Raw genomic sequence first — 57671 nt, forward strand, 5'->3', positions numbered from 1 at the left:
AATGATGCAGAATGTTCTTATGTGTTCACACAATCCTGATAAGAACTATTTCTTCAGATGCAAAAGCATCTCTTCTGTTGTTTTTGCTATGTCGAAACGCGTTTTCCAGTTCCAGTCATTTCGGGCGAAACTATCGTCGATTGATCTCGGCCAGCTGTCGGCAATAGCCTGCCGGGGGTCGTTACTGATGTAGCTTAGCTTAAATTCAGGAATATGTTTCCTTATTTCAGCAGCGAGATCCTCGGGGGTAAAGTCCATTCCGGCAAAGTTATAGCTTGAGCGGATGGTCAGTTTATCTGCTGGAGCTTCCATCAGTTCAATCGTTCCCCTGATCGCATCATCCATATACATCATCGGCAGACGGGTTTCTGCTGAAAGAAACGAATTGTAGCTACTTTTCTTCAGTGCGTCATGGAAAATATGAACAGCGTAGTCTGTGGTACCACCACCCGGGGCTGCTTTCCAGCTGATCAGTCCGGGATACCTCAGGCTTCTTATATCCAGTCCGTGCTTTTTATGATAATATTCACACCAGCGTTCTCCCGCTAATTTACTGAAGCCGTAAACCGTATTTGGGTCCATCACACAGTATTGGCTTGTGTGGTCTTTGGGCGAATTCGGGCCGAACACAGCAATGGAACTTGGCCAGTATATTTTTTTGATATTGAATTCAAGCGCGAAATCGAGGATGTTGAGCAACCCGTTCATATTAAGATCCCAGGCCAGCTTGGGGTTTTGTTCTCCTGTCGCCGAAAGGATAGCAGCAAGAAGGTAAATCGTTGTGGGTTTGTATCTGCGGCATACCTCTTTCAGGTTTTCTTTGTCGAGGACATTTACAAACTCGAAAGGTCCGGCATTTCTGGTGTCATAGTCCGGACGCCGGATGTCGCAGGCAACCACCTGGTCGCTCTTATATATATTACGTAGTTCGGAAACTAACTCGGTTCCTATCTGGCCGTTAGCGCCAATTACCAGAATTGTATTTTGCATTCGCAAACTTAGATAAATTGCTTAATATGTAAAACATACAAACGTAATTCCGGCAATCACCGGATTTAGCCGGACTGCACAGAGCCTGCATGGTTCAGATAACCTGATTGTTCCCGGATCTGTTCTAAAGATCAGGCCGGTTAGAGAGCCTATAGTTTCCCGGCTCAGAGCTTAGAAGGATCTACTTTTTGTTCCTGATCGTTAATTTTCCTGATGTTATTTTTGACGATGTTGTCTAAATCAACTGAACTGGTCTCCAGCAGCTCATACAATTCATTTCGCTCTTGTTCTGAATGTGCGTCTTTGAGCATTCCGATCAGGCTTAAAACAGAAGCCAGCGGCCTTCTGATTTCATGTGAAATTGCCCAGGCTATTTCCCTGAAAGCGTTGTGTGCCAGCCTTGTCGCCCTTATGGTCTTTTCCAGCTGATCATTCAGCTGTTTTTGCTGTCCTAAGGATCTTTCAAGCTTTTCTTTATTTTGAATAACTTCGGTAACGTCCGTTACCATCACCATGCTGCAGTACTGGTTGTTGAATGTAAGATGATGCGAAGTGATGGACACAAGCAGATGCTGGCCTGTACTGGTGATATGTTCCCATATGAATCCGTCAGACATCGTAGTCTCTCCAATTTTTATAGCGTCCTCCAGCCTCCCTATATCTTTTGCCGGACGGATATCCATGATGGTCATGGACAGGAATTCATTTCGTGAATAACCATATTTGTTAATCGCGGCCTGATTTACCTCTATAAATTTCCGGCTTTCTATATGATAGATCCACATGGGGTTAGGATTAGCAAAGAACAGTGTTCTGTATTGTTCTTCAGATTGCCTTAGTTTCCTCTGCTCTTTCCTGACCTGGCCGTACAGAAGAACAGTACTTAATAACACAAAGACAATGTCATTAAATCCCCTTATGGAATCCTGGATATGGAATGCATGATGCTTTGCGAGCATGGTAATTACAGGATCACTGGAAAGGGCCCAGAGCGAGCCAAAAAGCAGGAATATCAGAGGTATGCGTGAAGTTCGTAATCGCATAACTTACAATGTATGATGTTGTTAAACACTAGTCCCATCGAACTGGCCCTGCTCTGTTTACAAATACATTATAACAAAATGACAGTTGCACTATGGGGTTTATACGGCTTATTCCCAAGATAGTTTTTATTTCCGGGTTTTATGTTAGTTTAAAATTGATATTGATGGACAGCATCGCAAATGTTTGGATTTCATGTAAATATACTGTTCCTTTTTCCATTGTGCATGGTTATGCTGTAATAATATTACTTTGTTAAATACAGAAAACGGATTATCTTTCCGGTCGAAAACACACTATAATCTTCCGATATGCTGACTGTACGATGTATTATTGCCACCTTCTTTTTGGGTATCTGTCTGAATTCCTATTCACAACCGGCCTCTTCCAGGATAAATATCATCCCCGAGCCTGTGGAGTTTACTCAACTCGAAGGATCATTCTTATTACCTCAAAGGGTTGTTATAAAGTCTGAACGGGATTCAGATGCAGTGCGGGTTGCTGCTTATCTTAAAGAAAAGCTGGCGGCTACGGGCAGGAGCTTTATTATAAGCTATAGTGCGGCTTCCGGAAATATCCATCTCGATTTGCTGTCGAAACAAGATACCGAACTTGGAAAGGAAGGCTACCGGCTAACCGTAAATGAAGGAAGAATTCTGATCCAGGCAAACGCGCCGGCGGGTCTCTTTTACGGCGTACAAACCTTACTTCAATTGTTTCCAAAGGAAATAGAGAGCAAAGACATACTGGCTGAAAAGGCATGGAAAGTTCCCTGTGTTACGGTGACTGACTACCCGAGATTCGGATGGAGAGGATTGATGTTTGATGTTGCGCGGCATTTCTTTACGAAGGAGGATGTAAAGCGGCACATCGATCAGATGGCCAGGTATAAGTTTAATTTGCTCCATTTACACCTGACTGATGATGAAGGATGGCGGATCGAAATAAAAAGCTATCCAAAGCTTACACAGGTGGGAGCATGGAGAGTGGACAAGGTAGGCTATTTTGGCGATTTTACACCTCCCGCACCGGATGAGCCTAATACGTATGGTGGATTTTATACACAGGAAGATATCAAAGAACTTGTAAAATATGCAAAGGACAGATTTGTCGATATTTTGCCGGAAATAGACGTGCCCGGGCATAGTCTGGCCGCTATTGTTTCTTACCCGGAGCTTTCCTGCACGCCGGAAGCCAGCCAGTACAGGGTAAGGTCGGGTGAAAGGATTATGGACTGGTCCCGGGGCATGCCTCCTCTTGCATTGGTAGATAATACACTTTGCCCGGCCAATGAAAAAGTATATGAATTCCTGGATAAGGTGGTAACTGAGGTCGCCCAGCTGTTTCCTTTTGAATATATTCATATGGGAGGGGATGAGTGCTCTAAAAATTTCTGGGAAAAAAATCCGGCTATCCTCGAACTGGCGAAAGCGAACAACCTGAAGAACATGGAGGAGGTGCAGGGATATTTTGAAAGGCGCCTGGAAAAAATTGTCGTTTCAAAAGGTAAAAAGTTCATGGGCTGGGATGAGATCCTGGAAGGGGGCGTAGAGCCTTCAGCTGCTGTAATGAGCTGGCGCGGAATGAAAGGGGGGATCAAGGCTGCCAAAGCTAAGCATGAAGTGGTGATGAGCCCTACAACCTTTGCTTATCTGGACTATATGCAGGGCGATCCGGCCATTGAGCCGAAGGTATATGCGACGCTGCGGCTTAATAAAGCTTATCAGTTCGAGCCCCTGCCCGATAGTGTTGATGCAAAATATATAAAAGGAGGGCAGGCCAATCTCTGGACCGAGCAGGTCTATAACATGCGTCATGCAGAATATATGACATGGCCACGGGCCTTTGCTATCTCTGAATCGCTCTGGACGCCTAAAGGAAAGAAAAACTGGGATTATTTCTTCAGCCGTGTGGAAAAGCATTTTGAGCGTTTTGATGAGGCTGAGGTGAAATATGCTCCGAGTGTTTATGATCCGATCATTACAACAGGAGCAACGCCTGACAAGAAATTACAGATATATCTGAGCACTGAGGTAAGCGGACTGGATATTTATTACACGTTCGACAATTCTTTTCCCGACAGGTTTTATCCCCGGTATACGGGTGTGCTGACAGCACCTAAAGATGCTGTTATGTTAAAGATGATCACTTACCGGGGGAATAAGCCGGTTGGAAGAATGATTAGCTATCCGATAAAAGAACTTCAGGATAAACTAAAGGCTAAATAAATAAGGATACCCGTTGAAGGAGGTGTTCCACGGCAGGTAGTCCGGAAAATGCAATATTTATGGACTAAAGTCCTGTAGCGGACAGCAAAATCATTCCTTTATTTGCGCTTGTTATGTCACTGGAGCTAATTTGGAAAAATATAATAAGAAAGCCGGACTGATCTGCTTTACGCAAATAGTAAAGCAATTAATCTGTCCACTTTTCTTATTTATATTTTCATGAAAACCATAATAGAGCCATTCAGAATCAAATCGGTTGAGCCGATCCATTTTACTACTGTTGAAGAGAGAGAAACGCTTCTGAAGCAAGCATCTTACAATCCATTTTTATTAAAAGCGCAGGATGTTATCATCGACCTTCTGACAGACAGCGGTACTAATGCCATGAGTACGGAACAATGGGCCGGGATCATGCGCGGAGATGAGAGTTATGCCGGGAGTTCCAGTTTCTATCATTTTAAGTCTGTGATTCAGGGGATAACCGGAATGCCGGTAGTTATTCCGACACACCAGGGAAGGGCTGCCGAAAAGATCCTTTTTACGCATTTGGGCGGGAAAGGAAAATATGTCCTGAGTAACACGCTGTTCGATACCACACGTGCTAACATAGAGTATTCAGGAGCAGAGGGTGTAGACCTGCTTTGCCCCGAAGGGAAGCAGCCCTCATTGATTGCGCCGTTTAAAGGGAATATGGACACAACTGCCCTTGAAAACTTTATCGGTGAAAAGGGCGCTGCGAATATTTCCATGGTTATTATTACCGTGACGAATAACTCGGGCGGAGGGCAGCCTGTTAGTATGGAGAACATTAAGGCAGTAAGCGGGATTTGCCGTCAGCACGGGATCTTGTTTTTTATAGATGCCTGCCGCTTTGCCGAGAATTGCTGGTTTATCCGGGAAAGAGAGGCCGGATATAAAGGGTGGCCCGTGCGCGAAATCGCCAAAGAACTTTTCTCCTATGCCGATGGATGCACGATGAGCGCCAAAAAGGATTCTTTCGCCAATATCGGAGGATTTCTTGCATTGCACGATGAAAAGATGGCTGAGCAGTTTATGACCACGCTTGTCATCACTGAAGGATTTCCTACCTACGGAGGTCTTGCCGGCCGCGACCTGGAAGCCATTGCCATCGGTTTGAAAGAGGTGATGGATGAGGATTACCTGCTTTACCGGATCAGAAGCATAGAATATATCGGCGAGCAACTGGAGAAGGAAGGAATTCCCTTCATTAAACCAACCGGCGGACACGCCCTCTATCTCGATGCAGCTGCCTTTTTGCCTCATATACCTGCTGAACAGTTCCCGGGACTGGCTCTTTGTGCGGCACTTTATGTAGAAGGTGGCATCAGGGGGGTAGAAATAGGCTCAGTAATGTTTGGTAAATACGATTCTGAAGGCAATCCCATTCCCGCACCAATGGAGTTGGTCAGGCTGGCTATTCCGAGGAGGGTATATACTCAAAGCCATATGGACTACGTAACGGAGGTAATTGTGGATGTGTTTAAAAAGAGGCATGCTGTTTCTGGTTATAAAATAGCTTATGAGGCGCCCTTTTTAAGGCATTTTACTGCCAGATTTGAGCCTCTTTTGTAATATTCCTATATTTTTTGCTTTTTAGATTTCTGATTTTCACAGGAAACGCTTCTTTTGTGTAGTTTTGTTGTGATAAATTTGCAGGATTTGGTGAATGGCCAGGATTTTGGTGGCTTCACCTTATAAAAGATCATGGAAGCAGTTAGTGAAATTGATTGGAGGGGCTCACTGCCCTTCCAGGAAATGTTGGGAGACAGGCCAGTCGAGGTTTATTCCTTTTCGGAACTTTCCGGTAATATGATGCCGACTCCTCATCGTCATAAGTTCGACATGATCTTGTGGGTAAAGAAGGGGACAGGTGTACATGAGATAGAGTACCAGTCGTATGAGATGGTACCTGGCCGGCTTTTCATGATTCCCAAAGGGCAGGTTCACTTTGTGAAACAGTATGCAGAAGATGGCGTTGTTGTGCTGATCAAGGAAAACTCGGGGATGAAGCTGGAATCGTCTGTCTGGCGGTCTTTTTATAATGTTCCTTACGTAGAACTCAACGGCCTTAACTGCGATATTTTTATGGGGCTTTTCAGTTTTCTTCAGATTGAAGCGCGCAATAAATATCCTGATCTCCCGATCATTGAAAACCTGTTAAATGGAATGTTGCTTACGCTGAGCCGTCAGTTAAAGCCGGTCAAGATCTATTATACTTCCGGAAACCTCGATACGGTGCTGAGAGTGCGGGATTTGATTGAACAGCATTACCTGGAGCATAAAGACCCGGAATTTTATAGCCGGCAGACCAACATGACTCTGCGTAAGCTGAATAAGATATTACGGGATATCGAAGGAAAGACCATACACCAGCTTTTACAGGACAGGCTCCTGGTAGAGAGCAGGTCACTTCTGTCGGTGACGAGACTTTCGGTAAAGGAGATCGCATTTATCCTTGGTTTCGAAGATCCCGCCTATTTTTGCCGGTTTTTTAAGAAAAAGGCCGGTAATACGCCGCATACATACCGCGAGCTAAACGCCGGATTTAACACCCCTTCTACAGGTCAAATTCCACATTCCTGATCTTCATGTCTGCTTCCCCGCAATATTCCGCATACCAGCGGATAGCATCTGTTACCAGATCGATGCCCTGGTCGTTATAGCCGATTGTTTCAAAGGCCAGAGGTGATCCCTTGCATTCGCCGAAGAAATGCATTTCGGTATCTTTAAATTCCGGGGCAACTTTTGATATCTCTATAACACGTACTTTAATACCGCTGATCCTGTTATAAACGATAACAGCATTACCCTCTTCCGGAAATCTGAGGATTGAATAAGCTTCATTATTGTCCATGATCTGTAAATCTGAAAACTGCGAATTTGTTTGAATTACTCTCCCTTTGGCTGGTTAAAGCAGTACTGAACTACTTTCCGGTACAGGTCGTCGGGAAGGAAGGGTTTGATAATGATGTCATCTATACCGGTTTTCTGAATCTGGTTATCGGTTTCATTCGGCAGATCGGCGGTTAGGGCGATGATGGGGATCGTTACCTTATCCTGCCGCATCCGGGAGGCAGATTCGTATCCATCCATAACCGGCATATGAATGTCCATGAGTACGAGATGATGTTTTTCTTTATCAAGCCGGCTTAGAGCTTCCAGGCCGTTTGAAGCAACGTCGACACTTGCTCCCCATTTTTCAAGGAATTTACGGGCAACCATTACGTTCATCGGGTTATCTTCTACCAGGAGGATCCCGATTCCTTCAAAGGGCTTATCTTTCGTTTTAAAAAGCTTTTTGCCTGTTTCTTCAGCATCTGCCGGAATAGTTAGTTTTCTGAACGTCTGCGTAAAATAAAATATAGATCCTTTGCCTTCCTGGCTGATAACCTGGAGAGACGAGTTTTGGAGCTCCAGGATCCTTTTACAGATGGAAAGTCCGAGACCGGTTCCGCCAAAGCTCCGCGATGTGGAGGAATCCGCCTGGGTGAACCGGTCAAAGATGACGGCCTGTTTTTCTTTTGGAATGCCGATCCCCGTGTCTCTGACTTTGAATTTAAGGGTAATGGTCTCCTCTGTTTCGTTAATAATTCCAATGGCGAGCTCTACGTATCCTGAATTTGTAAATTTTATCGCATTGCTTACAAGATTACTGATCACCTGGTAAATTCTCGTGGGGTCTCCGCTTAGTTTTTTATGTCTCAGGGCAGGCGACATCTTAAGCCGCAACTCAATGTTCTTATCCTGCGCTTGTCTTAGCTGTCCTCTGACAATATTTTTGGCAATGAGAGAAAGATCCATCCCGATATTTTCAAAAGAGATCTTTCCCGCTTCTATTTTACTGTAGTCGAGGATATCATTGACAATAGAAAGCAGATTGTTTGCAGAGAACAGAAGAACTTCAAGCTGTTCCACCTGATCCTGGCGGGGCTGGCTCTGAAGCAGAATATGGCTCATCCCGATGACGGAGTTGAGGGGAGTCCTGATTTCATGGCTCATTGTACTCAGGAATTCGCTTTTAGCGACCAATCCCTGCTCTGCTTCTTTTTTCGCCTTTTTCAGGATGAAAGAAACTCTGTTGGATAACACCATCGACTGAAAGAAGAAGAATATAACATATCCTATAAAGCTGATCAGTTGTAATGAAGGTATCAGATCCCAGTAATGTAACAGCGATATCATGAATACGGGCACCAGCGCCAGTGCTCCCAGTATTGAATAGACTGAACCGGGACGTCGTCTTTTCCAGGCAACGATATATACGTATGGCAGGTAAGCCATACAGAAGACAGTAATGAGCAAAAATGGATTGATCAATAATGTAAACCAGGAAGCCGGGAATATCAGTGCTATAAAAGAAAATAATGCGCAAATCCCTGCAACAATATATACAACAGTATGGTTGACGTCAAAGGGGTACAAGCTCCTGGTGTACAACGCGAAGAGGCCTATTCCAATAAAGAGCGTAATATACTCCAGCCTGGTGGTTAGATACCAGCTGAGATCGGGCAGCAGGGTATGCAGTTCATAGTTATCCGTACCAATAATCCGGTAGCTGTAAATGATTGAAAATAATGAGAAGAGAAGGATCGCTTTGTCCTTGTTGCCAAGAAGGTATAGTCCAAGGAAGAAAAAACCACCCATAAAAAGGCATCCGGTAAGCAGGAAGTCTATGGCCTGTTCTCTTTGATGATCAAGACTGAGTTCGTATTGTTTTCCCAGGACGATTGAGTTGGATGCCCCTCCCTTGCTGTGAACAAAATTGGCTACCTGCAAGGTAAGTATCACGGTATCCAGGTCGCCGGGAATGTTCACTGCCCGGTAATGCCAGTAGGGCTTAAAGGTGTCCGGGCTGGTACCGACGATGCCATTTTCTGTAGCGGCTTTTTCGTTTACGAATAGCTTGTATGCTGAATAGGGGCTGGGAACAACAATTCGCAGAGGTTCTGTATTGCCTGGAAGCAACATCGTCAGCCGGTAAGTAGCATATCCGAAAGAGGGCAGCTTTTCTCCGTTCAATTCAAATCCATTCCATTTGAAAGGGAAGTCTACCAGGATTCTTTTCGTTTTTGGAGGAATGCCTGGCGTTACCAGTTCATGCCAGTAAAATTCCCATTCTCCATTGAGCCGGATCGCCCGCCCGAATGTTTCCTTCCGGAGGTCGATCTTTCCATTGGATGCCAGAACAGGAGAGGGCGCAGCCGCGTAGCTCCAACTAAGTAAGAAAGAAAATAAGGCGATAACCGCTGACAAAAATCCTTTTAACCCCATTTTTTTTATTCAAAGTATCCCGGCAATTAAACCTGTTCGGAAGGCCAATAGAAATGGTTAGCAATTAGTGTAATCAGAATTTAAATAAAGAAAAAATCGCCGATAATCCAAGTGTACAAAGCTTAAAAAAAAGTGATTATAAAACAATTTTTTACAAGTTTTCGCGGGTGGTTTGTTCACATATCGGGGTATTGGACCAGTGTCATTCCGTTCCCTGTGTTGATTTTTCTGACAAAGTGTTGCATCTCTCCACAGTTTGTGCAGACAGCAAACTGCCTGACGATACTGAATTGCGCTGGCACATCATTTGACTCTCCCTGGCGGTTTGTATTGTGAAGGTTAGGAAGCATCTATGAAAATTCTTTTTTATTCTTTCGATTTTATACCCTGCATCTGCTAGTATAACATTTTCCAATATCTGATCACGGAGCAGTTAAAGACAACTGAACTGCTCCGTTTATTTTTACTAATTGATATGTACTCAGTAATGATGAAAAGATTACTTACATCTGCGTGTAGTTTGTTTTTCCTGTTTTGTGTTTTTACTTCCTGCCGGACAAATGATGTTTATAAAACTCCTAAATTAACCCAGTTCAGAGGAAAGTCACTCCCTGCTCCTCCGGGAATGACCTATATTCCCTCAGGATCTATTCTTTACCGGACATCGGCAGATAGCGGTGCTACATCAAAGAGCATCACGTTAAGTGCTTTTTTTATTGATGAAACAGAAGTTACTAACCGCCAGTACAGGAAGTTCGTTGATTGGGTTGCCGACTCCATTGCTGTTACCAATTACCTGAATGATGAGAAGTACTTCAGGAAAGCGGATGGTGAATCTGCGGTGAGGTATATAGACTGGGAGGTGGTTAATAAGAGCTCTCCTCTTTATAATAGTTCTGATCCGTCTGTCAGGGAAAAACTCGCTCCCATGTTTGTTTTAAGAGGGGATCAGCAAGTGCTCAATTCTTCTCTTCTTAAATACCGTTTTACCTATATGAAGGCCGGTGGAGCAGACGAGGGCACTTATGTCACCGACACTGTGGTTGTTATGCCGGCGGAAGGGATCTGGTCAAAGGATTTTCCGAATGCTCAGATGACGATGATGGACGGCAATTATTTTTATCATAAATCCTTTGATAATAATCCGGTAGTAGGAGTTAGCTGGAAGCAGGCCCGGGCGTATGCTGACTGGAGGGGAAAAGAGATTGCCTCTTCCCTGGAAAAGAATCCTTATCTCAAAGGTTTTAAATATACTTTCAACCTGCCATCAGAAGCGCAGTGGCAGTATGCCGCTGAGGGGAAAAGCAGTGCAGCCGACAGCAGCAGGAAAAAAGGCTCCTCCCGTGGAAACGGCAAGCTGGCGGTGAATTTTAAGCAGGGGGAAGGCAAGTATGCAGAAGACGGTTCCACCTTCACTCTTCCTGTAAAAGCGTATGCTCCTAACGCTTTTGGAATCTACAACATGGCCGGAAATGTTGCCGAATGGACTCTTGATGCCTACAGCCCATCGGCGATAGAGTTTGTCAACGACCTGAACCCGGTGCTGCTTTACGATGCCCGGGAGCAGGACAGCGAGATGAGCAAGAGAAAGGTAGTGAGAGGCGGCTCATGGAAAGATCCCGGAACCATGCTGAACAGCTATACCAGAAATTATGAAAATCAGAATACCGCACACTCTTATATAGGCTTCCGGTGCGTGATGTCGGCTATGGAACTCCCCGGGAACCAGGTTAAAAGCCGCAGATATTCGTCCAGATAATTCATTCATTACTTTAATTCGCTCACACTATGAAGATCGTTCTGTTTATTTCAATGATATTGCTTGTTACCAGTACTTTTGCACAGCAAACCGTATCACCGGCGTCAGTTGAAGACACTGTTGCGGTACCTGTAACAATGACTGATTCCGTTCCTGTTTCCTCAGTTACTGCTGTTCCTGGTGATACCAGCGTTTTGCAGGATACTATTCCTCTTACTGATGGATATTTTCAGGCAAATACAGCGCTGGAGGGGGCGGTCCCGTTTCAGTACCCTAAAATTGACCCTGCAAATATCCGTTTTTATAAACGCGTTTGGCGCGATATTGATCTGGCTGATCAGCGGAATCAATTGCTTGGGGTGAAAGGCGCCTCCTTGATTGAAGCAATTATGAAAGACATTGCCGCCGGGAAGTTAACTCCTTATGAACCCTCGGAAGACAGCTTTAAGCACAGGCTTTCAGCTCGTGAGGGATCCGCCCGTTTTCAGGACAGCGTGCTGGTGCCGATCTTTGATCAGGATGGGAACCAGATCGAATCGAAGATGGTGCTGAATGATTTCGATCCGGCCAAAGTGACGAAGTTTCGTATTAAAGAGGATATTTTCCTGGATAAGCAGCGCGGAAGGGTTGAAACCCGGATTATTGGAGTGGCGCCTATGATGAATGTCACGACTTCAGACTCAACAGCGCAGTCCGTTGGCTCGACTCCTGCCTTCTGGCTTTATTTTCCTCAGCTGCGTTATACGCTTGTGAAAATGGACGTTTCAGACCCCGAGCGGGACCTTTTTGAAATGACAATGGATGACGTTTTTGTTCAGCGCAAATTTGTGGGTACGATTGTCCGCGAGGCGTCTGCATCCCGTCAGGGCGTGGCTGGTGAGGATGGCATGGACGCGGATAAAATGGAGCGCCGCATAGAGGATTTCAAAAAGAACCTTTGGCAAAACCCGGATGGTACAAAGGTATTGACGACAGTGGATAAGAAGAAAAAGGTAGAATGAGGTACTTTGGGGCTTTGCTCTTAGTTGTTTTTCTTGCAGTAAGCGGGCAGCTAAGAGCACAGCAGTTTATAGATTTCTCAGCTTTTAGCCCATTTGTTGGAATACAAGCGGGCACTCAGGGGATTGGCATAGAGAGCGGCTATCCCCTGGGTAAAGCCTTTAATATACGGGCGGGTATTAACTTTTTCCCTCCAGCGCGGTTCGATATAAAAAATAATGGCCTGAAAGTGTCCCGGTCAAACGTGATGCTTACGGCGGACTGGCAACCCCTGTTCGGAAACGAAGGGTGGTTTGCAAGGAAATGGTTTGTCTCCGCCGGAGCGAGTCATTTCTTTCAGAATAAGGCCAAAAGGATTGTCGGTCATTCCGAAGATGATGGAGATGATTACGATTATACTGTGAAGTTACACCAGGTACCTTATATCGGTACCGGTCTTAACCGCATTACTTTAGGCAACCAGTTTTATCTTTCTTTAAATGCCGGTTATTTTATATCTGTGAAGAGCCCGGAGGTGATTATGGAGGGAACCGGTGAATTCCATTTGCAGCGTCAAAAGAATATCAGGAACAAAATTGGTTCATTTCCCTATAATGCGTTGAAGGGACTAAACGCCCAGGCTGGATTTTACTGGACATTTTAAACTGTCCGGCTTTCCGCTCCGGGATTTCTTCCGGATTGTATGTAACATTATGGAGATAAGAGCGTCTTATTGTTTTAAACGCCCCTCTTTATGATGAAGATAAAATCTCTTGCCTGGTACTTCACTTTGCTGCTTCCTGCTCTTCTGTCGGGATGTAATCTGAATTGTGTGAACCCTTCGGGTAAAACTGCTGCCGTTACAAAAGACCTTGAGAGGTTTAGTAAAATTTCGGTTGGCGGAGCACTGAAGGTTTTTATAAAGCAAAGTGATAAGTCGTCGGTGAGTATTGAAGCAGATGAAAATGTTCTTCCCCTGATAAAAGCGCGTGTTTCAGGCGAAACGCTGGAAGTAAGGCAGGAAACTAATCTCTGTAACGCCGGGGAAGTAAAGGTATATATCACGTCGCCGGAATTTAAAGCGCTTGATCTTTCCGGTGCGGTCGAAGTAGCTAATGGCAGCCCGGTTAATGGAGAAAAGCTGGACCTCAGCCTCTCCGGCGCGAGTAAGGCCGATATCAGGGTGAATGTTGAGGAGCTTCGGACGGAGGCAAGCGGAGCTTGTGAGATTAACCTCCAGGGCCGGGCGAATAGGCACCATGTCGAAATGAGCGGAGCCGGGTCTTTGAAGGCGCCGGGATTGCAGGTTGCGGATTATCATATCGAGGGCTCAGGTGCATGCAAGCTGTCAATCCATGCAACAGAATCTCTTGACGTTAATTCCAGCGGTGCAGTTGTGGTGGAATATAAAGGGAATCCTCAACGGATAAACAATAACAGTTCAGGCGCCTCTCATTTAAAGAAGCTCGGAGAATAACAACCTTATTTGCTTTACTTATCTCAACGGGGATCCCCGGCATGAAGGCAGGAGATCATGCCTCATCCTTACTTTGTACGCAGCCCTGTCTTTGATATGAAACAATTTGCCTAAGTTTGACAGATCGTATTTCCGGATAAAATGAATCGAATTGTACAGTATCTTTTTGTTGCCTTTCTCCTGGTGTCCTGCACCTCTTACAGCCAGGAATATCATTTAAAATTTAAAGATACCAGGGATTTGCAGAAATTCCTGACCTGGTCTCCTTCCCGTGTTCCGCTCGTAAGTTGTCACAGAGGCGGACCCGTACCGGGTTTCCCGGAGAACGCGATAGAAACTTTTGCGAACAGCACGAAACATCAGCCCTCGGTCATCGAATGTGATGCAGGGCTTACGAAGGACTCAGTCCTCGTTATGCTTCACGATGACCGGCTTGAACGGACCACCACCGGCTCCGGAGACCTGAACGACAGGTTGTTTGCCGATTTAAAGAATGTCCGGCTGAAAGATAATGACGGCAAAGTAACCCGGTACCATATCCCAACTCTGGATGCGGTTTTAAAGTGGGGGCGGGATAAGGTCCTGTTCACTTTAGATATAAAGAGAGGCGTGCCGTATCAAAAGTTGATCGATGCTGTCAGGCGTAACCGGGCGGAGGCTTACAGCATTATCATTACGTATAATGCCAATCAGGCTGCTGAGGTGCATAAACTTGCCCCCGACCTGATGATTTCTGCTTCTGTAAAAAACAGGGCAGATCTCGAACGGTTGAATAGTATGGGCGTGCCCAATAATCGTATCGTAGCATTTGTCGGCGTGGCGCAACCTGACAGATCGTTGTGTGATTACTTGCATAGCAAGGGGATCTTCTGTATTCTTGGCACCATGGGTAACCTGGATAACAAGGCGAAAGCGAAAGGAGAAGATGTGTATTCCGGGCTGATAGAGGCTGGCGCAGATATTCTTTCCTCAGACAGGACGGAAGAGTGCGGAAGGGAGTTGCTGAAGTACAGTAAGAAAAAGGGACTCAAAAGTACCAATGTAGTGATGGCTGGAAAGTAGCCGCCTCAAGTATTCCAGTGTTTCAGGCGAATTGTTTCAGCTGTTTTCTTTTAATAAGAAAAATAACTACTATTGCCTTTTAAACCACAATAATTGAATATACACAATGAGAAAGATCTTATCCCTTATCGTGATGGTGATCGCCTTCACAGGGATTTCTAATGCCCAGACTGAAAAAGGAACCAGTTATCTCGGCCTTAACATCGGTTATTCATCCAGGAATGAAAAGCATACGTTGAACTACCAGAATTATACCTCAGGCCAGGTCGAAAAGACAGATAATAAGGGCTTTTTAATCGGCCCTTCTTTCAGCCGGTTTATAGCGGATAAGCTGGAGGTAGGAGTAGCGGCAGCTTATGGGTATAGCAAAATGGAGACTGACAGGGATGTGCCCGAACATACAACTCAGAATCAGTATGTCGGATCTCTGTTCATACGGAAGCATGTCATGTTTACTGATCAGTTCGGCCTCCGTACCGGCCCTTCTTTCAGTTTTTCTTATGCAAAATCGGAGACAGACGTCTCCCCGGGAGAAAATGAGACGATGCAGTATACAGGCGGATTAGTGCTCGATCTGGAATACTTCCCTTTAAAGAGATTGGGCATAGCAGCTAATATCGGGGGCCTGTATTATGAAAGCTCGAAGACCCGCACGAACAACAAGGAGGTAATCCGCAGGACAAACACTTTCGACTTTTCTTTTACAAACTCCCTGAATCTGTCTGTTTTCTGGGTTTTAGGTAAAAAATAGGAGTCTTAATCAGGAAAAGAATGAAGAAAATAATATCAGCAATCCTGCTTTTGATATCAGTAACCATTACCGTAAAAGCCCAGACAGCAAAAGGAACCCGGTATATTGGAGGAACAATGGGGCTGACGTACCACAAAGTCCGGGGCAGTTACGAGCCGGATACAAAAAAACTGTCTTTTTCACTGGCTCCCCAATACAGCCGTTTTTTTGCTGACGAATGGGAGGCCGGAGGACATTTGGGATATATATACCGCAAGTACGAGTTTGAAGCAAATTCTTATTCCGATTTGCGCCATGACTTTAATTCTAGTGGCTTTAGTTCGGGAATTTTTCTGAGAAAGTATTTAATGCTTTCTGAAAAGGTCGGTTTCAGAACCGGGCCGTACGCGGATTATTCATATTCCTGGGTTGACTATGGAGATGGAGAGGACGAAAACAACTTCGTAAAGGATTTTGCGGCAGGGATAGATCTGGGGATTGTGTTTTTTCCAATGACGAGCCTGGGATTGTCTGCCAGGCTCGCGCAGATTTCATATTCCTATAATAATGACAAGAGTTCACGCGATGATTACTTCAGGAATAAAACGTTTGATGCGGGACTTACCAGTCAGTTAAGCTTGTCTGTATTTTACATTTTAGGGAAGAAATAAAGACCAAAGAGTCGCAGTAACCAGCACTGCGACTCCTGTATCCCGGTTTACATGGCGGCTGTTGCCGTATTCTTATTAACGATTGGCCAGATAGCTGCGCCCGGAACGGGTACACTGATTCCGAGTGTTTTGCCGCGCTGCATATTGTCGGCTCCAAAATAATAGAGCGGGTTCCCCTTATACACAAGTTGTGTCTTCCCAAATACTGTGATGAGTTCGAACTGGGATTTGTCTAAAATAGAGGGAATGCTTCCGATTGTTGCAACCGGAAAGATCGGCCAGACAGCATCGTGCGTGGGATCGTTATTGGTAAACTTGTTTTGCTTAAACCGGTCTTGTATGAAAGCGTATAGCGTGTTCCCGTGAGCATCCGTCAGGTACTGTGAGAACTCTTGTCCTGCCTTCCCCTGGCTATTATACTGAACACCGTCATTTCCGACCAGCTGGGTATAAGAAATCATCACGGTGTAATCTGCCTTGGCTACAAACCAGTTGTCGGTAACTCCATCTCCTTTCACATCGCCTGCTTTAGTATCACTTTGATAATAGTATAGAGGCCAGCCCTTATAGGTAGTCTGCTTAGCTCCGTCACTTCTCGTGATTGTTCCGAAGTCTGATGAATTTAAGCCCGTGCCCACCTTCAGATTTTCTGAATAATATGCCGGCCATGCAATAAGACACCCGCCCGTGCAGGAAGAACTTCCGTTGGCATCGTTTGAAAAAAAGTAGAGAGCGCGGCCTTCGTTATCGGTGATGATGTCACCGAACGTTGCATTAGCAGTCAGTTTTACACCTGTTTCCTTAGTAGAAGGGGAATCTTCCTTGTCATCCTTGCATGAATACAATGACGTGAATAGTAGTACGATAGCGCATAGAGCGCCGAATTTGGTAGCTTTCATATGAAATGACTAAAGGGTGAATAAATATTATGTCGAAGGGATTACGGGACGGATCAGAGAAGGGTTGCCTGCCGGTTATAATTGTTTTATATTCACTTAACCTTGTGAAATATTTAAAAAAAATTGCAGCATGAGGCAACCAAGTAGTCAGTTGCTCCGTGATAGCTAAAAAAGGTTTAAAACAAAGAGCAGAGAAGAAGACTCCCCTATGGGCGAAGCACAACTACAACAGCTTATAGCTGGCTGCCTGAAGCAGGATCGTAAAGATCAAAAAATGTTGTATAAGACATTTTATGGCTATGCTATGAGTATTTGTCTGCGTTATGCGGGAAACAGGTACGAGGCATCGGAGATTTTGAACCACGGTTTTTTCAAGGTGTTCTCTAATCTGAATAAATACAGTACAGACAAGCCTTTTAAGGCCTGGATTGGCAGGATTATGATGAATGCCTCGATAGATTATTACCGGAGTAATATCAGGATGGCCAACGCCGATGATCTTGAAAAAGCTGAAAATCTGGTTCATGAGGATTTGCCGGATAAGAAGCTGCGGTACGACGATCTCCTGGCGATGATCCAGCAGCTTCCAAATGCATACCGGACTGTTTTTAATCTGTATGCTATTGAGGGATACACTCATGAAGAAATAGCGGTCATGCTTGGAATCAGTACGGGTACATCCAAATCGAACCTGTTTAAAGCGAGGGATAAACTAAAAAGGATGATTATAGATGCGGAAGACGTATCGCGTGATGCAGGAGGTGGTGCTTACAGTGCTATTGTTGCTATCAACCCTGTTAATTTAAATGTTACTTTTTTTAACAACGGACTATTCAGATGAGAAGAGCTGACGAAAATAAGATCGATCGCCAGTTCAGGAAAGGCTTGACAGAAACTGAAGGGAATAGCACGTTCCGGGAAGAGGACTGGGATGCGATGGAGGCAATGCTTGACAAAGAACAGCGGGGCAGAAGGGGGATTGGATGGATGTACTGGATATCTGCGGGGGTAGCCGCTGTTCTTCTTATCTTGATGGTCAGAATTTTTTCTCCATCCGGAAACAATGACAACACAACAGCGGAAAGGAATGACGGAGGGAAGAAGATGGTGCCGGGCTTAGCGGATACCGTAAAGCAGGGTGATCAGTTAGCTGAAAAGGAGATGTCGCCTGGCGATTCCGTGAAGGATCATCATCCGACAGGAAGAAAAGAAGGCGTATTGCCGGTGTCCGGCCGGTCGGATAATGGGTATGGCGTGCAGATAGCCGCAACAGGGGTTCCCGGAAGTATACCAGTGCCTGCGGGAGGTGACTCTTCTTCTTATAGTGTTCCGGAATCAATACCTGTTATCAGCCAGGCTGAGCCCCGGGAAGAGGCGGTTGAACCAGAAGAGTCCCCTGTAAAGGAGCGCACTGAAAATGTACCGGAACTTCAGGCGCCGAAGCGTGTGAAAATATCCCTCGCCCTGGTGACTGCACCTGATCTGAATGGCGTGAACTCTTTATCCGGCGGTCAGTTAGGCGTGAATGGCGGCTTATTGCTTAATCTCGATTTGCGGAAATGGCGTTTGACTACAGGGGTTACGTATGCATCAAAGCCTTATCAGGCTAATTATAACCCGCAGGCCGGAGCTTATGGCGATTATGGTTACGGAACCCGGCAGCTGCGGCATATTGATGCAGATTGCAAGGTGCTGGATATTCCTCTGAACGTAAGTTTTCAGTTTTTTGCCAGGGGGAAGAATGGATTGAGCGTGGGTTCGGGATTATCCTCATACATTATGCTCAGGGAAAGGTATTCATTCACTTATACCGACTATACGGAACAAAGTTATGCTGTGGCCAACCGGAATAAACATCTTGCCGGGGTTCTTAATCTTAACATAACCTACCAGCGCCGGTTAAATGATAAGTTCGGCCTCCTTGTGCAGCCCTATTATAAAATTCCCTTAACAGGAATAGGAAATGAAGGGATTGATCTGCGGTCTGCGGGAGTAGCGGTAGGTGTCGGCTGGGATATCGGAAGTATGATAAAAAAGTAATCAGATGAAATATATTGCGATTGTGTTACTTGCCTGGCTGGGAGCCAGCCAGGCAGGCGGGGATTCCTATGTCTGTAAAAATGCGAAAGTCTCGATCTTCTCTAAAGCTCCCCTTGAGGATATTTCTGCCTTATCAGGCAAAGCAGTATCTGTGTATAATCCGGCAACAGGCGAGCTTGTTTTCAGCGTTCCGGTGAGGTCGTTTGTCTTTGAAAAGTCCCTCATGCAGGAGCATTTCAACGAAAATTATATGGAAAGTGATAAGTACCCGAACGCTTCTTTTAAAGGCAGGATACTTGAAAAGGTGGATGTGTCAAAAGATGGAACTTATACGGTTAAGGCCGCGGGCGTTCTGGATGTACATGGCATTAAGCAAAACCGTACTATAGAAGGTAAAGTGCAGGTGAATAAAGGACGCTTAAAGCTCTCTTCTGAATTTATAGTGAAGTGCAAAGACCACCAGATTGATATACCCAGGCTTGTATTTCAGAAAATTGCTGAAAATATCCAGGTGAAGATTGCAGCCGATTATTCCAGATACCAGAAATAAAACATATAACCCCGCATCATTATGAGAAAATGTTTGTCGCTTTTTATGCTGATCCTGAGTTCTTTGCTGACGCTTGCCCAGGATGCCCCTGCTGATTCTCTGTCCGCCGACTCTCTGATCAATGCTCTGTCCGCAGACGGGAAAGACGAAACTGTGATCGCAGCTTTTAAGTCAACCAGGCTTATCCTGACGCCCACAAGCGAAACGATGAGGAAAAAAGATCTCAACTTTATGGTAGTCCACCGGTTTGGAGACGTGGCCGGTAAGGATGGAGGCAGCCGGACATTATGGGGACTTGATAACTCCTCAGACATCTACATCGGATTTGAATATGGTCTTTCCGATAAGCTCGACATCTCGTTTGGAAGGAGTAAATTCGAACAGCTTCTCGATCTTGGATTTAAATATAAGGTACTGGAGCAGAAAGGTGACGGGAGTATGCCTTTTGCTCTTACCGTCATTGCGCAGATGGGTTTAAAGCCTTATGAAGTTTCAACCAACGTATTCGACGACTATACAAACCGGCTTTCCTATTTCTATCAGGCTGTATTTTCAAGAAAGTTCTCTTCCCGTTTTTCTCTTGTTGCTGCGCCCTCTTTCCTGAGGAATAATCTGCCCTTCCCTTATCTTGAAGGAAATGAGAAGAACATCTTCTCTGTTTCGGTAGCGGGAAGGTTAAAAGTGACAAAGCGGATGGGAATTGTAGCTGACTATGTTCATCCGTTCTCCTCATTCAGGAAAGACAGTAAGTCTCCGGAATTCTATGCCCCTTCAGCAATAGGAATTGAAGTTGAAACAGGCGGGCATGTATTTACGGTGAATCTTGCTAATGCCCAGGCAATTTCACCCATTAATTACATCGCAGATACCGAATCGAAATGGACAAAAGGGCAATACCGCATAGGCTTCACCATTACCAGGGTTTTCAGCTTCGGCAAAAAGGAGCAGAATAATTATTAATCACCACTTTAAATAAACATCTTATGGAAAGAAAAGAATTCTTGTCAAAGCTGGGGCTTGGTCTTGCGGCGGTATGCACTGGTTGCAGCATGATTGCCTGCGGCAGCGATCCGGAAGAAGAAGCAACTCCTGATCCCGGAAGCGGAGGGGATAAAGAACTGCTGACTGCCAACCTTGATTCTGAACTAAGGAATGTCGGAGACTCCAAGATGGCTAACGGTGTTATACTGGTGCGACTGGCACAAACAAATGTCCCGGCATCTTTCACTGCCGTTCAGCTGGCATGTACGCACCAGGGGTTCTCGGTCGCATATAATAATGCACAGGGGAAATTTATTTGCCCCGCCCATGGCAGTGAATTTAATACAACGGGCGGCGTTGTACGGGGGCCTGCGACATCTGCACTAAAGCATTACACCATTTCTGTAAACGGATCTGCTCTGGCTGTTTCCGCCTGACCGTACTTACTGCCTGGTATGGTCAGCAGCCGGGCTTTGTCTGAGATTCGCTTTTAAGAGCATTTCGCCGGCTCATTATAGCTGCTTTGCGAAGTCTGCGAAGGATCGCTTTTCTTAATGAAGGAGGCTGCAATACCTCAACTTCATCCGCAAAACTCATAATTAAGGACTCTAATTCATAATTCTGAATTAAAAGCAGGCGGATAGTAATACTGGTAAGCGTTTCAGCAATTATTTCCTGGCTTTCGTGAAGGGATTGTGTTTTAATGTAAGGAAGTTTCGATTCATTGAATTTCAGGACGATCTCCTGTGGCTTTGAGCCATAGGAGATCGAGACACCGATGGTGTGTTTAAAATAGGTATCGTGGTCGGGGAGCTGCCTGGAGTCGTATTCGAAATCAGGCAGCATTTCAAAATCTTTTATCCTGTCGAGAGCCAGCGTTTGAATGCACTTGTGCCGGTTGTTCATTCCCAGAAGGTACCACCGGTTGCGGTATTCTTTCAGCAGACATGGATGAAATGGAAATTTCTTGTGTTTTTTAGCTCCAAAGGGCTGATAAGTGATGCTGACAACCTGCTTTTTCAGGATTGCATCCAGTAAAGGAATGATCCATTCAACTCCGGTGCTCTCTGGAATATGTTCAAATGCTAATACTGCCTGTACCTGCCGGGCAGTACGGGAAGTGATGATCTTTTGCTCAAGGCGTTCTACCAACGATTCGAGGTTCCGGAAAAAAACGGTGCCTCTGTAGGTCTTCAGCATTTTCAGGGCGGCAGAGATATTGTGAATGTCAGTCCTCGTAATAGTGGCATTGCTGATGCGGAAGTCTTTATCCGAGTAGAAGTACTTCCCGTCTCTGACCATTATGGGGGCTTTATATCCCAGGCTGCTTCCCCTCATTTCACTTATGTCATACTGAATGGTCCGCTTGCTTACGGTAGATCTACCCGGGTTCCCGCCTTTTTCAATAAGCGCTTCGGTACACTTTTCTGCGAGAAAATCGAGAGTGCATCCGTATCTGTTATTCTGAAGACATTCGTCTATCACGTGATAACGCAATAAAGCATCAAAGTTATAAGGCATAATCTTTCCGGGAATAGATTCAGTGGATGCAAATTTATGATGATGCCTGAATTGCGTCAGTGTAAATTATGTGATCCTGATCATTATTTCGAAGGCGGATAATGCTCCGCTCCTCCCGCATCGTAAACTTTCAATACTTCAAGTGCGTATTCATATAATTCGGGCGTTACGACCATTCTTTCTCCCTTGTAGCCGCTATGTTCCTTAAGAAGAAGCTCTTCACAAAGCTGGAGCATGCTTTTTACAAAGAATATAGTCTCAGGCCATGATGCTTCGGACTGGTCATCCGGTTTTTCTGCTTTAAAATACTCCTGGGCAAAAAAGAAAGCTGTGAAAAGACTGTCCGCATTCGAGTCATAGATCCAGTATTTGCGCATGAGTAAAACTGGCCACAGATAAAGATTCCTGCCCTCTATGCTGAAGGTTTTCCAAAGACACCGGGCCGGGATTTTGTACTCATATCCGGGCCGTATTTTGCCAACCAGGCCAAATTCAGTATCTATTCCCCAAAAACCTATATGAATTAAAATACTCATAAGAATTTCTTTAACGCAAATATGAGACACAAAAATGCAGCCTATTTGCATTGCACTCTGGCAAATATTTGCTTATGATAAGTAGAATGTGATTTAAATCATTTTTTTCAAATATATCAATTTATACAAATGAAGAAAGAATAACAGGCATTCCTTCCGGTTCAAACATTCGACAGGGGGAAAGCGTTTATTCTTTATTGTTAAACAAAAAGAAGAACAATGAAAAAGTATCCGAATATGAGATCAGTAGTTTCCATTCTTGGCCTTGTGGCTATTATGATAGGAGGCCAGAGCTGTGTTACTAAAAAGAAGTACGAATCATTACAGAGCCAGTACAACAGGCTCGACAGTAATACGCGTGATATGCGCCGGCAATATTTGCTGACAGAGAGGAACCTCGCTGTTGCTAATAACAAGGTGTCTAACCTGGAAGATCAGATAGCCTCCGAACGTGCCAATGTTAAGTCATTGCGGGAAGCGCTTGATAAGTGTCTGAACTCTACAAGCCAGGGAAATGTGAACATTTCTAAACTTGTCGACGAAATTAACAGTTCCAATAAATACATTCAGCAGCTGGTAAACGCCAAGAACAAGAGCGATTCGCTGAACATGGTGCTTACCAACAACCTGACCCGCTCGCTAAGCCAGCAGGAAATGAAAGACGTGAACGTCCAGGTTCTGAAAGGGGTTGTTTATATCTCGTTGTCAGATAATATGCTTTATAAGTCAGGAAGTTACGAGATTTCCGACCGCGCGGGAGAAACCTTGAGTAAAATTGCAAAGATCATCAAGGACTACAGTAATTATGATGTGCTGGTAGAAGGTAATACGGATAATGTGCCTATTTCTCAGAAGAACATCCGGAATAACTGGGATTTGAGTGCGCTCAGGGCTTCATCAGTCGTTCAGGCGTTACAGAACAACTTTGCGGTGGATCCGAAGAGGCTGACAGCTGGCGGGCGGGGTGAGTATAATCCTATTGCTAATAACAGTACTGAAGAAGGAAAAGCGAGGAACAGGCGGACGCAAATTATTATCACACCTAAACTGGATCAGTTTATGGACCTGATAGGCAAAGCTCCTGAGCAGCAGGATCAATAAATATCAAAATGAAAAAGGCGTCTTCAACTCTGAAGACGCCTTTTTCATTTTGATATTTATGCATTTTCCAGGTCAGCAATAACGATCTTTTTCATCTTCATTAGTGAATTCATGACCGCCGGCATGCGCTCGTGGTCCTGAAGCAACTTGCCGAGTGCTTTAGGGATAATCTGCCAGCTCAGACCGTATTTGTCTGTCAGCCAGCCGCATGCTACCTCTTTTCCTCCCTCTGATGTCAAGGCATCCCAGTAAATATCAATCTCTTCCTGATCTTCACACTCAACTACAAGCGATATCGCGTCATTAAAGCTAAAACCATGGTCTGGCGAACTGTCCATCGCTTTTACGGCGAAGTCTTTTATTTTAAATCCCGCATGTTTTATAAGAGCAGGATCTTCGCCGTCAGACTCCTGGTAATTCATCATGTCCTGAACGGATGATTGGGGAAAGATGCCGGTATAGAAATTAATCGCTTCAAATGCTTTACCTGTGTTAGTGCCGGTAAACATCAGTGTGGGGCAGAACTTTTGAAGATGATCGTTTCTGCTTCCCGTGAATAATTGCCATGATACGCCGTATTTATCCTGGATCCATCCGTATTTGGGGCTCCACTCGTAGCTGCCCAGCGGCATCAGGGCAAAAGCTCCTTCGCTTAACTTGTTCCAGAACTGTTCTGCTTCAGAAGCACTGTCACAATAAACCATAAAAGAAATAGCCGGGTTAGGGCTTGATTGGGGCCCATCGTTCAGGATCAGGAATTTTTGTCCGTCCAGATCAAATTGTACAGCAAAGGGCGACGTCTGGATAATCTTCCCGTCTCCGAACACTCCTGTGTAAAATTCGGAGGCCTCGTTCATCTTACCCTTTAATGTTATACAGGGATAGACAGAACGGCATATTGTTTCTTCATTTACAGGCTTAATTCCAGTTTCCATAATATGCTTTGATTATTTGATTGTTCATTTTATTCTGACCATGCAACGGCAAATATCCATAGAGAGATACCATTCAATGCAAAAGCCATCAGGGGCTATCTGGTCTGAATGGATGAGTTCCTGAAACGCTTCTCCTATTGCCGGAATATTCTTCATGAAGTCTGAAACGTCCGTGTAAAGATAATCTCCCTTCATAATGGTCACTGGTTCGAGTTCCAGACCGGATAATTCGCCCTCAAATATTTCTTCTGCGGCAGCCTTGTAAATTATACCGGAATCTTCCTGGGGCCGCGACAATCCGAAGTATCTTCGGTCCTTGCTGAAGGGCACTGCTGAATGTAAAGTCTGATGGGCTTTTTGTACTCCCTCCGGAAACGATTTTGCTGTAACGCAATAGACAGGAATATTATCAGTTAACGTGAATACTTTCATATATCTGGTTGTAAATACAAACTTACATAAATGCAGGCCTGGCAGGTGAGGTGCAATAGCGGCATAAAAAAGGGTGAATTGCGGCGGAACGGAAAACTTATTCCTATTTTTATTACTTAATCAGGTAAAATGAGTAAAGCTGTCTGGATGGTAAAACAGCTGCCTGATGTAACTTTATGGGAATGAAGACTGGCTTGGGAAAATATGGCCTTATTCTTTTGGCTTGTTTCATGCTGTTTTTTAACAGCTGCGGAGTGCTGCTGAAAGAACGAACGGTGAAAAATCGTGGTGTAGTAAGTGATGAAGCTGGTTTGCCTCTTATCCTCTATCGTTCTTCCCATGTCCTGTCATCCAGAATGGTAGTAATGCTTTCCGGCGATGGGGGATGGCTCGATTTTAATGATAGCCTTGCTGTTAGTTTTAACCGGGCTGGGTTCGACGTAATCGGCTTTAACAGCAGAACGTATTTCTGGCACCAGAGAACTCCCGACCAGGTCGCTGCTGACTTTACTGCCCTGATAAAGAAATATATGCGTCTTTGGAATGACAGGAAGATCACATTGAGTGGCTATTCCTTCGGAGCAGACGTGGTGCCATTTCTTTATAACAGGCTTCCGGCTGAACTGAAGCAGAGGGTGGGAGAGATTCAGCTTCTTTCGCCCTATCTGTCTACAGATTTTAAAGTTTATCTGACTGATCTGATTAATCTGGGAAGTGATGACCGGACTTACAAAGTAAGGGACGAGGTCATGAAAATTAGTATACCGGTTTATTGTTTTTATGGCGAAGATGAAGCCCCCAAGCCCTTATCAGACTTCAGGAAAAAGAATTTTTTCATGAGCCTTTTACCTGGCGATCATCATTATAAAAAAGGGTATCATCAGATAGTGAGAACTGCCGGAAGAGGATTTGACCTCCTCCGTAAAAATTAGTATCTATCGCTATCTTCGTCCTTTTTAAAATCGCAGATGAAATTTCTTCTTACTCTCGTTCAGATATTTTTCTTCGTCGTTGCTTTTGCTCAGCGGCCTTTAACTGTTTGTTCCTGGAATATTCAGAATTTAGGGAAGAGCAAAAGTGCTGCCGAAATCGAATTCATTGCTAATACGTTACGCGAATTTGATGTAGTTGCTATCCAGGAAGTTGTAGCCGGCCCCGAAGGTCCAAAGGCTGTAGCCAGGCTTCATGATGCCTTAAACCGCAAAGGCTTTAAATGGGATTATGTCATCAGTCAGAATACATCCGGCAGTAAAGGTGCCAGCGAACGCTATGCTTTTCTATGGAAGACCAGCCGGGTTAATATTGCGGATACTGCATTCTTAGACCAGAAATTCAGAAATGAGATCGAGCGCGAGCCTTTTATCATTCATCTGGCCGTTGAAGGTAAGATCCTGACCCTTGTAAGTTTTCATGCGCTGCCGAAATCGAAACAACCGGCAAAGGAAATCAGGTATTTTCAGTTTTATCCTCAGATATATACCAAAGGGCCTCTTCTTTTCTGTGGCGATTTTAATACTCCTCAGTCGCATTCCGTTTTTAATCCGATGAAGAAACAGGGCTACACACCTGCCCTGGAAGGAAAGAAAACAACCCTCAGGCAGAAATGCCTGAATGATGGCTGCCTCGCATCCGAGTATGATAACTTCTTTTTCCGGCCGGATCAGGTTAAACTGAGAAAAGCAGGAGTCGTACATTTCTATGAATCGTTTTCGGATGTAAAGAAAGCCAGGGAAATATCGGATCACCTGCCCGTGTTTGTAGAAGTTGAGCTGTCCGGCAGCTCCGAAAACTGACTTAAAGCCGAAAGATGCAGATGATAGAATCCTCTGCGGTCAGATGGTAAGGCTCATCTAATGTGAGCCGATATATAAGTGCGATTTAATTCCAGCTTATATGTAAGTCTTATACAAACAGGAGATCAATTGAGGGAAGGACGGATATAGTTCCTGCTTTTTGCGGAGTCTGCTCCCTGTTTCCACTTTCGTAGTTCCCGGGTGTCCAGGTTCTCTTCCTTTTCCATCAGGTCAATGGATTTGTTGATCATCAATAAGTTGTCATCGCCCAGTATTTCCGGTTCGGGGAAATCTGATTTATAGCTCTTCTCTGCTACGATATGGCCGGATAAGACCTGGACTTCTTCACCTTCATCTTTGTTGTACGCGATTACCCTGAACGCAGCTTTTCCGGTGATAGTGAGCTTCAATAACCGGGTGTGAATGACAAGGGCTCCTGCTCTTTCCGGAATATCGTAAAAGAAATCTCCGTCCATAGTGATCTTATAACGTTTTTTTTGCCTGGCAAAGTTTATAGCCACTTTGTCCAGTACATAGATAAGACTGCTGTCGGGAAGTAAAAAAATGTCTGATGGCGCCGGAATTTTATAAGCAGTATCAGGTCCGGCAGTTGGCTGCTCCTGGGTGACATTTTGTTTTATCTCGTTTTCCCGGAAAAAATAGAGGCATACTAATAAAAATATGACCACTCCGGCTATGAGAAAAAAAGTACGTTGGGGGTGCTTGCTGAACCTTGACATTTAGCAAATGTAATCACCTTTATGCTGGAACGAGTGGCCTGAGGAAAATATTTCAGCATATGGATGGTAGCGTAATTTTATTTAATGCTGTAACCAGACCGGATATTTTTCAGTCTTAATTATAGATTTAGAAAATATTTCATGAAACAGTTAAACCGGCTTTTGTATGTTCTGGTTATCGTAAAGATTGTTCTGCCATTCTTCTTGCATAACAGTGTTTTCGAACCACACAGAGATGAATTTCTTTATTTGGAACATGCAAAGCATCCCGCATGGGGATACCTCGAGGTGCCTCCATTGCTTAGTCTCTTTGCCCTGATCACAAATCTCTTCGGAGCCGGTTTGTTCTGGATTAAAATATGGCCTTCGGTATTCGGCGGCCTTACCTTTCTGCTGGCGGGGAAAATAGTTCTTCTTCTGGGAGGGAGAAAATTTGCGCTTTTATTGACGTTCCTGCCGTTTGTACTTGGCGGTTATCTTCGCCTCTTCTTTCTGTTCCAGGCCAACTTTCTTGATGTCTTTTTCTGGACGGCAATGGCTTTTTGCTTAATACACTATATCTTTTCTGGTCAGAACAAATGGCTGTATGGATTTGGAGTGTGTGCGGGGCTCGGTCTCATGAGTAAGTATTCTGCTGCTTTCTTTATTGTAAGCCTTCTCGCCGGATTATTGCTGACGGGAAGCAGAAAGGTCTATCTGAACAAGCATTTGTATTTTTCAGGGCTCATAGCGTTTCTCATCTTTCTGCCCAACCTCTTATGGCAATACCAGCATAATTTTCCTGTGATTCATCACATGGCGGAACTCAGGGAGCAGCAGTTGCAATTTATTAACCCTGCTGACTTTATTGCCGGTCAGGTCATGATGAACTTTCCATGCGTTTTCATTTGGATTGCCGGCCTTGCCGCGCCGTTTGTATCACGCGAGCTATGGAAATACAGGGTTTTTACCTGGTCCTGGCTTTCTGTAATCGGGCTCCTGCTTTTCTTCCGCGGGAAAGATTATTACGCTCTGGGAGCTTATCCTGTATTGTTTGCAATTGGTGCTCTCTGGCTTGAGAGTGCCACCCGGCTTCGTTTTCGCTGGGTGCGTTATGCGCTGCTTACATGCTCTGTAGCGCTGGGTTTATATGCTCTTCCTGTAGTAATGCCCGTAGCGAAGCCGGAAGTGCTGGCGGCTTATTATAAGATGAGTGGGCTTTCGCGGCCGGAAGGGTTTAAATGGGAGGACCAGAAATATCACCCGTTGCCGCAGGATTTTGCTGACATGATTGGCTGGAAAGAGCTGTCACGCAAAGCGGCGGCTGTGTACCGGAGCCTGCCTGCTGAACAGCGAAAAGAAACGATGATCTATTGCCGTGCTTATGCGACGGCAGGAGCCTTGAATTATTACGGCAAGGAGTTTGGCCTGCCCAATGTGTACAGCGATGATTCCTCTTTTCTGTTATGGATGCCGGATAAATATAATATCAAAAACCTTTTGCTCGTGGGCCACCAGATCCCGGATAAAGATGACCGCGTTTTCCAGGAATTTGAGAGATACACGGTTAAAGATTCTTTGGACCTGCCTTTGTTCAGGGAAAACGGGATCCGCTTTATTCTCTATGAAGGAGCAAAGCCCGGATTGAATAAGCTCATTGAGGAGTCGGTTGCAGAACAAAGAAAAGCTTACCTCAGAAATTAAAACTTAGATATCATCCATAGAGCGTAGATGTTAAACGAAAGGATATATTTGCGAACACCCCTGCAAAGCAGATAATATGGAAAAAGAATTCATAGAAGACCGTTTGTTTGAACGGGAGGATTTCAGCGGAAGGAAGTTCGGGAAGTCGGAATACGACAACTGCTCCTTTGTGAATTGCAATTTTCAGCAAGCTGATCTTGCTGAAACAACGTTTGTTAATACAAAATTTTCGGGGTGCGATCTGAGCCTGGTCAGGTTGAAGAATACTGCATTCAGAGATGTAGTTTTTAAAGATTGCAAGATGCTTGGCCTGAGGGTGGAAGATTGCAATCTGTTCGGACTTGCTATGTCGTTTAATAATTGTAATCTCAGCCATTGTACCTTTTATAAGTTGAAGCTAAAGAAGACCGTTTTTGAAAGGTGTTTTCTGAGAGAAGCTGATTTCTCAGAATGTGATCTGAGCGGGGCGACTTTTGAGCATTGTGATCTTTCAGGGGCAGTATTCAGCAGGACAATACTTGAAGGTGCCGATTTGAGAAGTGCTTTTAATTACAGCATCGATCCGGAGATCAACCGGTTAAAAAAAGCGAGGATTTCCTTGTCTGGTGTTCCCGGCTTACTACATAAATACGGACTCGTCATTGATCCGGAAGGCTAGAATTCAAAATTCCCGTGGGAATATCATCAAATCTCGGAGGACTCAATGTTGAACCGGAGCCTGTTTAATGCTCACAAAGAATAATAAAATACCGGATTTTCTGAAGCTGAGCGAAAGACGAGATTCGAACTCGCGACCCCGACCTTGGCAAGGTCGTGCTCTACCAACTGAGCTACTTTCGCGTATGTGGCTTCCCTGAAGGGGCTGCAAATATAAACGGAAAATTTTAATAGTCAATATTTCATCCTGTACTTTTTGATGTTTTGTGTATTTGTTGTTGAAAGGCAGACGGATAGATGTTTCAGAAAGTTGGGAACGGTTGCAAAGAATGGGAGCGTTTCCATGAAATATATAAGCCTGATGGTAATACCCGTAGACCTTATGCTGGATATTTTCGCTGAATTATAAAACTAACGACAAACATTTTTCATGATAAAACAAGATGGTGAACACAGCCGGAAGTTGCATTTACAGGAACTGAGGGCTGATCTGATCGTGGCCGGGGGAGGGCTCGCCGGAGTCTGTGCTGCAGTTACGGCCGCCAGGACAGGTACTAAAGTGATATTGGTGCAGGACCGGCCGGTACTTGGAGGAAACTCATCAAGTGAGGTCCGTTTATGGGTGCTCGGGGCAACTTCCCATATGGGGAATAATAACCGTTGGGCGAGAGAAGGGGGTGTTATTGATGAAATTCTGGTGGAAAATACCTATAAGAACCCTGAAGGTAACCCGCTGATCCTGGATATGCTGCTGCTTGATAAGGTGAAACAGGAAGCTAATATTACATTGCTGCTTAACACGGCTGTGTATAGCCTGGACAAAAAAGATGCTGAAACAATTGACTGCCTCAGGGCCTTTTGCAGTCAGAACTCAACAGAGTATATCCTGAAGGCCCCTTTGTTTTGCGATGCTTCCGGCGACGGGATAGTCGGCTTTCTTTCCGGCGCTGCTTTCAGGATGGGCGCTGAAAGCAGACAGGAATTTGACGAACCTATGGCTCCGACAACTGAGTATGGAGAACTGCTGGGACATTCCCTTTATTTTTACAGCAAGGACACAGGCAAGCCTGTAAAGTTTACAGCACCGGATTTCGCACTTCCCGATATTTCCGTTATACCGCGTTACCGTAGTTTTAACGCGCAGGATTATGGCTGCCGGCTTTGGTGGGTAGAATATGGCGGGCGACTGGATACCGTGCATCAAACGGAGGACATAAAATGGCAGCTCTGGAAAGTCGTATACGGAGTGTGGAACTATATCAAGAATTCCGGCAAATTCCCGGAAGCGGAGACCCTGACCCTGGAGTGGGTCGGCACAATTCCCGGGAAGAGGGAAAGCCGGCGTTTCGAGGGGGATTATATCATGACGCAGCACGACCTGGTGGAGCAAAGGGAACACGATGATGCTGTGGCTTATGGTGGATGGTCTATTGATCTGCACCCGGCAGACGGGGTGTTCAGTGAACGTCCGGGCTGCAATCAATGGCATAGCAAAGGCGTGTTTCAGATCCCTTACCGCAGTATGTACAGCCGCAATATCAGCAACCTGTTCCTGGCCGGCCGCATCATCAGTGTCAGCCATGTGGCGTTCGGGGCTACCAGGGTAATGGCGACCGTTGCCCATGCAGCCCAGGCAGTGGGGATCGCTGCTAATCTTTGTACTAAGTACGGGGTGACTCCCGCTCAGATAATTGAAAAGGGTTATTTATCAGAGTTGCAGCAGAACCTGATTGCCTCCGGCCAGTATATCCCTGGATTGCGCCTGAAAGATCATAAAGATTTGGTCCACTCTGCCAGTATTACCGCGTCATCTCAATTATCTTTCAGCGGGTTCAGCCAGCCTGATTTGTGGAAGCCTTTAACAATGGCTGCGGGGCAGCTGATCCCCCTGGAAAAAGGGCCGGTTCCGGTATTCAGTATTCCCTGCCGTGCCGTTTCGAAAGAATTATTGACTTGCGAATTGTGGTTGAGCAGCAGGAAAGCTAGTTTTACTCCGGATGTTCTTTTGGCCTCCAGACAACTGCAAATAGAGGGAGAGGGGTATGCTGAACTCGATTTTAACGTGTCTTTGGAAGAATCCGGTTACGTGTTTTTAATTTTCAGGCAGAATGAAAACCTGGAACTGGGATATTCAAATCAGCGAATAACAGGCATATTGTCGGTTTTTAACCTGATAAATAAAGCCGTTTCGAATTACGGAAAACAGTCGCCTCCCCCGGGAAGCGGTGTCGATGAGTTTGAATTCTGGTGCCCGCAACGTCGCCCGCAGGGTGAGAACCTGGCGTTTCGTTTATCACGCCATGCGGATGTTTTCAGTCCTGAGAATGTAAGGAATGGAGTCGACAGGCCGGTTGATCAGCCTAATGCATGGGTGGCCGGCAGCCGGGATCCTGCTCCCTGTTTGTCTGTTTCCTGGGAGGAGCCCCAGAGGATCAGTACGATCGTTCTTTCTTTTGATTCGGATTTTGATCATCCAATGGAGTCTGTCCTGATGACGCATCCTGAAACTGTGATGCCGTTTTGCGTCAGAAACTACAGGATCTGTGATGATCAGGGAAATGAGCTTTATTCCCGGTCCGGGAATTATCAGACGCGTAACATTATCAGGCTTGATGATGCCGTGAGCACAAAAGGATTAAAGATATATGTGGAGCATCCTCTTGCCACTGTTCCGGCGGCCCTGTTTGGCTTGAGGTGTTACGAAAATTAAAAGGAGTGCACAATGCACTGAACTTGACATGGCAAGATTAGATTTTATTGTGATGGGCGTATTCGCCCTGCTTATTTTTGGGATCGGCCTGACCTTTACCCGTATGGGGAATAAGAATGGTCAGGCTTTCTTCGAAGCCGGAGGTGAGACGCCCTGGTGGATCAATGGTCTTTCACTGTTTATCAGTTACTTCTCTGCCGGCACCTTTGTAGTCTGGGGATCTATTGCCTATAAGTTCGGGCTGGTGGCGAATGCAATTCAGACAACCATGGCGATCAGCGGGTTTCTCGTCATGCTTTTTATTGCAGGAGCCTGGAAGCGGACCGGGGTCGCAACTGCTGCTGAGTATGTAGGCAAGCGGTTCGGAGCCAATGAGAAGCAGTTTTATACATATCTCACATTGTTACTGAGCCTCTTTACAACAGCAGCGGTACTTTACCCAGTAGGGAAAATGGTGCATGTCGCTTCCGGAATGTCCCTGAACATGTGTATTTCCATTATAGGCCTTATAATCGTATTGTATACCGCAGCCGGTGGCCTGTGGGCTGTCCTCGTTACGGATGTCGTTCAGTTTGTCATTCTCACCGCAGCTGTACTTATTGTGATCCCGATATCGTTTAACGAAATCGGAGGTATTGAAATGTTGATTAAGAAAGCGCCGGAGGGCTTCTTTACACCTGTTAACAGCGAATATACACTGGGCTTCATGCTCGCCTTCATTGTTTATCAGACCTTTTACATAGGAGGTAACTGGTCCTACGTTCAGCGTTACACCAGCGTTGGGAATGAAAGACAATCAAAAAAGGTTGCCGGGATCTTTACCGCGCTTTATTTGGTTTGCCCCGTCATCTGGATGATCCCTCCGATGATATACAGGATTATAAATCCCAATTTACACGGCCTGGAATCTGAAGATGCTTACATGATGCTCATCCAGAAAGTGATGCCTGCTGGCCTGATCGGGCTGGTTCTCGCGGGCATGGTGTCCGCAACTTCGAGTAAGGCCAACACTACCATCAACATGGCGGCTACTGTCTTTGCCCAGGATATTTACCATCATCTGTTAAGACCGGGGGCATCCGACAGGGAGGTCATCTGGATTGCGAGACTTTTTACGCTGGCTTTCGGGGCCGCAACTATCGGAGTGGCCATGTGGATACCAAGTGCAGGTGGAATAGTGGAAGTTGTTTTGAGTACGGCCTCTATCGCCGGAGGTGCTTTATTTGCTCCTTTACTCTGGTCTTTGTTCTCCAGGCGTCAAACCGGCCTTTCCGTTGTAACCACCAGTGTTGTATCTCTTTTGCTGAACCTGTATCTTAAAACAATTAATCCATTTCTTACCGGCGTTAAGCTCAACAGGACGCTGGAGACTGTTTGTGGTATGGGAATTCCGGTACTTTTGCTTGCTATATTCGAAATCTGGTATATCCTGAAGAAAAGCCGGTCGGATAAGGCTCTCCAGATGGAGATGAATGCCGGAAGGAAAGTTCATACACATTCAGGGCACGGGATTGAGCAGATACATTTTGCCGCCCGCGAACAGAATGCTTTCGGAATAAAGGTGATTGCTGTCTCTGTAATGATAGTTGGTGCCGGGATCGTTGCCCTGGGTCTCAGCGCAGCCAGTTATATACTTGAAGTAGTAACTGTCGGCGCTGTGATCCTGATTGGCGGACTGGCCATGTTGATGGCAATTACACGCAAAAGAGTGTGACCCCGTCTACCCTGGCAGGCTGTAATACGGAAACATTCCTGAAATATGAAAACCCAGTTTTTCTGCAAGACGAAGGGAACAGGTGTTTTCTTTCCTGCAAGACCAGACAGGGGTCAGATCATTATCCAGGCAGTAGTTTATAAGTGCATGGCAGGATTGCAGGGCGAAACCTTTACCCCTGTAATGCAGGTCTGTTTCAATTCCTATTTCAAGATTCCTGTCTTTAATATAGGCGGAGAAAGCGATACTCACCGGCCTCCCGTCTCTGACAACACCGAAGGCAACTCCATTAGCCAGGAAGTCGTCGTAGCTGTTCCAGAAAAACTGGGGAACTACACTGCCGGCCATCTTCAGCATGGACGCATCTATACGCTTCAGTTCGAAGCCATCAGGAAGCGGTGCCGGTTTTAAAGGTTGTTCTGGCTGCACGAATTTAAAGTTCAGCCGGTTCCACCGGATGATATGACTGTGAGCCGTTTCTTTCAGCAAATAATCCCGTTCGCAATTGCCCGCATACAGATGATCACTGTAAGTTACCAGCTTGTCTTTCACCAGCACAGCCAGTACCTCTTCCCATTGAAGGGGGTATACCTGGAGCCACTCCTGCCGTTTCCTGTATTCAGCGTTGGTGTCAAGGAGATAATACAAAAGTTTTTCGTTGAAACTATAGTTTGTCGGGTCTCCACATAACAGCGACATGCCATAAGGGTGAACAATATAGGCTGTCCTGGGACTCTGAATTGAATCAACATATATTTCGCCCTTTACAATGCCGTCTGTTACTGCCCGGGCAAAAAGGGTATTGAAAGGGATTTCGTCTAAAAGGAGAGCGACCTTGTCGTAATCTTTTTCTTTTATCTTCAGCACGATGAGAATGATTAGTTTGTTCCTTACGGGACGAATTTATATTTAAATCGCTGAAGAAAAAGTGATTGTAATCATATCACAGGAAGAGGGGTTGCCGGGTTCAGGTTCATGCGCCGTAACAGCAGCACGGCGCATGAGGGTAATTTTAAATGGATGGAGCCTGCTGGTATGCAGACCATAGTTCGTCGACCGTTTTTCCGGTATATTTCTTCCAGATCTGATCTGTATACATCCTGGTCCTCATAGCCAGGTCCAGCTTCTTTACAAAGTTCTTGTCGTATTTATTTTCTATCCACACTAAAAATCTTGCTGTCACCCTGTAGGCATCTGTGTATTTATGTGATTGTTTCAATTCAGGCAACGACCACCCGGCGGCGGTATTGTTCACTCCCATCCTGAAGCGGACATAATCTGCAATCCCTTCCGTTACCCATCCCGGGCCGGCATGGTTAGGATAAGCCTGCACAATATGCATCCCTTCGTGAGTGACCACATCAATATCTTCGGGATTTTTAGTAAGCCATTCAGGATTGAACCAGACAGTTCCGTTGGCTGCCGCCGCCACACCATCGTAGCCGGGATCAATAATAAATGTTACTTCTTTCGAAGCTTCTTTGTTATATTTTTTGGCCTCGGCAGGATAGACCGTAAAAAAGGTCTCTTTCAGCCGGTTCAGGGTCTGTTCGCTGAACCCGGGCGATTTGTTTACCAGGTTCAGTGTAAACCCTTTTTTCCTGATTGTGTCTGCACTGACGATCTTTGCTGTTTGCTCCTGAGCCAGCGCGGGACGGAATAAGCAAAGAGATAGAATCACTGTCAGAGTGATTGTTGCGGATGATTTCATATTTTTTTATGGGTTAATATATATTGCATTATATCGTTCCCCGGAGGCGTTGAGCAGCGGCATCACCAGTTTTCGGAGCGGCCAGCTTCTGTAAAATCCCGGGCAAACAAACATATTTGAAAAATGCGCTTATTTTTGTTAACAGTCATTTAATGTTTGTTAACGCCCTTGTGATTTTTGTTAATGAGTTCTTAATTAAATGTTAATGCGAGGAATGACGACTTAAATGCAAGTATTTTTGGAAAGAAACCAGCATTCTTCATGAGATATATCCGGTTAATTGCTTCTTTAAGCTTTATTTTGCTGATCACCGTGTTGTTCTATCTTACCTATAATACGTTTGTCCTTAATGACCGGCAATATCAGATAACCGAAAAGAATCTCCTTTCGGGATTGTATACCGGAAAGATCAAGAACGATAATATTTATCCGGGAGGATCTAAGATCCTTAGCCGATATCTGTACCAGCAAAAAGAGCAGCTGGAAGCACATTATGCTAAATCATCTTCGGCTGATAACGAATATGCTCATCTGGTATTAAAAAGACTCTTCTCTGAACTGAGGGCTGCCAACCCGATGGATTCTATCTTCAGCGGGATCAAAAAGAAATATCAGCTGAAGCCGGAGCTGGAATATCTGCTCACGGTCAATTCTATCAAAATAAGCCGGGATGATCATCCTGTATTTCTATTTGATCAGAACAAGCACTATTCTTTTTTACCTGACAAATATCAAAGCAGCCGGGGATATATTTTAGGGGGAAATCTGAAGTCTCCTTTAGCGCAAAACCTGATTTCCGGGCTGACAGTCACCTCTACAGACGGGGTGCGTTCTTTTGAAGTTGGTTTTTCTTTTCATGCAGATAAGAACGACCGCAACTGGCAGATCTTTAAAGCCACAGTTCCGGCCTTTGTGCTGGCGCTGCTTGCCTCGCTTTCGGTACTGCTTATTTACTATATCACCTATCGGAACTGGATCAGGGTAAAACGTCTCGCAGAGATGAAAACGGATTTTGTGGATAGTATCACCCATGAGTTTCACACCCCGATCGCTACGATTATGGTGGCTAATAAAAGCCTTCAGAATGACCGTGTGCTGGCTGATGCCGATAAGGTGAAATCTTTGTCGAATGTCATATTCAGACAATCCAGGCGCCTTGAGCTACTGTTTGGCCAGGTGCTCGATATAGCGCGCCTGGACCATGTGACCCTCGAAAAATCGCATGAAATGCTGAATGAACTGGTGGAAGAGATTGTTGACGATTATCGTCTGAAAGCAGAGGTTGAAGATGTCAGGATCTACCTGTCGACCATACCGGGTGACGTAAAAGTTTCGCTAAACCGGTTTTGGTTTACAACAATGCTTTTTAACATCTTTGACAACGCCGTCAAATATAATGACAAGCCCGAGAAACTAATCAATGTGGAAATGGTGCAGCACAAGGGCGAGGTTTTGCTCCGGATATCGGATAACGGAGTGGGAATGGACAGGGAAATGGTGACATATATTTTTGAAAAGTTCTACAGGGTTCAGAGGAAGGAATTGGACCATATCCCAGGACTCGGCCTGGGTTTGTACTATGCGCAGCAATGTGTCAGGGCCCATGGATGGAAGATGGAAGTAAAAAGTGAGGTCAATACCGGCACTGAATTCAGCATATTTATCTCCTGATCAATGATAACAAAGGTTCTGTACGTAGAGGATGAAGCTGACCTGGGGAATGTCACCCAGCAGTATCTTGAACTCATGGATTTTGAGGTTACGTGGTTTACCGCTGCACGGCCTGCATTGTCTTTTTTTGAAAAACACTCGTCGGATTACCAGGTAGTGATCCTGGATATTCAGCTGCCTGATATGAATGGTTTTGACCTGGCTGAACAGTTACTGGCAGTGGATCCATCGGCATATCTGATCTTTCTTACTTCACGGAAAGAAAAGGAGCAAAGGTTGCAGGGATTGAAAATTGGTGCCGTAGATTATATTACAAAGCCATTTGATGCCGACGAACTGGTCCTGAAAGTTCGTAACATGGTAAAACATCGGGGAAAGCTTCCTGCCGTTGTGCCGGTTGAAACAAAAAGATCAGCGGAGGAGATCTCTTTTGGTGATATGCGGCTGCGAAAATCGAGATTAACTCTCTCATTATCCGATAATCGTACAGTATCACTCACCCAGAGAGAAGCCGAACTGATAGAGTATTTTTGCCGCAGGCCCAATGAAATTATCAGGAGAGAAGATATCCTGAAGGATCTCTGGGGAGACGACAGCTATTTTCTTGGCAGAAGCCTGGATGTATTTATCTCAAGGCTTCGGAAGCTTTTCCGTGAATCAGATACCGTGAGAATTGAAAATGTACACGGAGTTGGCTTTGTTTTTACGGTCGATGCATCTTCCGGTAAACTAATGTAGCCTGGTTACGATGATTTTATCGATCCGCTGTTCATCCATATCCACTATTTCAATCTCAAAGTTGCGCCATGTTAGTTTTTCGCCGGCTACCGGGATGTGGTGCAGTTTTTCCAGCACAAGCCCGGCGACAGTAGAAAATCCGCTTTCTTCCTCGTCTTCCTCAAGCTCAAAGTACCGGAGGAATTCAAAAAACGAATACTGCCCGTCTATAAGCCACGAATTTTCATCTCTTTGTACTAACTGGTATTCTTCTTCATAATATTCAGGATGTTCGCCAACCAGTGCGTCCAGGACATCGTTTATCGTCACCATGCCTTCTAAAGATCCATACTCGTCAATCACAATTGCATAATGCATCCGGCTGGTTTTAAATAATTCCAGCACTTTATAAGCAGGGGTGTTCTCATGGATGAAAAGCGGTTTTCTTTTATAGTCAAGGATGTTGAAATCTTCTTCTTTATGAAGATTGATAAAAAGTTCCTTTGAAAAGACGATTCCCTGAAGCTTGTCGAGGCTTTTATCGGCTACCGGATAAACAGAATGTTTCTCCTGTTCTGCCTTCTTTCTTATCGATTCAAGACTGTCATTCACATCAAACCAGGCAAGTTCAGTCCGGTGCGTCATCAGCTCCCTGACCTTGCGGTCGCCAAGAGCAAACACCCGCCGCACGATATCCTGCTCTATCTCCTCTATCACCCCCCGGGCTGCACTCTCATGTATCATCGCATTGATCTCCTCCTCCGAAATAGAGTCCGATTTTTCCTTTATCCCCAGGATCTTCAGAAAGAAGTCATTCGTTATCCCCAGCAGCCAGATGAAAGGTTTCGCTACTGCCGATATAAAATACATGGGCCCTGCTATAAGCGAAGAAATGGCTTCGGGATAAGCCAGTCCGATTCTTTTTGGCAGCAGCTCCCCGAATACAATAGAGAAGAAAGTGATAATGATCACCACGGCGGCCACTGAAAGACTGTCTGCTGCCGGCCGTAAAAATTCTACGTTCTCAATCATTGCTTTCAGATCACTGGTGATCGTGTTGCCGCTAAAAATACCGGTAAGAATCCCAATGAGGGTAATTCCGATCTGAACTGTAGAAAGAAATGTATTAGGATTGCCTGACAGATTCAGGGCCTGCTGTGCTCCTTTCGATCCTTTCCTTACCGCACTTTCGAGTTTATACCGCTTGGACGATACCAGGGCGATTTCGCTCATGGAAAAAATGCCGTTTAAAAGGATCAGAAGAATAATAATTAAAATTTCCATATCTCATTAACCAGGGCCATAGCCTTCGGATAAATTAATGCAAATTTGCTCAATTATATCGGACTACCCCCATTATCTGTGAAAAAGATACATTAAATTGCTTTCGGCTGCCTTGCTGTAAAGTATATTTGAGTCTCAACTGATACATATGTCTGATCTGTTCAGGAAGCACCTGGAAAAGTTTATCGAAGTAGATGACAGCGAATTTGATGCCATTCTGCGGTATTTCACACTGGAGAAAGTGACGAAGAAAGAGAACCTGATGATGGCGGGATCGGTATGCCGCTCGCATTTTTTTGTATTACAAGGCTGCCTGAGAAAGTTCTTTATTAATGAAAAGGGGATAGAGCAGACCACGGAGTTTGCTATCGAGAACTGGTGGCTCACAGACAACCTGGCTTACGAGCAGCAGGGCACTTCGGAATTTTACATCCAGGCCGTCGAAAGATCCGAAGTATTGACAATCAGCAAACCTTCGCAGGATAAACTGCTTCAGGACATACCCAAAATGGAACGTTACTTCCGTTTCATTTATCAGCGGGCTTACGCTGCCTCTCAGATGAGGATCAAATATCTTTACGATTTTTCCCGTGAGGAACTTTACTTTCATTTTCTCGACCGGTATCCCGCATTTATTCAGCGAATCCCCCAGTATCTTATCGCTTCCTTTCTGGGCTTTACCCCCGAGTATCTGAGTGAGATCAGGGCAAAAAAGCGTTCTTAAACCAGTTTAAGATAATTGGCTCCCGGCTTTCTGATCTTTGTTGTGTAATCATTAACAATTAAAAAATCAGAATATGGAAAAGAGAATAAACATCATCGAAACACAGCCGCAGGCAGTGAAAGCAATCTATGGTCTTGAGCAATATCTTAACTCCGGGCGGGTCAGCAAATCACACCGTGAACTACTGAAGATCCGTGCTTCGCAGATCAACGGATGTGCTTTCTGCCTGGATATGCATACGAAAGATGCGCTGAAGATGGGCGAAACGCCGCAAAGGATCTTTTTACTGAATGCCTGGAAAGAGACAGATCTGTTTACTGAGGAAGAGAAAGCCGTCCTCGCCGTTACCGAAGAAGTCACCCTGATCAGTCAGCATGGCTTAACACAAGACACGTACAGGAAAGCCCTGGAGTTTTTCGACGAAGACTATCTTTCTCAGCTCATCATAGCTGTAGTAGCGATTAATGCCTGGAACAGACTGGCTATTTCGAGCCTGTTGCCCGTTCCGAATAATTAGTGGATGCATCATGCTGAATTTTGCTGCGGTACCGCACGATTTCCGGGCTGTCCGGGTAAAGTTCAGCCGCCATTCTGAAAAAATCACTGGCCTTGTCTGGTCTTCCGATCTTCAGGCAATAAGATCCCATCCAGTCAAGCCAGCTTTCAGAGGGTCGGAATTGATGATGAAGGTCATTTGAAAGCCTTTCGAAACTCTTTGTAACCAATGACGGATCTTTTACCGCCTGCTTTACGTGGATCCGGTGCTGCCCGAAGATAAATTTCAGGGCATCGTAAGATGCTGGTACCGGTACAGTACCATGGTCATCGTCCGGATAATACTGATACTTATATTTCAGGCCTGCCGGCTTATATTTATCCAGCAACTGGTGGAATGCAATGTTTGAACGGGCCATGTCTGTCGTGGTGTCTTCGGGAACAGATTCTTTAAATGCCCGCCCGGTGAACAGTACTACCCCCTTAAACTCCCTTTTTTTAAAGAGGCTGTCGGCTTGTTTTAACAAGAGGGTATTATCCCACCAGAGACTTGGATCAATCGCGATATAGGCATTGAACAGGGGCGTATGGTTCAGGAGGATATTAACTGCTGTCAGTCCGCCAAAAGAATGGCCGGTAAGAATCCTGTAGTCATCGGTACGGTAACTTGAGTTGATGTGGGGGATCAGTTCCTCTTCAAGAAAACGAATAAAGCTGGCATTCCCGCCGCTGTTTTTGTAGAGTGGCACTGATTTGTCAAAGAAAGCTTCCCTGGAAGAATTCGAAGGGGTCAGGTCCCGGGTACGGTCGGTGTTCAAAATACCGACTATGATCATCTGAGGTACTTTTGAATAGGCCCCGCTTGCAAGTGCTTGTGCCATTCCGGTAAATGAATGAAAATTAGCGTCTCCATCAAGAAGATAGACAACCGGGTACTTCGCCGGAGCATATTTTGTAGAATAGTAATCTGGTGGTAAAGAGACCCAGTATTCTCTCACTTCATTCAGAATATGCGATTTCAGTTTATGTTTGGTGCCGATGGTGACAGAGTTAGACTGCATCTGGTCCTGCCCTTTAACTCCGCATATTAAAAATATAGTAATTACCAGTAATGCGATTGGTTTCATTGAAAATAAATACTGAATGAAATTAGTTAACAGCGTGGTTCTGCGGTGTAATGGTACGCTCAGCAGAATTACTTTTCCCTAGTCTTTGTGGCCTCTTCTTTTTATTTCGCCTTCCCCACCAGATATAAAAGCCTGTTATGGGAAGGCTCGTCGCAATCAGCCCGCCTGTAAAGGTGACCAGCTTCCCAAACCAGCCCATCCATGTCCCCATATGAAGTGACCAGTAAGTGTTTTCAATATTCTCGTGCAGGATTGCTCCCTCGGGAATGTTAAGGGTTGCTCCCGTATAACGGTCTGCAAATACTGGAAAATTGCCATCCTGGCTTTTCAAGCCTGCCATACGCGTAAGTGAAAACATATAGTAGCCGGCCGAGTCAAGTGTATAGGTCGACACCCGTGCTTCCTGTGCCCATGGCTGGTCCGCAAATGCCCGGTCTATGATCCTGTAAAGGTCCTGCGGCTGTTTTTCCCGTTTAAAAGCGGGCAATTTCTTCTCCCAGGCATGTGACGGATCGCCGCCAAACGAGGATACTGTAAATCCGGCAAGAGGCTTGAAGGCAATAATCAGGCCTGTTATGGTCAGGATGGCGACAACTGTAAGAGAATAAAAGCCCAGTACGTTATGGAGGTCATAGTTGAGTCTCCTGAACCTTGCTTTCCATTTGATCCTGAAGCTTTGCTCTCGGGTGGTTTTAGTCCATTTTGCAGGCCACCAGAGAATCAGCCCCGTGATCAGTTCGACAAGGAAAATAATCGTTGCAATGTCAATGATCCACTCTCCTGTGCCATGCCAGAGAAGCGAGTTATGCAGGTGCGCAGTGATATAGAAGAAATAGATCGTGCCGTCGTCTTTCAGGATCCTGCCGGTATAGGGATCCATATAAACCAGGCGCAATCCCTTTTTTTTATCAAACGAATTGAATTTTACAGTCCTGGCCGGGTCGCGGTAAGTTACCATGTATCCCGGGTTTCTCCTTTCTGGGTATTCTTTCCTGAAGCCTGCGATCAGGGTCTCTACAGGCAATTTTTCCTTCTTTACGTGTTGTACATACAGAACATCCCTGTTCGCAAAGTTTATTATTTCGTCGCAATAGACGATAATCGTACCGGTGAGGCATACAACGATCAGTATAATCGCAGAAATGAGGCTTGGCCATAGATGAATCCAGGCTATAAATTTACCGAAAGCAGATTTAGAGCCTTTCTTTGGCGGAGCGTCATTCGGTTTTCTTCTGATTCTCATTTATCTTTAATTTAAAAAGCCCGGCACCTGAAAGATGCCGGGTTTCATTAATTAGAACTTATAGGATATATTAAAGATGAGTTGCCGCGGATTTTCCCGGAAAGCCCAGGCATCCGTCGTCCAGTAATGTTCATTGGTGAAGTTATTGACTTTTGCGCTCAACCGGTATCTTGGCTGTTCGTAAAAGGCTGAGGCATCCAGCCTGGTATAACCAGAAACTTTAAAGGACGATGCAGTTGTGTTCACGAAGTATGCATCGCTCTGATAATTACCTCCAAGGCCAAAACCAAGACCGCGTACGCTCCCGTCCTGTATTTTATAGCTTATCCAGGTATTGGCAGTGTTTTTTGGTGCGGATGTTGGCCGGAGCCCGTTGATATTTGAAGCTGCATTGGTGTATTTACTGAAGTTGTAACCATAGCCAAAGATCATGTGCAGTCCTGCAAAAGGATTAGCGATGAGGTCGGCCTCGAAACCTCGGCTAAGTTGAGTGCCATCCTGTAAGGAATAACCTGCATGGTCAGGGTCAACACGCACCTTATCTTTAACTTTAATATCGTAATAGCTTAAGGTTCCGTTTAACCGGCTTCCAAGAAGTTCAAGTTTTACTCCTCCTTCTATTTGTTCTGCATGCTCTGGTTTGGCTTCCTTGTTTTCATCTCCGAACGCTAAATAAGGGCCTAGATTGGCAAACCCGTTCATGTAATTTCCGAACAATGACACTTTGTCTTTCACAACTTGATAGACCAGTCCAAGCTTAGGAGACCAGGATGTTTGTTTAAAATCGTCAAACTCACTCGAGTAACGGTCAACACGCAGGCTGATCATGGTGATCAGCTGATCTGTAATGTTAAGTACATCGGAGAAGTAGGCGCTGTAAGTCTCATAATTTCTTCTGTTTTGTGTCCTTTTTGCAGTGGATTTTTTATTTGCCGGGAACCGTGCCGCCATGGCAATGGTATCGCGGTAAAAGTCAACCGGAAAATCGGGGATTGAAATGTTTTTTCCTGCAAACTGTATTTTGTCCAGAGCAATCTGTCCTGTTCTTCTGTCGGCAGATGTAATTTGCGAGTAGTCAAGACCCACCAGAAGGCGGTTTCTCAATTTCCCTATCTTCATGTCGGCAACAAAATTTTGCTGGAACTGCTGTACGCCGAAAGTACTTGGGATACTCATAGGTTCGCGCGAGAAAGTGCTGTCTGTTGCCAGTTTCAGGAACAGGTAGTTCGCATTATTATCTGAGTTGGCATAAGAATAATCAGATTGAGATGTCCAGGTTTCAGATAGTTTATAACTGGCCCTGAAGTAAGCATTAAAGATCTTCGAAGAGCTTAGCATATCGTTGTTGGTGAACGACTTTTTAAAATCCAGATTCAGGTCGTCAAACCCTTTTGCTTTAACATTGGAACCAATGCTGCCTATATATGTCGTATTACGTTCTGTATTGTAAAACTCAAGATCCAGATCCAAGGTAAGTTTGTCATTTACCTTATATGTCAGTGCAGGCGCAATTACCTGTGTGTTCTGGCGTCCAAAGTCCTGGAAACTTTTCTCATTGTGATAGGCCGCATTTAAACGGAAGAGAAGTGTCTTTTCTTCATTCAGGGGTGCATTCACATCTGCCGTTATCCGGCTGAGTCCGAAGCTGCCGGTGCTGTAGTCAACCGATCCGCCGAATTGGCTGTACGGTTTCTTGGTCACGCGGTTCACCAGGCCACCATAAGAAACCAGGACGCCGCCGAATAATGTAGAGGATGGCCCTTTGATAACTTCTATGGCTTCCAGGTTAACAGGGTCTGAAAGAGATACCCAGTTGGTAGCCATGCCGTTCCGTATCGCACCGCCGGCGTTCGTCCCGCTGAACCCTCTCATCCTGATTGAAAGGCCTATACCTCCTGAACCCACCCCCTGCGTAATATTCGTAAGGCCGGGGACGGTTTGTAGAGCGGTTTTAAGATCAGTGCTGACCTGCTCAACAAAGAGCTCTTTCGGAACTACGGTATATATCTGCGGATTTTCAAGATTGCTGAGCGGCATCCGGGCCGCATATTCACTTTTTTTCTCAGCGAATTTTTTGGCCGGCGAGCTTACCACTACTTCTTCCAGTTGGGTGAGATCCTCATTAAGCATAAAATTAACGGTTTCAGTGGTATTAGCTTTGACCTCCACCAGCTTTTCCTGTGACTCAAGCCCGATGGCAGAAGCCTTTAATGTATAGGTGCCCGGTGTAACGCGGGCGATCGTAAATTCTCCCTTGTGATTTGTTATCGTCGCGCCCGGGTGGCCAACCAGCCTGACAGAAATTCCTGCAGCCGGCTGATTATCACTGGTCGTAATGCGTCCCCTGATCTCAGCCGTTTGTGCAAACGCAGTAGTGGAGAACAGGAGAAGGATGATGCAGATAAATTGTGAAAGAGTAAAAGGTGTTTTCATGTTATTTGGATCGGTTCTAAATTGCGACAAAGAAAAGGAATTAAATCTATCAGATCAATATTATTTTTAATTAATCTAAATAGCGATGATCTTGCCGTGTACCATGTCGATGACGTTTAACGTTAATAAAAGCAATGAAGCTGTATCTGGAAGATTTGGTAATTTTATACAACTAAAAACATTCCGATATGAAGAGGCTGATGATCATTTTATTTCTGCTGGCTGTTTGTCGTTCAAGTGATGCCGTAGAGCCTGAAAGAAAATATAGTCTGACTCCCGAAACACTGAAGTTGAATTATAAGGACCTGACGCTAACAACGTCTGATCATTATAAATTAAAAGCATGGGAATTGCAGCCGGCTGAAAAGACAGACAAAAAGATTACGATCGTTATAGCTTGTAATGGTGAAGGAAACATGTCGGACTGGTTGTATCGCGGAGGAGCCCTCTCGAAAGCTGGTTATCGTGTACTACTTTTCGACTACCGCGGCTTCGGCGAAAGTCAGGACTTTCCGATGCAGAGGGAGCAGTTATACTATAATGAGTTTGAACTTGATCTGAAGGCCGCAATAACTCATGCAAAAAAGAACAAGAAGAATAAGCTTACCGGAGTATTGGCAATTTCATCAGGTTCTGTGACTGCAATCAGGGCTGTCCAATCCGAACCCGTTGATTTTCTGGTATTCGATGGGGCTGTGTTAGATCCCGTACTATTGCAGAAACGTTACTTTGCGACTGAATCAAGAAAGATCACGTTGCCGCAGGATGATTCATCTGTCTCACTCCATTATGAGAAGCTGAATATTCCCCTGCTCATTTTTGCCGGGCTGAAAGACAGTCTTACTACTGTGGCCGATGCGAGGCAGATAATTGCGCAAAACCCTGTGAAGCGACAAATCCAGGTGTATGACGGGGATCATTTGCAGTCTTATGATGTTCTAACCGGGCAGGTGTCGGGTGATCGTTACATCGCCCGGATAACCAGTTTTCTTGCACCGATGAATGCAGCCGGGGAAAAAAAGAATTAATTCCGGGAGAGCTGCCTGTTGGCTGCGACTTCTGCCGGGCTGACCCCAAAGTGTTTTCTGAAGGCGAACGAAAAGTGCGACAGGTTTTCAAAGCCTGTTTCGAGATAGACATCGCCCGGGCGTTTTCCATGGTGCTCGATCTGAAAGCGGGCTTCATCCAGTCGTTTTCTTGTAAGCCACCGGCCGGGAGTTTCTTTGAAAAGATCATAAAAATCACGCTTGAAAGACGAAATGCTCCTGCCTGTAAGAAACGCAAAACGTTCAATACTAATATTGAAGCGGAAATTGCGGTGCATGAACGCTTCAAGATCTATTTTCTGGGGTTGTCCGAAATTGAAAAATACACCAGCCAGCGAGGGGTTGTTCCGCAGCAGGATCAACAGTAATTCTTCCCGTTTAATGTCTGCGAACGTTTCATCGATCTGCTCAGTTCCGTTGTAATACGGGTCCAGCGATAAAATGAAGTTCCTGACCAGTTTATCCTCTTTTATAAATAAAAATGAATCGGTGTTTGGAGTGAAGTCCGGGACATTGACGTCATGTCTGGTCTGGAAACTTTTCAGGAAAGCCTCGTCCAGGACAATGATAACCTTTTCAAAAGCACCGTCTTTCCTGTGTTTGGTATAGCGCACAAGATGGTTCTTGCGCGCTATGCAGTAATCGCCTTCTTCTATCCTGTAATGCTTGTGTCCGTCATAAGCTTTCATAGATCCTTTCAGAAGGAACAGGAAAAAATGTTCGGGTATATATTGTTCCGGTGAAATTTCCGGGCCGAGATGGCAGGATTGTATGTTGTTAAACTTCATGGTGGAAAACAGTCAGGTAAAGATAATCAATTTACCAGGCTGTCCACACTTGCCAGTATCGCTTCCTCCTTAGTCCGCGGGTGCCAGTCTAATAAAGTTTGGGCCTTCATGTTCGACATCCTGATATAATAATGGCTTTCAGTGCTGTTCATCTCCGCAATCTTATCAGAAAAAGCCGGCCGCTCTTTTTTGATCAGCCCTGCGACATCAGCGAAACTCATGACTCCGTCGGATGTCGCCAGGAACCGTTCTCCCGCCGCTTCAGGATGTGTCATCGCGAGCAGATGTATTTGGGCTACATCCCTGACATCCACTACCCCGAATGTAAAGTTCGGGCTTTCCTTAACAACTCCGTTTAGTATGCCCTTCACAACGGTATCTATGGATGCCGAAGAAATGCCTCCGGCTGCCGGGCCAAAAATTCCTACGGGGTTGATCACTGTCAGTTCCAGTCCGCCGCCTTCACGTTCAATAAATTCCCAGGCTGCTTTCTCTGCGAGCGTTTTTGATTTGATATACGCAGGAACAGGAGCGTTGGCGTCTGTCCAGTCTTTCTCTGTGAATACATGATCTTTACGGTCGGCTCCGTAACCTATTGCGGCAAACGACGAGGTCAGTACTACTCTTTTTACACCCGCATCCCGCGCTGCCTTCAGAACGCGTAAGGCGCCATCTCGGGCAGGAATGATCAGTTCGTTTTCATCCTCAGGTTCTTTTCCGGGAAAAGGAGAGGCCACATGAAGGACATAGTCGCAGTTCTGTACAGCGATGTCCCAATTCTGATCATTCGTCAGGTCAGCTTCAATGAAGGAGAGGTGTTTAGGGGATGAAACACCTGCCAGTTGCAATCCTCTAATGATTTCGTCTTTTCTGCTTACCGACCTTAAGGTCGTCTTCACGCTGAACCCTTGTTCAAGAAGCTGTAATATGCAATGTATTCCGACAAAGCCGGTACCGCCAGTCACCAGTACGGTTTCTTTAATTCTGTTCATAGTATTTACTCTGTTATTTTAAAACGGAAATTTTATGCCGGTCACTCCTTCAGCAAAAGCCCATAATTTGCCTGCTTCCGCCTCGTTATTCATGGCCTCGGTATGATGCGCCGAAAGTGCCGGATAACCTGCAAATTCCCTGTCACCATCGGGGCCATACAAGGCACCTCCATAAACAGAAGGGTCTGTGGCTGCGAAGAGCGAAGGCAATGCTCCCTGCCATGGCTCCATGATCTCACTGAATTGTGCAAATGCCTGCTCCAGCGTTTCTGCCGGAATATGACGCTGAAGGTCGGTGCGCACTACTCCGGGATGAGCCGCCGCCGAAATGACCGGGCTTTTTACTGCCTCCAGACGCCTGTGAAGTTCCCTTGTAAAATGGATGTCCGCGAGTTTGCTTACTGCGTAGGCGAGTTGTGCATCATACGGCTTTTCAAGTCTGACATTTCCGAAGTCGATGTATTCTGCCTGGGTCGCAGCTCCGCTGCTTAGCGTAATAACCCTTGTTCCTGCCGCCTGTACCAGGAGAGGGTACAAATATCCTGTCAGCGCAAAATGCCCCAGGAAGTTGACGCCGAACTGTAATTCAAACCCGTCGGCCGTCAGAGACGGTGGCGGGAGCATGACACCGGCATTATTGATGAGTATATCCAGTTTCTTATACCTGTCTTTGAATGCCTCCGAAAATTCTCTCACCGCTTTAAGATCCGCCAGATCGAGTTCCATGGCTTCAAGCATTCCATTTCCCTTGCTGGAAGTCTTCATTCTGCTGATTGCCTGCTCCGTCTTTTCCAGGTCCCTGGAAGCTGCTATCACATCTGCACCGGCCTGGTGAAGTGCCAGTGCGGTTTCGTAACCAATCCCGGTATTAGCCCCGGTCACTATAATTGTTTTTCCCGTCAGGTCCGGGATATCACGCTTTGTCCACATACTAATTTGTTGATTATAGGATACAAAGATCCGGGTTTGATGGAGATGGAAGTTTGTTTAAAAGTTCAAGTTTTGTTTGTTCAGACGTTCATGCCGGAAAGGGGCATCAGTTTGCTTTTGACCGCGAACACCTGGGGCGTATTATCATGATCTTTTCGCCGTTTAAATTCCGTCGTTTACCGAAAAGCTTCTTGTATCCGCCTAATCTTCATTGATGATGGGCTGAACCCGATCTATCTTTGATTCATCAAAACGATAATAATTTAAAAATCAAAGATATGAAAACGCTGATTACACTTACCGCCGCTGTATTATTCGCCACAGTATTTACTGCTTCTGCTGATGAAAGAAGAGAAGCAAAGAGCGAAACCACCGCTGTTAGTACCAAAGCTCCTGCGTTTGAGTTCGGCAGTCCATCCGATTTAAATGACCGTGAGATCGAGAGCCTGAAGCTTTCGGCCTTTAAGGCTCCTGCCTTCATCTGGGGGAGCCCTGAGGATGCAAATCTTTCCGGACTTAAGCCGGCAACAGTGAAAGAGATAAAAGCACCGGCATTTGAATGGGGAATGGCTGATGAAGTCACCCCGGATGTTGAACTTCTGAAATTTCAGGCTCCTGCCTTCATCTGGAGTACCCCCGATGACGTAGATCTTTCAGAGCTGGCCAGGTTAAAGAAGTAATATTATCTGAACGTTCATAAACTCCATCATATATACTGAAAGCACCTGCTGGTTACAGCGGGTACTTATTCTTGTTTGTCCATCGCTTCTGTTTCCGTTTTCTCATTAATGCTTTCCAGGTCGTCAATGTGAGTACCTTTCCATTTCTCTACTTTGGTGTGGTAAGCAGTTTTTGCGATCAAATGTGCCCCGATCGGGTTAGTTAGGATCAAAAAGAAAACAATCGATATTGTTTTAGTTGTTACCGATACATCGTCAAACATAAAAGCCGCGCATGCGAGCAAACAGCCTGTTCCCAGGGTTCCGGCCTTTACCGTAACCGATAGCCGGAGGTAAAAATCCGGCATTCTCAGGATTCCGATGGAGGCAACAAGAATGGCGAGTGCGCCGATTGTGCTGATGATGGCAATTAATATATCTGTCATTTTCTCTCCCTTTTATCTAAATAAAATGCGAAGGCGATAGTGCCAAGAAAGGCGATGAGCGCGAAGATCATTGCAATATCCAGGAATACGGGTTCCTCTGATCGGATACTGTAGACGGTGATCAGGGCAATCCCGATGGTAATAATCAGATCCAGGGCCACTACCCTGTCTACAATGCCGGGCCCCTTCAGCAAACGGATAAACGTAAGCGCTACCGATGCGGAGAGGATTGGAAAAATGATATAGTCAAAATATAAATCGAGGCTCATCGCATAATTTCTAAAAGTCGTTTTTCAAATCCGTTCCTGATCTGCGCTATAAATGTATCCTTATCTTTCAGGTACATTACATGTATATAAAGTGACTTCTTGTCCTCGCTGATATCCATAATCAGGGTGCCCGGCGTCAGGGAGATAATGGTAGATAACAGGTTGATCTCGATATCAGACCGTGCTTCCATAGGGTATCTTACGATCCCTGGTTTGAAGAAATATTTCGGAGTGATCAGATCATAGGCAACCTGGATGTTGGCCATGATCATTTCATACAGGAAGTAAAATATAAAACCAATTGTTTTGGGAGCCTTGGTGAAATAGCGCTGGTCTGTTTCATTCCGGTTCATCACCCACAGGATAAAGAAACCTGCAAGAAAGCCGAAAACAAAATTAGAATAGTACAGCGAACCTGTGAGCGCTACCCATATAAACGACAGGAGGATGTTCATTAACAAGTTTCTTACCATAATTCTATCATTTACCTAACACTGCTTTGATATAAGGAGTTGTGTCGATCATTTCATTGGAAATAGTATCTGCCACTCTTGCGATAAACTCTGCATTCAGCCCGATAAAAAGAGAAGAAGATGCCAGGATACAGACCGGAAGCACCAGTGATGTCTTTTTTAACGGAGAGAGAAGGTCGAAATTGTTTGCAGGAGGCGGATCTTCAGGTGCACTTTTCCAAAACACCTTCGACCACATCCTGGCCACAACATACAACGTAATAAAACTGCCAAGTACCAGGCTGCCAATAAAGGCATAGTTACTGGTGTCGAATGCGGCGCTGAAGAGGAGTATTTTAGGCCAGAAGCCTGAAAGCGGAGGAACTCCTGTCAGCGAAAACAGGACGATTGCAATGAGCAGCGATATTTTGGGATAACCTGCATACAAGCCGCCAAGACGGTCCATATCCATCGTTCCTCTCAGCTGCCTGATAAGGCCTGCGATGAGGAACATATTGGTCTTCACCATAATGTCGTGAATGAGATAAAATATGGCTCCGGCGAAAGCAACTTTCGAATACGTCCCTAATCCTCCTATAATAAAACCGATATGGCAGACAATTAAATAAGAGAACAAGCGCCGGATGTTGTTTTTAATAATAGCTCCGAAAGCACCGGTAAGAATGGTCAGCACAGCCATCCCCATCAGAATGATCCTGATGGTATTGTCGGGCACGATCACAAGAGTGAAGAAGCGAAACAACGCATAAAGCCCCACTTTGGTAAGAAGGCCTCCGAATATCGCCGCAACAGCAGATGGCGGTGTGTGGTAGGAAGAGGGCAGCCAGAAGTACAGGGGAAACACCGCTGCCTTTATCCCAAAACCCGTCAGGAAGAACACCGAAATTAAGTTCACCATCGACTGGTCCTTTACCAGCGGTACCTTCTGGCTGAGATCGGCCATATTGAGAGTGCCCGTAATGCCGTAAAGCAGGGCGATTCCGGTCAGAAAGAACGTGGAGGCGAGAATATTAAGTGCCATGTATTTTACCGCACCTTCCAGCTGTGCCTTTCTTCCGCCCAGTGTCAGAAGAACAAACGATGCGATAATGATCACTTCGAACCAGACATACTGGTTAAAGATATCGCCGGTAAGAAAAGCTCCGTTGAGACCCATTACCAGGAAATGAAATATAGGGAAGTATCCATACAGCATTCTGGACCTGGCAATACCCGTAGCAGAGAAGATACATACAGCCAGGGCTGATACAGATGTGAGCAGTACAAGAGTGGAGCTCAGGAGATCTGCCACGAAGACAATCCCGAAGGGGGGCTGCCAGTTAGCCGCATTCATTGTGAGAATACCGCCCTGAAGAACCTTAGTAAACAGGTTAAGCGATAATGCAAATCCGATCAGGCAGCCTGTTATGCTCAGGATCCGCTGTGTCACTGTTTTTCGCCAGAATACCAGTTGCAGGATAGCGGTGAATAAATGAACGATTACCGGTGTAATGATCTGATTGTCTGTCATAGATCCTCCTCCTCAGGGGTGTTCAGTCCATCCAGGTCGTCTGTATTCACCAGCAGGTATACGCGCTTCAAAAGAACGATGGCAAACGATGTAAGTCCAAAGCTGATCACGATCGCTGTGAGTATCAAAGCTTGCGGAACAGGGTCGGCATAGATATCCGTGAAGGTTTTTGCATGTTCTGCAATAACAGGAGGCTTTCCCTTCGTGATGTTGCCTAAAAGAAAGATCAGTAGATTGCAGCCGTTGCCCAGCAGCATGATCCCCAAAAGCAGGCGGACCATACTCCTCCTCAGCATCAGGTAAATTCCTGCGGCGTACAAAATACCTATGAGAAAGATCAGCAGGAGTTCCATAATCAATGAGTATTCAGAGAAATTGTAAATAATATAGTGAGTACTACTCCGACAACAACGAGATACACTCCCAGGTCGAAAAACAAAGCGGTTCCAACCATCCCGATAACGGGAAGAGGCTGGTTTATCCAAAGTCCGGTCATAACAGGCTGCCCAAACAAAACAGGCAGGAACATGGATAACGCCGCAATTCCCAATCCTGCCGGTATCAGCGAAAGCGGTTTATACCGGAGGATCTTCATCGTGTTATCTGTGCCGTGTGCAAAGCTGTGAAGCACGAATGCGATGGAGGCTACCAGCCCGCCCACAAATCCTCCTCCCGGATAGTAATGTCCGCGGAGCAGTAGAAAAATGGAAAAAAGCAGCAGGATCGGAAGAAGATACCGGGATGCTGCCTGTAAAATCGTACTTTTCATATTACTCTTTTTCTGAAGGCCTTAACTTTAATTTAATTAAACTGTATACCCCGAGCGCGGCGATGCTCAGCACCACTATTTCAAACATGGTATCAAATCCCCTGAAATCGACCAGGATAACATTTACAACATTTTTTCCTTTGGCAAGTGTGTAAGCAAAGTCGCTGTAAAATTTACTGACGGTTGTTTCTGTCGGTTCCTGCAGTGCCTTCAGTGCAGTAATAGACAGAATAGAACCGAAAGCCAGTGCAACTACAGCATCTCTTGTCATAATCTTTTTGTTCGCCACGTTGAGAAAAGGAGGGAGGTTAAACAGCACAAAAACAAAGAGTACAACCGTCAGTGTGTCAATCGTAAACTGCGTCATGGCCAGATCGGGGGCACTGTAGTAAACGAACATCAGACAGATGCCATAGCCAACCACACTCATTGCCACAACAGCTGTGAGCCGGGACGAGGTGGTAACGGTCAGTACCACTGCCAGTATGAGAATTAAGATATTGACAATTTCATAAATGCCGGCAGAAGAAAGACGGTCAAAATTGATGTAAACCGGGCCACCTCCGAGCAGTTCCCAGGCGAGGAGGATCTCGGCAAAGATGATGATCTTAAGGATATACGACCGAAGGAATCCGTTGTGCATGATATTGGTATACCAGGAAGAGAAACGGGTGAAACCTGCTGTGATCCTTCCCGAAAAGGCAGCGGGCGAAAGATTTTCGAACCTTTCGGCAAACCGGAGCTTCCTGATTCCGGGCTTGTTTAAAAAGTACAGGCCTGTGCCGGCAGCAAGCGTTGCCACGCTGAGTGCCAGCACGGTATTGAAGCCATGCCATACTTTCAGGTGGACTTCTGTTTCTTCTGGAGTCATTGCGTTGACCGCCGGAGAGACGATGCTGCCCCCGGCAATAGCCGGCAGGACACCGAAGAACAATCCGCAAATTGCAAGAAGCAGGGGCGGTACCCACATTTGCCAGTGCGGCAGATGAAGCCCGGAATATTCAGGCGGCAAAGCCCCCGTGAAGGGTCTTATCCCTGCCATGAATCCGGCGGCTACAAGGCAGAGATTGGTTAACACCATGATCGATGTAAAGAAAACAGCAAACTGGCCTTCAGCATGCAGCGTTGCCTCATAAATAAGGTCCTTTGATACGAAACCAAACAGGAGCGGCATGCCTGCGCTTGATAATGCTGAGAGAATGCCTGCAAAAAAAACAGGCAGAAGTACCTTCCTCAATCCCGACAGCCCCGATATGTCGCGTGTGCCGGTTTCATGATCAATGATCCCGGTGGTGAGAAATAACGATGCTTTATAGAGAGCATGGACAACTGTAAACGTGACAGCGGCAGTGAGCGCTTCCGGAGTACCTAATCCAATCAGAAAGGTCAGCACCCCAAGGGCAGAAATTGTAGAGTAAGCCAGGATTCCCTTCAGGTCGGTCCGGAGCAGCGAATGAACAGCCGCATACAGCATGGTCACGCCTCCTGCTGTCATCAGGGTATACGACCACGCAGTGGTGTCACCCAGGACTGGCGACAGGCGGGCCAGGAGGAATACACCTGCTTTTACCATGGTCGCCGAATGGAGGTAAGCGGAAACCGGCGTGGGTGCTTTCATTGCTCCCGGCAACCAGAAGTGAAAGGGAAACTGTGCCGATTTGGTAAATGCTCCCGCTACCACCAGGGACAGGATCAAAGGATAAAGATTGTCCGCCCTGATTGCAGCCGCCAGTTCCGTGAGCTTACTGATCGAATTTGTCCCGGCGATATTTCCCATGAGGATCATTCCAGTCAGGAGAAAGAAGCCTCCGAGACCTGTGACCGCCAAAGCCGTTAAAGCGCTTTTCCGTGATGCAGGATCGGTGTTATTGAAACCGATGAGGAAGAAAGAGCTGATACTGGTTAATTCCCAGAATATGAATATCAGGAGAATGTTATCTGACAATACCAGTCCGAGCATAGAAGCCATAAACAGGTATAAAAACCCGTAAAACCGGTCGGCGTATGCCTGCCCCTTCATATAGGACCCCGCATATAGAAAAATCAGTGTGCCAATGCCGGTTATCAGGAGACTGAAAAGCAATGACAGCCCGTCCATTTTGAAGTCAAGGTTGACAGCCAGAGAAGGAACCCATTCATAGTGCTCAAACGGCACTTCCCCTCTCCCGATCACGGGTATGTAACTTAACAGATACAGAAACAGCAAAGCAGGTAAAAGCGCCATAAAACCGCCGCGTTCGAACCGGAGGTATCTGCCGAAAGGGATTAGAAGAATGGACGCCAGGAAGCCGGATAGTATCGTTAATAGCATGCTTTTTCTGGTTTTATGTGCAGCAAACGCCCCACAATGAGAAAGAACAAAATTGTTCTGGATGACCAAACTACTATTAATTTACAAATGCAGCAAAGAGTTTGTTTGGAATAGCCGGTCGCACCGGGTTGTACTGAGTGCCATTAATAGCAGCCACTGGACTGTAACCGGCCCGCTTTTTTACCGGTTTAATTCCGGCATTCGCCGGAAGCTTTCGAAGGTCTGCCTAATCCTTATTGATGAGCGGAGCAGGTCGCTCTATATTTGATTCAACAAAAGGATAATAACTTAAAAATCAAAGATATGAAAACGCTTGCTACACTTACCGCCGCTGTATTGTTCGTCACAGTATTTACTGCTTCTGCTGATGAGAGAAGAGAAATGAAGAGCGAAACGACTGCTGTTAGCATCAAAGCTCCTGCATTTGAATTCGGAAGTCCTTCCGACTTGAGTGATATGGAAATTGAAAAACTAAAACGGTCCATGTTTAAAGCGCCTGCATTCGTCTGGGGGGATCCGGAAGAAGTAAATGCCCCGGCACGTACGACTGCGGAAGTGAAAGCAATCAACGCTCCTGCATTTGAATGGGGAACAACAGATGATATCAATAACAGGGATATCGAATTTTTAAAATTTCAGGCACCTGCTTTTAACTGGGGATCCCCTAATGATCTGGATCTGAAAGAAATTGAGAAGCTAAGAAAATAATCGGGTTAAAATTTCGTATACCCCATCATAGATCAAAAGCGCCTGCTGGCTATCCGGCAGGCGCTTTTCTTTGATATGGTTGCGACGGACTTTTGGTCATGGCGTGAAAATTTTCCGATATCGGAAAAAAAGTCTTTGCCTAAACAGAAAATGTTTCTTTCTTTGTCTTTTATTTAGATTAATTCCAAATTCAATGAGCAAAAATATACCCATCTCTTCATTATCTTTCCTTATCCTTTGCCTGTTAATGCCTTTTGCGATGATGGCACAGCAGAACGGAATAATAAAAGGACGTATCACGACGTCTGATAAAAAGCCAGCCGGATATGTATCTGTTGCCTTAGTCGGGGCTAAAAGCGGGGCCATTACGAATGAGGGTGGTGAGTACCAGATCAATAAAGTTAAACCCGGAAGTTATATACTAAAAGTAACAGCGGTCGGATTGCAGTCTCAGGAGAAGAGCGTCGTGGTAAACGCCGGTGAAACCGTTACAGCAGACTTCGAGCTTACTGAAAACCTGGGTCAGCTGAAGGAAGTTATTATCTCCGGTGCGAGGAATAAATATAAAGTAGATAAACCATCTTCGTCATTACGGCTGGATCAACCCTTGCTCGAGATTCCTCAGAACATACAGATCATCACATCGACAGCCTTGGCTGATCAGCAGGCGTTGACCCTGAGTGACGGGGTTTTGCGCAACGTCAGCGGTGCAACCCGCCTCGAACACTGGGGCGAAATATATACGAGAGTCAATATGAGAGGAACCCGTGCTTCCGCTTTCAGAAATGGTTTTAATGTAACGTCGGATTGGGGCCCGGTGAATGAGGATATGAGCTTTGTTGACC

56 protein-coding genes and 1 tRNA gene (1 of these 57 cut by a window edge) are annotated in these 57671 nt (G+C 45.5%); 30 read left to right on the forward strand and 27 right to left on the reverse strand.

Going from position 1 to position 57671, the window contains the following annotated elements; translation table 11 throughout:
* Nucleotides 1-45: 45 nt before the first annotated feature.
* Both DDR33_RS13860 and DDR33_RS13865 read right to left on the reverse strand, forming a co-directional pair.
* Nucleotides 46-990 carry an NAD-dependent epimerase/dehydratase family protein gene (locus tag DDR33_RS13860; protein ID WP_202913742.1) on the reverse strand — a complete coding sequence of 315 codons (945 nt, stop codon included), beginning with the start codon at nt 988-990 and terminating at the stop codon, nt 46-48.
* Between the two features lie 164 nt (nt 991-1154).
* Entirely contained in the window at nt 1155-2033 is an 879-nt protein-coding gene (locus DDR33_RS13865; protein WP_109416404.1) for a PAS domain S-box protein, read from the reverse strand.
* A gap of 309 nt (nt 2034-2342) precedes the next feature.
* Between DDR33_RS13865 and DDR33_RS13870 the strand changes: the two genes are divergently transcribed.
* From DDR33_RS13870 to DDR33_RS13880, 3 genes are all read left to right on the forward strand, one after another.
* Complete coding sequence (locus tag DDR33_RS13870; RefSeq protein ID WP_109416405.1) at nt 2343-4259, forward strand: beta-N-acetylhexosaminidase; 1917 nt, start codon at nt 2343-2345, stop codon at nt 4257-4259.
* A gap of 219 nt (nt 4260-4478) precedes the next feature.
* Entirely contained in the window at nt 4479-5852 is a 1374-nt protein-coding gene (locus DDR33_RS13875; RefSeq protein WP_109416406.1) for a tryptophanase, read from the forward strand.
* Nucleotides 5853-5984: 132 nt separating this feature from the next.
* Nucleotides 5985-6863 (forward strand): AraC family transcriptional regulator, encoded by an 879-nt coding sequence (locus tag DDR33_RS13880; RefSeq protein WP_109416407.1) that lies wholly within the window; start codon nt 5985-5987, stop codon nt 6861-6863.
* Here DDR33_RS13880 and DDR33_RS13885 read toward each other — a convergent pair.
* Together DDR33_RS13885 and DDR33_RS13890 are read right to left on the reverse strand one after the other, a co-directional pair.
* Nucleotides 6838-7134 (reverse strand): hypothetical protein, encoded by a 297-nt coding sequence (locus DDR33_RS13885; protein WP_109416408.1) that lies wholly within the window; start codon nt 7132-7134, stop codon nt 6838-6840. The genes DDR33_RS13880 and DDR33_RS13885 overlap by 26 nt on opposite strands.
* 35 nt (nt 7135-7169) lie before the next feature.
* Complete coding sequence (locus DDR33_RS13890) at nt 7170-9551, reverse strand: ATP-binding protein (protein ID WP_109416409.1); 2382 nt, start codon at nt 9549-9551, stop codon at nt 7170-7172.
* A 487-nt stretch (nt 9552-10038) separates the two neighbouring features.
* On the opposite strand from DDR33_RS13890, the gene porK reads away from it, so the two are divergent.
* The 7 genes from porK (at nt 10039) to DDR33_RS13925 (ending at nt 16228) form a co-directional block, all read left to right on the forward strand.
* Nucleotides 10039-11310: a T9SS ring complex lipoprotein PorK/GldK gene (porK, locus tag DDR33_RS13895; protein ID WP_158280750.1), complete on the forward strand. Its 1272-nt coding sequence runs from the start codon at nt 10039-10041 to the stop codon at nt 11308-11310.
* A gap of 29 nt (nt 11311-11339) precedes the next feature.
* Entirely contained in the window at nt 11340-12311 is a 972-nt protein-coding gene (gene porN, locus DDR33_RS13900) for a type IX secretion system ring subunit PorN/GldN (RefSeq protein ID WP_109416411.1), read from the forward strand.
* The gene (locus DDR33_RS13905) at nt 12308-12952 is read left to right on the forward strand and encodes a hypothetical protein (RefSeq protein WP_109416412.1); all 645 of its coding nucleotides are present in this window, start codon (nt 12308-12310) and stop codon (nt 12950-12952) included. The genes porN and DDR33_RS13905 overlap by 4 nt, the downstream gene beginning before the upstream one ends.
* Before the next feature lie 90 nt (nt 12953-13042).
* A complete protein-coding gene (locus tag DDR33_RS13910; protein WP_109416413.1) occupies nt 13043-13765 on the forward strand; it encodes a head GIN domain-containing protein in 723 nt (240 codons plus the stop codon).
* Between the two features lie 141 nt (nt 13766-13906).
* Nucleotides 13907-14827, forward strand: coding sequence for a glycerophosphodiester phosphodiesterase family protein (locus DDR33_RS13915; RefSeq protein WP_109416414.1), 921 nt, complete (start codon nt 13907-13909; stop codon nt 14825-14827).
* Between the two features lie 106 nt (nt 14828-14933).
* A complete protein-coding gene (locus DDR33_RS13920; RefSeq protein ID WP_109416415.1) occupies nt 14934-15578 on the forward strand; it encodes a hypothetical protein in 645 nt (214 codons plus the stop codon).
* 20 nt (nt 15579-15598) lie between these two features.
* The gene (locus DDR33_RS13925) at nt 15599-16228 is read left to right on the forward strand and encodes an outer membrane beta-barrel protein (RefSeq protein WP_109416416.1); all 630 of its coding nucleotides are present in this window, start codon (nt 15599-15601) and stop codon (nt 16226-16228) included.
* 47 nt (nt 16229-16275) lie between these two features.
* On the opposite strand, the gene DDR33_RS13930 is transcribed toward DDR33_RS13925, so the two are convergent.
* Nucleotides 16276-17127, reverse strand: coding sequence for a hypothetical protein (locus DDR33_RS13930; RefSeq protein WP_109416417.1), 852 nt, complete (start codon nt 17125-17127; stop codon nt 16276-16278).
* A gap of 274 nt (nt 17128-17401) precedes the next feature.
* On the opposite strand from DDR33_RS13930, the gene DDR33_RS13935 reads away from it, so the two are divergent.
* The 5 genes from DDR33_RS13935 to DDR33_RS13955 are packed head-to-tail and all read left to right on the forward strand — an operon-like array spanning nt 17402 to nt 21135.
* The gene (locus tag DDR33_RS13935) at nt 17402-17968 is read left to right on the forward strand and encodes an RNA polymerase sigma factor (protein ID WP_238387801.1); all 567 of its coding nucleotides are present in this window, start codon (nt 17402-17404) and stop codon (nt 17966-17968) included.
* Nucleotides 17965-19167: a hypothetical protein gene (locus DDR33_RS13940; RefSeq protein ID WP_109416419.1), complete on the forward strand. Its 1203-nt coding sequence runs from the start codon at nt 17965-17967 to the stop codon at nt 19165-19167. Before DDR33_RS13935 ends, DDR33_RS13940 begins: the two co-directional genes overlap by 4 nt.
* Nucleotides 19168-19171: 4 nt before the next feature.
* Nucleotides 19172-19717, forward strand: coding sequence for a YceI family protein (locus tag DDR33_RS13945; RefSeq protein WP_109416420.1), 546 nt, complete (start codon nt 19172-19174; stop codon nt 19715-19717).
* A gap of 21 nt (nt 19718-19738) precedes the next feature.
* The gene (locus DDR33_RS13950) at nt 19739-20677 is read left to right on the forward strand and encodes a DUF5777 family beta-barrel protein (RefSeq protein WP_146198771.1); all 939 of its coding nucleotides are present in this window, start codon (nt 19739-19741) and stop codon (nt 20675-20677) included.
* Between the two features lie 23 nt (nt 20678-20700).
* Nucleotides 20701-21135, forward strand: coding sequence for a QcrA and Rieske domain-containing protein (locus tag DDR33_RS13955; RefSeq protein ID WP_109416422.1), 435 nt, complete (start codon nt 20701-20703; stop codon nt 21133-21135).
* Nucleotides 21136-21157: 22 nt separating this feature from the next.
* On the opposite strand, the gene DDR33_RS13960 is transcribed toward DDR33_RS13955, so the two are convergent.
* Both DDR33_RS13960 and DDR33_RS13965 read right to left on the reverse strand, forming a co-directional pair.
* Nucleotides 21158-22219 (reverse strand): helix-turn-helix transcriptional regulator, encoded by a 1062-nt coding sequence (locus DDR33_RS13960; protein WP_109416423.1) that lies wholly within the window; start codon nt 22217-22219, stop codon nt 21158-21160.
* Between the two features lie 83 nt (nt 22220-22302).
* Nucleotides 22303-22755, reverse strand: coding sequence for a hypothetical protein (locus tag DDR33_RS13965; protein WP_109416424.1), 453 nt, complete (start codon nt 22753-22755; stop codon nt 22303-22305).
* 237 nt (nt 22756-22992) lie between these two features.
* On the opposite strand from DDR33_RS13965, the gene DDR33_RS13970 reads away from it, so the two are divergent.
* Entirely contained in the window at nt 22993-23856 is an 864-nt protein-coding gene (locus tag DDR33_RS13970; protein WP_109416582.1) for an OmpA/MotB family protein, read from the forward strand.
* Between the two features lie 56 nt (nt 23857-23912).
* On the opposite strand, the gene DDR33_RS13975 is transcribed toward DDR33_RS13970, so the two are convergent.
* Entirely contained in the window at nt 23913-24791 is an 879-nt protein-coding gene (locus DDR33_RS13975; protein ID WP_238387802.1) for a VOC family protein, read from the reverse strand.
* 24 nt (nt 24792-24815) lie between these two features.
* Nucleotides 24816-25223 (reverse strand): transcriptional regulator, encoded by a 408-nt coding sequence (locus DDR33_RS13980; RefSeq protein ID WP_109416425.1) that lies wholly within the window; start codon nt 25221-25223, stop codon nt 24816-24818.
* A gap of 182 nt (nt 25224-25405) precedes the next feature.
* Between DDR33_RS13980 and DDR33_RS13985 the strand changes: the two genes are divergently transcribed.
* Entirely contained in the window at nt 25406-26155 is a 750-nt protein-coding gene (locus DDR33_RS13985; RefSeq protein WP_158280751.1) for an AcvB/VirJ family lysyl-phosphatidylglycerol hydrolase, read from the forward strand.
* 36 nt (nt 26156-26191) lie between these two features.
* Nucleotides 26192-27016: an endonuclease/exonuclease/phosphatase family protein gene (locus tag DDR33_RS13990; RefSeq protein ID WP_109416427.1), complete on the forward strand. Its 825-nt coding sequence runs from the start codon at nt 26192-26194 to the stop codon at nt 27014-27016.
* Nucleotides 27017-27141: 125 nt separating this feature from the next.
* Here DDR33_RS13990 and DDR33_RS13995 read toward each other — a convergent pair whose 3' ends face one another.
* Entirely contained in the window at nt 27142-27756 is a 615-nt protein-coding gene (locus tag DDR33_RS13995) for a hypothetical protein (RefSeq protein ID WP_109416428.1), read from the reverse strand.
* 141 nt (nt 27757-27897) lie between these two features.
* Between DDR33_RS13995 and DDR33_RS14000 the strand changes: the two genes are divergently transcribed.
* Nucleotides 27898-29439 (forward strand): glycosyltransferase family 39 protein, encoded by a 1542-nt coding sequence (locus tag DDR33_RS14000; protein WP_109416429.1) that lies wholly within the window; start codon nt 27898-27900, stop codon nt 29437-29439.
* Between the two features lie 76 nt (nt 29440-29515).
* Complete coding sequence (locus tag DDR33_RS14005) at nt 29516-30097, forward strand: pentapeptide repeat-containing protein (RefSeq protein WP_109416430.1); 582 nt, start codon at nt 29516-29518, stop codon at nt 30095-30097.
* Between the two features lie 109 nt (nt 30098-30206).
* Here DDR33_RS14005 and DDR33_RS14010 read toward each other — a convergent pair.
* A tRNA-Gly gene (locus DDR33_RS14010) sits at nt 30207-30279 on the reverse strand.
* A gap of 247 nt (nt 30280-30526) precedes the next feature.
* Between DDR33_RS14010 and DDR33_RS14015 the strand changes: the two genes are divergently transcribed.
* Entirely contained in the window at nt 30527-32806 is a 2280-nt protein-coding gene (locus DDR33_RS14015) for an FAD-dependent oxidoreductase (protein ID WP_109416431.1), read from the forward strand.
* A gap of 28 nt (nt 32807-32834) precedes the next feature.
* Nucleotides 32835-34520 (forward strand): sodium:solute symporter family protein, encoded by a 1686-nt coding sequence (locus tag DDR33_RS14020; RefSeq protein WP_238387803.1) that lies wholly within the window; start codon nt 32835-32837, stop codon nt 34518-34520.
* 6 nt (nt 34521-34526) lie between these two features.
* Here the strand turns inward: DDR33_RS14020 and DDR33_RS14025 are convergent, their stop codons facing one another.
* Both DDR33_RS14025 and DDR33_RS14030 read right to left on the reverse strand, forming a co-directional pair.
* A complete protein-coding gene (locus DDR33_RS14025; RefSeq protein ID WP_158280752.1) occupies nt 34527-35387 on the reverse strand; it encodes a GNAT family N-acetyltransferase in 861 nt (286 codons plus the stop codon).
* 145 nt (nt 35388-35532) lie between these two features.
* Nucleotides 35533-36231, reverse strand: a complete 699-nt coding sequence (locus DDR33_RS14030) for a basic secretory protein-like protein (protein WP_109416434.1) — start codon at nt 36229-36231, stop codon at nt 35533-35535.
* 261 nt (nt 36232-36492) lie between these two features.
* On the opposite strand from DDR33_RS14030, the gene DDR33_RS14035 reads away from it, so the two are divergent.
* A complete protein-coding gene (locus DDR33_RS14035) occupies nt 36493-37902 on the forward strand; it encodes a sensor histidine kinase (protein WP_109416435.1) in 1410 nt (469 codons plus the stop codon).
* 3 nt (nt 37903-37905) lie between these two features.
* The gene (locus tag DDR33_RS14040; protein WP_109416436.1) at nt 37906-38640 is read left to right on the forward strand and encodes a response regulator transcription factor; all 735 of its coding nucleotides are present in this window, start codon (nt 37906-37908) and stop codon (nt 38638-38640) included.
* Here DDR33_RS14040 and DDR33_RS14045 read toward each other — a convergent pair.
* On the reverse strand, nt 38632-39903 hold the full coding sequence (locus tag DDR33_RS14045; protein ID WP_109416437.1) for a hemolysin family protein: 1272 nt from the start codon (nt 39901-39903) through the stop codon (nt 38632-38634). The two genes, DDR33_RS14040 and DDR33_RS14045, sit on opposite strands and share 9 nt — an antisense overlap.
* A gap of 148 nt (nt 39904-40051) precedes the next feature.
* On the opposite strand from DDR33_RS14045, the gene DDR33_RS14050 reads away from it, so the two are divergent.
* Complete coding sequence (locus DDR33_RS14050) at nt 40052-40627, forward strand: Crp/Fnr family transcriptional regulator (protein WP_109416438.1); 576 nt, start codon at nt 40052-40054, stop codon at nt 40625-40627.
* Nucleotides 40628-40700: 73 nt separating this feature from the next.
* On the forward strand, nt 40701-41144 hold the full coding sequence (locus DDR33_RS14055) for a carboxymuconolactone decarboxylase family protein (protein ID WP_109416439.1): 444 nt from the start codon (nt 40701-40703) through the stop codon (nt 41142-41144).
* Here DDR33_RS14055 and DDR33_RS14060 read toward each other — a convergent pair.
* From DDR33_RS14060 to DDR33_RS14070, 3 genes are read right to left on the reverse strand one after another with little or no spacing between them, the layout of a single operon-like run.
* Nucleotides 41110-42249, reverse strand: a complete 1140-nt coding sequence (locus DDR33_RS14060; protein WP_109416440.1) for an alpha/beta hydrolase-fold protein — start codon at nt 42247-42249, stop codon at nt 41110-41112. The genes DDR33_RS14055 and DDR33_RS14060 overlap by 35 nt on opposite strands.
* 22 nt (nt 42250-42271) lie before the next feature.
* A complete protein-coding gene (locus tag DDR33_RS14065; RefSeq protein WP_109416441.1) occupies nt 42272-43492 on the reverse strand; it encodes a PepSY-associated TM helix domain-containing protein in 1221 nt (406 codons plus the stop codon).
* A 51-nt stretch (nt 43493-43543) separates the two neighbouring features.
* Nucleotides 43544-45925, reverse strand: a complete 2382-nt coding sequence (locus DDR33_RS14070) for a TonB-dependent receptor (RefSeq protein WP_109416442.1) — start codon at nt 45923-45925, stop codon at nt 43544-43546.
* A gap of 188 nt (nt 45926-46113) precedes the next feature.
* Here DDR33_RS14070 and DDR33_RS14075 point away from each other — a divergent pair, with 188 nt between their 5' ends.
* The gene (locus tag DDR33_RS14075; RefSeq protein ID WP_109416443.1) at nt 46114-46953 is read left to right on the forward strand and encodes an alpha/beta hydrolase; all 840 of its coding nucleotides are present in this window, start codon (nt 46114-46116) and stop codon (nt 46951-46953) included.
* Here the strand turns inward: DDR33_RS14075 and DDR33_RS14080 are convergent.
* The 3 genes from DDR33_RS14080 to DDR33_RS14090 are packed head-to-tail and all read right to left on the reverse strand — an operon-like array spanning nt 46950 to nt 49681.
* Nucleotides 46950-47759, reverse strand: coding sequence for a helix-turn-helix transcriptional regulator (locus tag DDR33_RS14080; RefSeq protein WP_109416444.1), 810 nt, complete (start codon nt 47757-47759; stop codon nt 46950-46952). The two genes, DDR33_RS14075 and DDR33_RS14080, sit on opposite strands and share 4 nt — an antisense overlap.
* A 26-nt stretch (nt 47760-47785) precedes the next feature.
* Nucleotides 47786-48751 carry an SDR family oxidoreductase gene (locus tag DDR33_RS14085; RefSeq protein WP_109416445.1) on the reverse strand — a complete coding sequence of 322 codons (966 nt, stop codon included), beginning with the start codon at nt 48749-48751 and terminating at the stop codon, nt 47786-47788.
* 18 nt (nt 48752-48769) lie between these two features.
* Nucleotides 48770-49681 carry an oxidoreductase gene (locus tag DDR33_RS14090; protein ID WP_109416446.1) on the reverse strand — a complete coding sequence of 304 codons (912 nt, stop codon included), beginning with the start codon at nt 49679-49681 and terminating at the stop codon, nt 48770-48772.
* A gap of 278 nt (nt 49682-49959) precedes the next feature.
* On the opposite strand from DDR33_RS14090, the gene DDR33_RS14095 reads away from it, so the two are divergent.
* Nucleotides 49960-50361 carry a hypothetical protein gene (locus DDR33_RS14095; RefSeq protein ID WP_146198772.1) on the forward strand — a complete coding sequence of 134 codons (402 nt, stop codon included), beginning with the start codon at nt 49960-49962 and terminating at the stop codon, nt 50359-50361.
* 65 nt (nt 50362-50426) lie between these two features.
* Here the strand turns inward: DDR33_RS14095 and mnhG are convergent, their stop codons facing one another.
* Genes mnhG through DDR33_RS14130 form a run of 7 tightly spaced genes read right to left on the reverse strand, consistent with a single transcriptional unit; the run spans nt 50427 to nt 56118 of the window.
* On the reverse strand, nt 50427-50786 hold the full coding sequence (gene mnhG, locus DDR33_RS14100) for a monovalent cation/H(+) antiporter subunit G (RefSeq protein ID WP_109416448.1): 360 nt from the start codon (nt 50784-50786) through the stop codon (nt 50427-50429).
* Nucleotides 50783-51055, reverse strand: coding sequence for a cation:proton antiporter (locus DDR33_RS14105; RefSeq protein WP_109416449.1), 273 nt, complete (start codon nt 51053-51055; stop codon nt 50783-50785). Before DDR33_RS14105 ends, mnhG begins: the two co-directional genes overlap by 4 nt.
* A complete protein-coding gene (locus tag DDR33_RS14110) occupies nt 51052-51528 on the reverse strand; it encodes a Na+/H+ antiporter subunit E (protein WP_109416450.1) in 477 nt (158 codons plus the stop codon). The genes DDR33_RS14105 and DDR33_RS14110 overlap by 4 nt, the downstream gene beginning before the upstream one ends.
* 7 nt (nt 51529-51535) lie before the next feature.
* Nucleotides 51536-53038 carry a proton-conducting transporter transmembrane domain-containing protein gene (locus DDR33_RS14115; RefSeq protein ID WP_109416451.1) on the reverse strand — a complete coding sequence of 501 codons (1503 nt, stop codon included), beginning with the start codon at nt 53036-53038 and terminating at the stop codon, nt 51536-51538.
* Complete coding sequence (locus DDR33_RS14120) at nt 53035-53391, reverse strand: Na+/H+ antiporter subunit C (RefSeq protein WP_109416452.1); 357 nt, start codon at nt 53389-53391, stop codon at nt 53035-53037. The genes DDR33_RS14115 and DDR33_RS14120 overlap by 4 nt, the downstream gene beginning before the upstream one ends.
* A gap of 2 nt (nt 53392-53393) precedes the next feature.
* The gene (locus tag DDR33_RS14125; protein WP_109416453.1) at nt 53394-53807 is read right to left on the reverse strand and encodes a Na+/H+ antiporter subunit B; all 414 of its coding nucleotides are present in this window, start codon (nt 53805-53807) and stop codon (nt 53394-53396) included.
* Between the two features lies 1 nt (nt 53808).
* Nucleotides 53809-56118, reverse strand: coding sequence for a putative monovalent cation/H+ antiporter subunit A (locus DDR33_RS14130; protein WP_109416584.1), 2310 nt, complete (start codon nt 56116-56118; stop codon nt 53809-53811).
* Between the two features lie 303 nt (nt 56119-56421).
* On the opposite strand from DDR33_RS14130, the gene DDR33_RS14135 reads away from it, so the two are divergent.
* Together DDR33_RS14135 and DDR33_RS14140 are read left to right on the forward strand one after the other, a co-directional pair.
* On the forward strand, nt 56422-56826 hold the full coding sequence (locus DDR33_RS14135) for a hypothetical protein (RefSeq protein ID WP_146198773.1): 405 nt from the start codon (nt 56422-56424) through the stop codon (nt 56824-56826).
* A gap of 193 nt (nt 56827-57019) precedes the next feature.
* Nucleotides 57020-57671, forward strand: partial view of a TonB-dependent receptor gene (locus tag DDR33_RS14140; protein WP_109416455.1) — the 5' end (the start) only. 1745 nt of this gene lie beyond the right edge of the window; the window shows 652 of its 2397 coding nt (coding positions 1-652); it begins with the start codon at nt 57020-57022; the stop codon falls past the right edge of the window.

The organism is Pararcticibacter amylolyticus, from assembly GCF_003130405.1.
GTDB lineage: Bacteria > Bacteroidota > Bacteroidia > Sphingobacteriales > Sphingobacteriaceae > Arcticibacter > Arcticibacter amylolyticus.

Coding starts and splice junctions, on each gene's coding strand:
- porN (WP_109416411.1), top strand. CDS start 11,340: ATGAAGATCGTTCTGTTTATTTCAATGATATTGCTTGTTACCAGTACT.
- DDR33_RS14110 (WP_109416450.1), bottom strand. CDS start 51,528: ATGGTAAGAAACTTGTTAATGAACATCCTCCTGTCGTTTATATGGGTA.
- DDR33_RS14115 (WP_109416451.1), bottom strand. CDS start 53,038: ATGACAGACAATCAGATCATTACACCGGTAATCGTTCATTTATTCACC.
- DDR33_RS14050 (WP_109416438.1), top strand. CDS start 40,052: ATGTCTGATCTGTTCAGGAAGCACCTGGAAAAGTTTATCGAAGTAGAT.
- DDR33_RS13945 (WP_109416420.1), top strand. CDS start 19,172: ATGAAATATATTGCGATTGTGTTACTTGCCTGGCTGGGAGCCAGCCAG.
- DDR33_RS13965 (WP_109416424.1), bottom strand. CDS start 22,755: ATGAGTATTTTAATTCATATAGGTTTTTGGGGAATAGATACTGAATTT.
- DDR33_RS13995 (WP_109416428.1), bottom strand. CDS start 27,756: ATGTCAAGGTTCAGCAAGCACCCCCAACGTACTTTTTTTCTCATAGCC.
- DDR33_RS13920 (WP_109416415.1), top strand. CDS start 14,934: ATGAGAAAGATCTTATCCCTTATCGTGATGGTGATCGCCTTCACAGGG.
- porK (WP_158280750.1), top strand. CDS start 10,039: ATGATGAAAAGATTACTTACATCTGCGTGTAGTTTGTTTTTCCTGTTT.
- DDR33_RS13905 (WP_109416412.1), top strand. CDS start 12,308: ATGAGGTACTTTGGGGCTTTGCTCTTAGTTGTTTTTCTTGCAGTAAGC.
- DDR33_RS13915 (WP_109416414.1), top strand. CDS start 13,907: ATGAATCGAATTGTACAGTATCTTTTTGTTGCCTTTCTCCTGGTGTCC.
- DDR33_RS13925 (WP_109416416.1), top strand. CDS start 15,599: ATGAAGAAAATAATATCAGCAATCCTGCTTTTGATATCAGTAACCATT.
- DDR33_RS14075 (WP_109416443.1), top strand. CDS start 46,114: ATGAAGAGGCTGATGATCATTTTATTTCTGCTGGCTGTTTGTCGTTCA.
- DDR33_RS13990 (WP_109416427.1), top strand. CDS start 26,192: ATGAAATTTCTTCTTACTCTCGTTCAGATATTTTTCTTCGTCGTTGCT.
- mnhG (WP_109416448.1), bottom strand. CDS start 50,786: ATGACAGATATATTAATTGCCATCATCAGCACAATCGGCGCACTCGCC.
- DDR33_RS13910 (WP_109416413.1), top strand. CDS start 13,043: ATGATGAAGATAAAATCTCTTGCCTGGTACTTCACTTTGCTGCTTCCT.
- DDR33_RS14125 (WP_109416453.1), bottom strand. CDS start 53,807: ATGAAAAGTACGATTTTACAGGCAGCATCCCGGTATCTTCTTCCGATC.
- DDR33_RS14130 (WP_109416584.1), bottom strand. CDS start 56,118: ATGCTATTAACGATACTATCCGGCTTCCTGGCGTCCATTCTTCTAATC.
- DDR33_RS14035 (WP_109416435.1), top strand. CDS start 36,493: ATGAGATATATCCGGTTAATTGCTTCTTTAAGCTTTATTTTGCTGATC.
- DDR33_RS14000 (WP_109416429.1), top strand. CDS start 27,898: ATGAAACAGTTAAACCGGCTTTTGTATGTTCTGGTTATCGTAAAGATT.
- DDR33_RS14085 (WP_109416445.1), bottom strand. CDS start 48,751: ATGAACAGAATTAAAGAAACCGTACTGGTGACTGGCGGTACCGGCTTT.
- DDR33_RS13860 (WP_202913742.1), bottom strand. CDS start 990: ATGCAAAATACAATTCTGGTAATTGGCGCTAACGGCCAGATAGGAACC.
- DDR33_RS13970 (WP_109416582.1), top strand. CDS start 22,993: ATGAGATCAGTAGTTTCCATTCTTGGCCTTGTGGCTATTATGATAGGA.
- DDR33_RS14080 (WP_109416444.1), bottom strand. CDS start 47,759: ATGAAGTTTAACAACATACAATCCTGCCATCTCGGCCCGGAAATTTCA.
- DDR33_RS14040 (WP_109416436.1), top strand. CDS start 37,906: ATGATAACAAAGGTTCTGTACGTAGAGGATGAAGCTGACCTGGGGAAT.
- DDR33_RS13960 (WP_109416423.1), bottom strand. CDS start 22,219: ATGCCTTATAACTTTGATGCTTTATTGCGTTATCACGTGATAGACGAA.
- DDR33_RS14070 (WP_109416442.1), bottom strand. CDS start 45,925: ATGAAAACACCTTTTACTCTTTCACAATTTATCTGCATCATCCTTCTC.
- DDR33_RS14120 (WP_109416452.1), bottom strand. CDS start 53,391: ATGGAACTCCTGCTGATCTTTCTCATAGGTATTTTGTACGCCGCAGGA.
- DDR33_RS14095 (WP_146198772.1), top strand. CDS start 49,960: ATGAAAACGCTGATTACACTTACCGCCGCTGTATTATTCGCCACAGTA.
- DDR33_RS13865 (WP_109416404.1), bottom strand. CDS start 2,033: ATGCGATTACGAACTTCACGCATACCTCTGATATTCCTGCTTTTTGGC.
- DDR33_RS13975 (WP_238387802.1), bottom strand. CDS start 24,791: ATGGAAACTGGAATTAAGCCTGTAAATGAAGAAACAATATGCCGTTCT.
- DDR33_RS13985 (WP_158280751.1), top strand. CDS start 25,406: ATGAAGACTGGCTTGGGAAAATATGGCCTTATTCTTTTGGCTTGTTTC.
- DDR33_RS13930 (WP_109416417.1), bottom strand. CDS start 17,127: ATGAAAGCTACCAAATTCGGCGCTCTATGCGCTATCGTACTACTATTC.
- DDR33_RS14045 (WP_109416437.1), bottom strand. CDS start 39,903: ATGGAAATTTTAATTATTATTCTTCTGATCCTTTTAAACGGCATTTTT.
- DDR33_RS14090 (WP_109416446.1), bottom strand. CDS start 49,681: ATGTGGACAAAGCGTGATATCCCGGACCTGACGGGAAAAACAATTATA.
- DDR33_RS13870 (WP_109416405.1), top strand. CDS start 2,343: ATGCTGACTGTACGATGTATTATTGCCACCTTCTTTTTGGGTATCTGT.
- DDR33_RS13890 (WP_109416409.1), bottom strand. CDS start 9,551: ATGGGGTTAAAAGGATTTTTGTCAGCGGTTATCGCCTTATTTTCTTTC.
- DDR33_RS14030 (WP_109416434.1), bottom strand. CDS start 36,231: ATGAAATCATCCGCAACAATCACTCTGACAGTGATTCTATCTCTTTGC.
- DDR33_RS13885 (WP_109416408.1), bottom strand. CDS start 7,134: ATGGACAATAATGAAGCTTATTCAATCCTCAGATTTCCGGAAGAGGGT.
- DDR33_RS14105 (WP_109416449.1), bottom strand. CDS start 51,055: ATGAGCCTCGATTTATATTTTGACTATATCATTTTTCCAATCCTCTCC.
- DDR33_RS14135 (WP_146198773.1), top strand. CDS start 56,422: ATGAAAACGCTTGCTACACTTACCGCCGCTGTATTGTTCGTCACAGTA.
- DDR33_RS13875 (WP_109416406.1), top strand. CDS start 4,479: ATGAAAACCATAATAGAGCCATTCAGAATCAAATCGGTTGAGCCGATC.
- DDR33_RS13935 (WP_238387801.1), top strand. CDS start 17,402: ATGTTGTATAAGACATTTTATGGCTATGCTATGAGTATTTGTCTGCGT.
- DDR33_RS14005 (WP_109416430.1), top strand. CDS start 29,516: ATGGAAAAAGAATTCATAGAAGACCGTTTGTTTGAACGGGAGGATTTC.
- DDR33_RS14060 (WP_109416440.1), bottom strand. CDS start 42,249: ATGAAACCAATCGCATTACTGGTAATTACTATATTTTTAATATGCGGA.
- DDR33_RS13955 (WP_109416422.1), top strand. CDS start 20,701: ATGGAAAGAAAAGAATTCTTGTCAAAGCTGGGGCTTGGTCTTGCGGCG.
- DDR33_RS14065 (WP_109416441.1), bottom strand. CDS start 43,492: ATGAGAATCAGAAGAAAACCGAATGACGCTCCGCCAAAGAAAGGCTCT.
- DDR33_RS13940 (WP_109416419.1), top strand. CDS start 17,965: ATGAGAAGAGCTGACGAAAATAAGATCGATCGCCAGTTCAGGAAAGGC.
- DDR33_RS14020 (WP_238387803.1), top strand. CDS start 32,835: ATGGCAAGATTAGATTTTATTGTGATGGGCGTATTCGCCCTGCTTATT.
- DDR33_RS13950 (WP_146198771.1), top strand. CDS start 19,739: ATGAGAAAATGTTTGTCGCTTTTTATGCTGATCCTGAGTTCTTTGCTG.
- DDR33_RS14055 (WP_109416439.1), top strand. CDS start 40,701: ATGGAAAAGAGAATAAACATCATCGAAACACAGCCGCAGGCAGTGAAA.
- DDR33_RS13880 (WP_109416407.1), top strand. CDS start 5,985: ATGGAAGCAGTTAGTGAAATTGATTGGAGGGGCTCACTGCCCTTCCAG.
- DDR33_RS14015 (WP_109416431.1), top strand. CDS start 30,527: ATGATAAAACAAGATGGTGAACACAGCCGGAAGTTGCATTTACAGGAA.
- DDR33_RS13980 (WP_109416425.1), bottom strand. CDS start 25,223: ATGAAAGTATTCACGTTAACTGATAATATTCCTGTCTATTGCGTTACA.